A 55,609-nucleotide genomic window follows, 5' to 3' on the forward strand; every position below is an offset into this window, starting at 1 on the left:
GGTGATGGATGGCGTGCCGCAGGATGGCTTCGGCCAGGACATCGCCAACCTCAGCGTGTGGGACGCCGACCGCGTGGAGGTGCTGCGCGGCCCGCAATCGACCAACCAGGGCCGCAATGCGCTGGCCGGCGCGGTGGTGCTCAAGACGCGCGACCCGTCCGACGTACCCGACTTCAGCTACCGCGTCAGCGCCGGCAACCAGCACGCGCAGCGGGTGGCGCTGGCCGGCGGCGGCGCCATCGTCGAACAGGTGCTGGCCGGCCGCCTGTCGCTGGAGCAGCGGCGGCGCGACGGCGACGTCTACAACCCCACCCGCGACGACCGGCGCGTCAACCATGACGATGGCCACACCCTGCGCGGCAAGTTGCGCATCACGCCCTGGGGCGAACGCTACCAGGCGCTGGTGACCCTGGTCGACGACCTCCAGGACACCGGCTTTCCCCAGGTGGAGGCGGTCAAGGTGCCGGCGCAGGCGCGCCAGAACCTGTCCAACGAGCCGCGCACGGCGCGCAACCATACCCGCTCGGCCGCGCTGGAGCAGACCTTCCGCGTGGGCGGCGCCGATGTCACGCTGCTGAGCACCTATTCGCACAACCGCTACACCCGGGTGCAGGACTACGACGGCACCGAACTGCCGCAGGGCTACCGCAGCGGCGAGAACATCGACCGCCAATGGGTGCAGGAAGCGCGCGCGAACTTCGACACCGAGCTGGCCGGACACCGGCTCAAGGGCGTGGCCGGCCTGTACTACTCGCAGCAGTATTACGCCGGCGACGACGCCTACACGGTGCCGGTGTCCTATGTGCTGGGGCTGACCGGGCAGTGCCGGGTGCAGACCGTGTGCGACGCCACCTATGGCGCCGAGTTCATCGACCGCCGCCAGCTGCAGGACAACCGCAGCAAGACGCGCGCCGCCTACGGCGAGGTCGATTACGTGCTGGACCGCCTGACCCTGACCGCCGGCATGCGTTTCGATGGCGAACGGCAGCGGCGCATCCTGACCTCGGCCACCAGCGGCACCACGCCGCTGGCGCGCCAGGTGTTCCAGCAGCTGATACGGGGCGGCGTGTTCGCGGCCGACAGCGTGCAGGACCTGGGGACCGACAACACGGTGTGGCTGCCCAAGCTGGGCCTGCGCTACGCGCTGGCGCCGGCCTGGGTGGCCGGCCTGACGGCGCAGCGCGGCTACCGCACCGGCGGCATCGACTACAGCTACCAGCGCGGCCCGCATCCCTTCGGGCCCGAGTACACCAAGAATTACGAGGCCTCGCTCAAGGGCGTGCTGGACAACGGCCTGATGGTGGCGCTCAACGCCTACCGGGTCAACTGGACCGACCAGCAGGTCAACGTCGGCCGCAACACGCTGGACACCTATTTCGTCAATGCCGGCAGCTCGCACCTGCAGGGCCTGGAGGCGGAGGCGCGCGGGCGCGTGGCGCGCGACCTGGAACTGTTCGGCGCACTTGGCATCGCCCGCACCCGCTTCGACAGTTTCGTCACCCCCACGGCGGACTACAGCGGCCACCAGTTCGCGCGCTCGCCGCGCCAGACCCAGTCGCTGGGCTTCAGCTGGACGCCGGGCCGCTGGATGCTGAACATGAACCTGGTGCGCAGCGGCGCGACCTACACCGGCCCGGAAAACGTGGACCGCAACGATGGCCACACCACCCTGGGCGGCAAGGCCAGCGTGGCGCTCACCAGGAACGTCACGCTGTTCGCCTACGGCAGCAACCTGAGCAACCGCAGCTACATCACGGCCAACAAGCTCGATACCGTGACCGGCCGCTACGCCGTCATCCTCGGCAATGCGCGCCAGTTCGGCTTCGGCCTGCAGGGCCAGATGTGACAGGGGAGGGCGCATGAACTGGATCTGCATGACGGTGGCGGCCCTGGCCGGGCTGTGCCTGTACCTGGCCTCGCCGCACCAGACGCTGTGGCGGGCCGCACTGCGGCGCAAGGCCCTGCTGCGCTGGCTGTCCGCGCCGCTGCTGGCCGGCGCCGCCGGCGGCGCCGCGCAGCCCTACGGCGCCTGGAGCGCCGTGTGCATGGCGCTGGCCGGACTGATGGCGGCGCTGGTGGCGCTGCCCTACCTGGACGCCTGGCTGCACGGGCCCGGGCCGGACCGCAAGGAGGCCCGCCATGTGGGGTAAATCGACTGCAGCCGCTTTGCTCGGCCTGCCGCTGTCGGTGGCGCTGGTCGGGCTGGCGGCGCTGCTGGGCGGCGACCAGGCGCGCACCACGCTGCCGCTGCTGCTGCTGTTCTTTCCGGTCTGGATAGGCGTGATGGCGGCCGCCTTCCTGTTCCGCAGCGGCCTGCGGGCCTGGCTGTGGATGGGCGGGCTGACCGTGGCCGGCCACGCCGCGCTGTACCTGCTCAAGGCCGCCGGCCTGCTGCGGGTGGCCGCATGAAGGCCGCCACCCTGCGCACCTATTTGTCGGTGCACACCTGGGTCGGACTGATCGCCGGCTTCGGGCTGTTCATCGCCTTCTACGCCGGCGCCATCACCATCTTCCACGAGCAGCTGCAGGCCTGGGAAACGCCGCCGGCCCGTACCGCCGGGCCGCCGGTGGCGCCGCAGGCCCTGGTGGACGCCGTGCTGCGGGCCCATCCCGAGGCGGCGGCCGGCTTCATCCTGCGCCTGCCAACCGCGCACCAGCCGGGCACGGAGCTGGAGTTCGGCCAACGCCATTTCCGCCTCGATGCGGACGGGCGGCTGGAGGAATTCCGCGAGCGCTCGCAGCTGGTCGACTTCATCTACCGCCTGCACTACACGGCCGGGCTGCCGCGCAGCTGGGGCATCTATGTGCTGGGCGTGGTCTGCATCCTGTACGGGCTGGCGCTGGCCAGCGGCGTGGTCATCTACGCGCCCACGCTGGCCAAGGACTTGTTCGCGCTGCGGGTGGGGAAGAACGTCAAGCGCATGTGGCGCGACGCGCACAACGCGATCGGCATGCTGTCGCTGCCCTTCCACCTGATGTATGCCTGGAGCAGCGCCGTGCTGGCGCTGGGCCTGGTGCTGCTGGCGCCGTTCCAGTTCCTGGTGTTCGACGGCAAGCTGCTCCAGCTGGCGGGCGCGGACATCTATGTCTCCCTGCCGCCCAAGCCGGCCGGCGTGGCGGCCCCGCTGGCGCCGGCCGGCCTGCTGTTGGCCCAGGCGCGCCAGGCCGTACCCGGCATCGAGGCGGAGACCATGTCCTACCAGCGCGCCGGCGACCTCCATGGCCAGGTCCAGGTGGTTGGCCAGGTGCAGCAGCGCACCCTGGCCGGCATGGCGGCGGTGGTGCTGGACGCCGCCAGCGGCAAGGTCGGACGAGTCGTCATGCCGGAGAACTTCAGCCCCGGCACGCGCTTCCTGCGCAGCCTGCAGTCGCTGCACTTCGCCAGCTTCGGCGGGGCGGCCGTGCAGTGGATGTACTTCATCCTCGGCCTGGCCGGCGCCTTCCTGTTCTACAGCGGCAACCTGCTGTGGATAGAGTCGCGCCGCAAGCGCGGCACGCTGGCGCAACCGCGCAGCGCACGGCTGATGGCCCAGGCCACGCTGGGCGTCTGCCTGGGCTGCGTGGCCGGGGTGTCCGCCGTTTTCCTGCTCAACCAGCTGGCGCCGGCCGCGCCGGGCGCGCTGCCGCTGTGGGAGGAGCGCGGCTACTACGCCGTGTTCCTGTTGTGCGTGGCCTGGGCGTTCGCGCGGCCGCCGGCGCGCGCGGCGCACGAGCTGCTGATGCTGTGCGCCGCCCTCTGCGCTGCCATCCCGCTGGCGCACTGGCATGCCGGCGGCACGGATGCCTTGCGCGCCATGGCCGGCGGCGGAGTGGCCACCGGGGTGGCGGCGGTGGCGCTGCTGCTCGCGGCCCTCTACTGGCGCATGGGGCGCGCCGTGCTGCGGCGCGGCCGGCACGGCGATCCATACAGCGTCTGGTCGCTGCAGCCCGCACCGGTGCCGGCGGCCAGCCCGCAGCCGGCCGCGCAGGCGGGTTCCCGGTCCGGCGCCGGATAGCCGGTGTGCTCCGGCGGCGCCCCTATCCAGCCGTGGCGTAGCCCGCTTGGTGTAAGCTGTGGTGCTGACAACGACTACCCTGTTCAGGCATGAAAGCTACCATCTGGCTGGTTGACGGCGCCGCCGTGGCCGACGCGCTGCTGGAATCGCGCCTGCCCTGGCTGGGCCAGGGCGAACTGGCGCGTTACCAGCGCTTCATACTGCCCGAGCGGCGCCGCCAGTTCCTGCTGGGCCGCGTGCTGCTGCGCATGGCCCTGGGCCAGCTGCTGCGGCAGGCGCCGGACAGCATCGTGCTGGAGGAGCAGGTCGGCCAGGCGCCGCGCCTGATGCTGCCGGGCGTGGCCAGGGGCGGCCGCAAGGCCGCCCAAGGGGGCCATGCCGCCCATGCCGTCCAGGCGGCGCTGCCCGGCTTCAGCATTGCCCACAGCGGCCCGTGGAGCGCCTGCGCCGTCAGTCCCGATACCGCGCTGGGCCTGGACATCGGCCTGATCGACGCCAGCCGCGACCTGGCCGCGCTGGCCGGGCAAGCCTTGAGCGCAGCCGAGTGGGAGGCCCTGCGCCAGCTGCCCGACGAGGAACTGGCGCCGGCCTTCTACCGCGCCTGGAGTGAAAAGGAAGCCCGCTTCAAGCTGCGCGGCGCGGCGGCCGGCGCCGGACTCCAGGTCGAGGCGCATTGCAGCACGCAGCGCCACGGTGCCCTTTGGGTGGCTTTATGCAGCACCCATGCGCTGGATCAGCCCCCGGCCATCGAATTGCCGTCCTTGTGAGGAGCCGGGCTGGTTATAATCGCGCCAATCATTCCTGAAATCCAAGATTGGATACCGCGACCATGAGCCAGCCGAACCAGTTTTCCCTCCTGACGCAACGCCGTTTCGCGCCCTTCTTCTGGACCCAGTTCCTGGGCGCCTTCAACGACAACCTGTTCAAGACCGCGCTGATCGTGATCCTGGCCTTCGAGGCGGCCGAGTGGACCAGCATGCCGGCCTCGCTGATCACCAACCTGATACCCGGCCTGTTCATCCTGCCGTACGTGCTGTTCTCGGCCACCGCCGGCCAGCTGGCCGACAAGCTGGAAAAGGGCGGCCTGGCGCGCCTGGTCAAGTGGCTGGAGCTGGGCATCATGGCCATCGCGGGGCTGGGCTGGATGACCCACAACGTCTGGCTGCTGATCCTGGCGGTGGCCGGCATGGGCATGCATTCGACCCTGTTCGGCCCCGTCAAATACGCCTACCTGCCGCAGCAGCTCAAGCCGGATGAACTCATCGGCGGCAACGGCGTGACCGAGATGGGCACCTTTGTCGGCATCCTGCTGGGCGAGATCCTGGGCGCGGTGCTGGTGGCGCGCAAGCCGGACGGCGTGATGCTGGTGGCCGCCGGCACGCTGCTGACGGCGGTGCTGGGGCTGTGGGCCAGCTACCGCATCCCGCTGTCGCCGGCCGCCGCGCCCGATCTCAAGGTGAACTGGAACTTCGTGTCCGAATCGGTGCGCAACATCGCCTACTCGCGCAAGAACCGGGTGGTATTCCTGTCCATGCTGGGCAATTCCTGGTTCTGGTTCTACGGCGCCATCGTGCTGGCCCAGTTCCCGGTCTACGCCAAGGACTACCTGCACGGCGACCACAGCGTGTTCGTGCTGCTGCTGACCATCTTCTCGGTGGGCGTGGGCGCCGGTTCGCTGCTGTGCGAGCGCCTGTCCGGCGGCAAGGTGGAAATCGGCCTGGTGCCGTTCGGCGCCATCGGCCTGTCCCTGTTCGGCGCCGACCTGTGGCTGGCCAGCGAGCATTTCGCCCCGGCCGCCGCCGCCCTGCACATCCTGGCGGCCGCGCCGCTGGACGCCTGGGCCCTGTTGCCGCAGCAGGGCATGTGGCGCATCCTGTTCGACGTGCTCATGATAGGCATGTTCGGCGGCTTCTTCATCGTGCCGCTGTTCGCGCTGATACAGATACGCTGCGATCCGGCCCATATCTCGCGCACCATCGCGGGCATGAACATCCTCAACGCGCTGTTCATGGTGGCCGCCACCGGCCTGGCCATTTTGCTGCTGGGGCAGGGCTTTACCATACCGCAGCTGTTCCTGGTGACTGCGGCCCTGAACGCGCTGGTGGCGGTGTACATCTTCTCGCTGGTGCCGGAATTCCTGCTGCGCTTCCTGGCCTGGCTGCTGATCCACACCCTGCACCGGGTCAAGACCATCAACAGCGAGCGCATCCCCGCACATGGCGCGGCGGTCCTGGTGTGCAACCACGTCAGCTACGTGGACGCCATCGTGATCCTGGCCGCCAGCCCGCGCCCGATTCGTTTCGTGATGGACCACCATATCTTCAAGCTGCCGCTGGCCGGATGGCTGTTCCGCACCGGGCGCGCGATCCCGATCGCGCCGGCCAAGGAGGACCCGTGGCTGATGGAAAAAGCCTTCGTGGACATCGCCCAGGCCCTGCACGAGGGCGAACTGGTGTGCATCTTCCCGGAGGGGCGGCTGACGCGCGACGGCGAGATGAACGAGTTCAAGGGCGGCATCGCCAAGATCATCGAGCGCACCAAGGTGCCGGTGATCCCGATGGCGCTGCGCGGCCTGTGGACCCATCTGCTGAGCCGCAACAAGGAGGACCGGCTGGAACGCGCCTTCCGCACCGGCCTGCGTTCGCGCCTGTCGCTGGCGGTGGGCGCGCCGGTGGCGCCGCAGGATGTCACGCCGGAAGGGCTGCAGCGCCGGGTGCAGGCCCTGCGCGGCGCGCTCAAGTAGCGGGCCGCCTGCTTACCTGCGGGCCGCCAGCAGGCGGCCCTGCTGCTTGTTGACATACATGGCGCGGTCGGCGCGCCCCAGCAGCATTTCGATGTCGGCCGGATCGTCCGGGTGGTGGACGGCGATGCCGATGCTGGCGCCCAGCGTGACGCTGACGGTCTTGAGGCGGAACGGCTGCTGCAGCACCGGCAGCAGCTTGTCGGCCGCCTCCTGGGCGGCGGCGTCGCTGGGCAGCATTTCCAGGATCACGATGAATTCGTCGCCGGCCAGGCGGCCCACGGTGTCGGTTTTGCGCATGGCGGCCTGGACCCGGGCCCCGAACTGGCGCAGCAGCTCGTCGCCCTCTTCGTGGCCATAGCGGTCGTTGATTTGCTTGAAGCGGTCCAGGTCCAGGAAGAACACGGCGCAGGCCAGGCGCGAGCGGCTGGCGCGCTGCAGCGCCTCCGGCAGGATCTGCATCAGGGCGCGCCGGTTGGGCAGGCCGGTCAGGGTGTCGCGCAAGGCCATGCGCTCCATGGACGCGAACAGGTTCTTGCGCTCGCTGATATCGTGCAGGAAAGCGATGAACAAATGGCCGCTGCTGCGCGGGATGTAGGCCATCGATACCTCGACCGGGAATTCCTTGCCCATGCGGCTGCACAAGGTCAGCTCCACACGCCGGTTCAACACCGCATCCGCACCCTGCTCGGACAGCTGGCGCATGTCGCGCTCGTAGGCGCGCCGCAAGGCCGGCGGCAGTATCATGGCGGCCAGCTTCTGGCCTATCACTTCGCTGCGCTTCCAGCCCAGCAGGCGTTCGGCCTGGCGGTTCCAGTCCAGCACCACGCCGCCCGGATCGAGGGCGATGAAGGCGTCGTGGGCGTTGTCGAGAATCGCGCGCAGTTCGGCGGCGCGCTCCTGCAGCAGCTGCTGGGTGCTCTGCTCCTGGGCCAGGGCCTGCTCCAGCTGCAGGGCCTTGCGGGCCAGGTCGCGGGTGCGCTGCGCCACCGTGCTTTCCAGCTGTTCGTTCAGGGTGCGCAGCGCGTCCAGGTGGTGCTGTTCGCTGCGCAGCATGGCCGACAGCGCGTTGGACAGCACCTGCGCCTCATGGAAGCCTTCCAGCTGCGGGAATTGGGGCAGGGCCAGGGCGCCGGACGGAGTCTGGGCGCTTTGTTCGATCAAGCGGCTCATCTGCTTGAGCGGACGCACCAGGCGGCGCGCCAGCAGGGCCGCCGCGGCCGCCATGGCCAGGCCCAGGATGGCGCCCAGCAGCAGGATCTGGCGCTCCAGGGCGCGCGCGCCGGCCAGGGCCTGCTGTTCCGGCTGGCGCACCAGCACGGTCCAGCGCAGCGCGGCCGGATCGGCGCCGGCGCCCGTCTCTATTCCGGTGCGGGCATAGCCGGTCAGATAGCTGCGGCCGTCGGCCCAGGTTTCCTTGAGCGCCCCGGGTACACCGCCCTGGGCGCGCGCCAGGCTGGCGCTGGCGATCCTGGTTTCCTCCATGCCCGGCGGGCCCAGGATCACGGTGCCGTCGGCGCGCGCCACCAGGATCTCGGCGGCGTCCTGCCGTTCGCTGGGAGTGATCACGTTCTGCACCATGCGGCGCGCCCAGCCCCAGCTCATGTGTAGGCACAGCACCCCGCGCAGCCCGCCATCGGCGCCGCGCACCGGACCGGCCGCATCGACGAAGCGCCACTGGTCGCCGCCGCCCTGCTTGCCGCCCAGCGGCCTGGCGGGATGGACGTCGCCCGTGTACAGCCGTTCGCGGCCGGCCCGGAACCACGCCTGTGCGCCGGCGTCCATGCCTTCCATCTGGCCCTGGGTGGCGGCGGCCACCCGGCCGTCCGGCCGCGCCAGGCCTATCCAGGCATAGTCGGGGAAGCTTTTCTGCAGGCTTTCCAGCACCGCGCGGACCTGGTCCGGGCTGCGCGCTTCGCGCACCTGGGGCAGCTCGGCCAGCATGCGCATGTCGCCGGCCGCCTTCTCCACCACCCGGTCCAGCGCATCGCGCACCTGCCAGGCCAGCTGCTGCAGGCGCTGCTCCTCGCGGCTGCCGGCGTAATCGAAGGCGTAGTAATGCACCAGCACCAGCAGCGCCAGCACCGTCAGCAGCACGGTGGCGCCCACCCCGACAGTGACCAGGGTGGTCAGCCGCAAGCGCTTGGTATTGAGGGTATGGGGCATGGCGGCACCGGCAAAAAGATGATTCTAGGAAATAAATGATTGTAGCACCGGGCCGTGGGCGCGAGCGTGCAAACAGGTGAAGAAAATACCCGTCAAGCAACAGAATTGTCCTTTTGGGAATAAAAACTTGCTTGACAGTTTTAGAATGATCGTTCATTCTATCTCTTGTGACGGTCCCGAGATCGCCTCCGGACTCCCCAACACTTACAGAAAGCGCAATCATGAAAGCCAGTTTCTGCAAGCCGTCCCCGCGGACGGCCGGGACCCTGTTCCTGTTTTGCGCCGCCGCCCTCGGCGCCGGCTGCTCCAAAACCACGACCGAAGCACCTCACCAGCAGCAGGTGGCGGAAGTGGGCGTATACCAGGTCGCGCCCCAGGCGCTGCAGATGAGTACCGAACTGCCGGGCCGCACCTCCGCCTACCAGGTGGCGGAAGTGCGGCCCCAGGTCAGCGGCCTGGTCCAGAAGCGCCTGTTCACGGAAGGCGCCGACGTCAAGGCCGGCACCGCCCTGTACCAGATCGATGCGGCCACCTACCAGGCCAGCGCCAACTCCGCCAGGGCGGCGCTGGCCAAGGCCAAGGCCAACCTGCTGACCACCGGCCCCAAGGTGGCGCGCTACAAGGAGCTGCTGGCCATCGAAGGCGTCAGCCGCCAGGATTACGAGGACGCGGTGGCCGCCCATGAGCAGGCCAAGGCCGACGTCGACACTGCTGCCGCCGCCCTGCAGACGGCCGAGATCAACCTGCAGTACACCCACGTCAACGCCCCCATCAGCGGGCGCATCAGCCGCTCCACCGTGACCCCGGGCGCGCTGGTGACGGCCAACCAGACTACCGCGCTGACCACGGTGCAGCAGCTCGACCCCATCTACGTCGACCTGACCCAGTCCAGCGAAGACCTGCTGCGCTTGAAGCGCGAGCTCGATGGCGGCAGCCTGAAAAAGAATGGCCAGGCCAAGGTGACGCTGCTGCTGTCGGACGGCAGCAAGTACGCGCTGCCCGGCAAGCTGGAATTCTCGGACGTGACGGTCGATACCAGCACCGGCAACGTGACCCTGCGCGCGCTGTTCCCCAATCCGAAACACGACCTGTTGCCCGGCATGTTCGTGCGCGCCGTGGTCGATACCGGCCTCAATGAAGCCGCCATCGCCGTGCCGCAGCAGGGCGTGACCCGCAATGCCAAGGGCGAGGCCACGGCGCTGGTGCTGGGCAAGGATGGCAAGGTCGAGCAGCGCGTGCTGGTCACCGGCGGCACCCTGGGCGACAAGTGGCTGGTCAAGTCCGGCCTGGCCGCCGGCGACCAGGTGATCGTCGAAGGCCTGCAGAAAGTCAGGCCGGGCGCACCCGCAGTCGCCGCCAAGCCGGCCGCCGCCAACGCAAACAGCGCCCCCGGCGCCGCGCCCGCCCAGAGCGCCAACTGATCCCGGGAGAATTCCATGTCACGCTTCTTTATTGACCGCCCGATTTTCGCCTGGGTGGTCGCGATAGTGATCATGCTGGCCGGGGTGATGGCGATCACCGGCCTGCCGATCGCGCAGTACCCCAGCATTGCTCCGCCCTCGATCTCGATCACCGGTTCTTATCCGGGCGCCTCGGCCAAGACGGTGGAAGACGCCGTCACCCAGGTCATCGAACAGAAGATGAAGGGGATCGACGGCCTGCGCTACATGTCCTCGGCCAGCGACTCGACCGGTGGCATCAGCATCACGCTGACCTTCAAGAGCGGCACCAATCCGGACATCGCCCAGGTCCAGGTGCAGAACAAGCTGCAGCTGGCCACGCCGCTGCTGCCGACCGCCGTCACCCAGCAGGGCCTGGTGGTGGCCAAGGCCACCAAGAACTTCATGATGGTGCTGGGCTTCGTGTCCGAAGACGGCAGCATGAAGCAGAACGACCTGAACGACTATGTGGCGGCCAATGTGCTGGACCAGATCAGCCGCGTCGAAGGCGTGGGCGACGTCACCCAGTTCGGCAGCCAGTACGCCATGCGCATCTGGCTCGACCCGGCCAAGCTGCAAAGCTACCAGCTGACGCCGGCCGACGCGGTCGATGCCATCACGGCGCAGAACACGGAAGTGTCGGCCGGTGAGCTGGGCGGCGCGCCCGCCGTGCCGGGCCAGCAGCTGAACGCCACCGTGACGGCCCAGAGCCGCTTGCAGACCGCCGAGCAGTTCGGCGCCATCCTGCTCAAGACTAGCGCCAACGGCGCCACCGTGCATCTGCGCGACGTGGCCCGCATGGAGCTGGGCAGCGAGAGCTACAACATCGTGGCGCGCTACAACGGCAAGCCGGCCAGCGGCATGGCCATCAAGCTGGCCACCGGCGCCAACGCGCTCGATACCGCCAAGGCGGTGGAAGCGAAGATCGATGCGCTGAGCAAGCAGTTCCCGGCCGGGATGAAGGCGGTGGTGGCGTTCGACACCACGCCCTTCGTCAAGCTGTCCATCGAGGAAGTGATCAAGACCCTGGCCGAGGCCATCGTGCTGGTGTTCCTGGTGATGTATCTGTTCCTGCAGAACTTCCGCGCCACCCTGATCCCGACCATGGCGGTTCCGGTGGTGCTGCTGGGTACCTTCGGCGTGCTGTCGGTGCTGGGCTATTCGATCAACACCCTGACCATGTTCGCCATGGTGCTGGCCATCGGCCTGCTGGTGGACGACGCCATCGTGGTGGTGGAAAACGTCGAGCGCGTGATGACGGAAGAGGGCCTGACGCCGCTGGAAGCGACCCGCAAGTCCATGGGCCAGATTTCCGGCGCCCTGGTGGGTATCGCCATGGTGCTGTCGGCCGTGTTCGTGCCCATGGCCTTCTTCGGCGGATCGACCGGCGTGATCTACCGCCAGTTCTCGATCACCATCGTGTCCTCCATGGTGCTGTCGGTGCTGGTGGCGATGGTGTTCACCCCGGCCCTGTGCGCCACCCTGCTCAAGCAGGTGCCGAAAGGCCACCATGCCAAGGAGACCGGCTTCTTCGGCTGGTTCAACCGCACTTTCGACCGTGGCACCCTCAAGTACCAGGGCCTGGTCGGCACCCTGATCAACCGCGGCGGCCGTGCGCTGGTGGTGTACGCCGTGATCGTGGCCGCCATGGCGCTGGGCTTCCTGCGCCTGCCAACCTCGTTCCTGCCGGCCGAGGACCAGGGCATGGCCTTTTCCCAGGTGCTGCTGCCCACCGGCGCCACCCAGGAGCGCACCCTCAAGGTGATCGAGAAGCTGGAGCACCAGTTCCTGGTCAACGAGAAGGACTCCGTGCAGTCGGTGTTCTCGGTGGCCGGCTTCAGCTTCGGCGGCAACGGCCAGAATGCCGGCATGGCCTTCGTGCGCCTGAAGGACTGGAGCGAGCGCAAGGGCAAGGACCAGCGCGTGGACGCCATCGTCGGCCGCGCCATGGGCGCCTTCTCGCAGATCAAGGACGCCATGGTGTTCGCCTTCGCCCCGCCGGCCGTGATGGAACTCGGTAACGCCAGCGGCTTCGACCTGCAGCTGCAGGACGTGGGCGGCGTCGGCCACGAGGCCCTGATGAACGCCCGTAACATGATGCTGGGCATGGCGTCGCAAAACAAGCTGCTGATGGGCGTGCGTCCCAACGGCCAGGACGACACCCCGCAGTACAAGATCACCGTCGACCAGCAGAAAGCCATCGCGCTGGGCCTGAAGGTGGCCGACGTGAACAAGGTGCTCAGCACCGGCTGGGGCAGTGCCTACGTCAACGACTTCGTCGATCGCGGCCGCGTCAAGAAAGTCTACATCCAGGGCCAGGCCGATGCGCGCATGGTGCCGGAGGACCTGGGTAAGTGGTTCGTGCGTAATGCCGATGGCGAGATGGTGCCATTCTCCGCCTTCGCCACCGGCCAGTGGATCTATGCCTCGCCGCGCCTGGAGCGCTACAACGGCCTCGGTTCGGTCGAGATCCTGGGCCAGCCGGCGCCGGGCGTGAGCTCGGGCGTGGCCATGGCCGAAGTCGAGAAAATGGCGGCCAAGCTGCCGCCCGGCATAGGCTACGAGTGGACCGGCCTGTCGGTGGAGGAGCGCGACTCCGGGTCGCAAACCCCGCTGCTGTACTCGATCTCCATCCTGATCGTGTTCCTGTGCCTGGCCGCGCTGTATGAGAGCTGGTCGATCCCGTTCTCGGTCATGCTGGTGGTGCCGCTGGGCGTGGTGGGCACGGTGCTGGCCACCTTCGTGTTCAAGCTGTCCAACGACGTCTACTTCCAGGTGGGCCTGTTGACGGTGGTCGGCCTGGCCGCCAAGAACGCCATCCTGATCGTGGAATTCGCCAAGGAGCTGCAGGAGCAGGGCGTGGAGCTGAAACAGGCCACGCTGCAGGCAGTGCGCTTGCGCCTGCGTCCCATCCTGATGACCTCGATCGCCTTCGGCCTGGGCGTGCTGCCGCTGGCCATCAGCAGCGGCGCCGGTTCCGGCAGCCAGAACGCGATCGGCGTCGGGGTGCTGGGCGGTATGCTGTCGGCCACCTTCCTGGGCATTTTCTTTGTGCCGGTGTTCTTCGTGCTGGTGCGCGGCTTCTTCCGCCCCAAGCACGTCCCGGCCGCTAACGTAGCTACGGAGGCCCATTGATCATGGCGTATCCCATCCTGACCAAATCGCTGCTGGCGGCTGCCGCGCTGGCCGCGCTGGCCGGCTGCTCGCTGGCGCCGGTGTATGAGCGCCCGGCTGCGCCGGTAAGCCAGTCCTGGCCCAACGGCCCGTCCTACCAGGCGCCGGCCGGCGCCGCCGAGGCCAAGCCGGTGTCGCAAATCCTGTGGCGCGACTATTTCACCGACGACAAGCTGCGCCAGGTGATCGCGCTGGCGCTGGCCAACAACCGCGACCTGCGCGTCTCGGCCCTCAACATCGAAAAGGCGCGCGCCACCTATGCGGTGGACAGCGCCGGCCTGCTGCCGCACGTGTCGGCGGGCGTCAGCCAGAGCGCCGCGCGCACCCCGTCCACCATGACCGGCACCGGCCAGGCGGCCATCAGCCGCAGCTACAGCGGCGGCCTGTCGCTGTCGGCCTATGAGCTGGACTTCTTCGGCAAGGTGCGCAACCTGTCGGAGCAGGGCCTGCAGCTGTACCTGGGCACCGAGGAGGCGCGCCGCGCCCAACAGATCACGCTGGTGTCCGAAGTGGCCAACGCCTACCTGACCCTGGCGGCGGACCAGCACCGCCTCAAGCTGGCCCAGGACACGCTGAAAAGCCAGCAGACCACCTACGACCTGAGCAAGCGCCGCTTCGATGCCGGCGCCGCTTCCGGGGTCGACCTGTACGACGCCCGGACCACGGTGGAGTCGGCGCGCAACGACGTCGCCACCTACACCGCGACGGTGGCGCAGGACTTGAACGCGCTGGTGCTGCTGGTCGGCAGCGAGCTGCCTGCCGGCCTGCAGCCCGCGGCCGGCCTGGGCGCCGTCAGCCAGCTGCCTGCCATACCCTCCGGACTGCCGTCCGAGCTGCTGCAGTCGCGTCCCGACGTGCAGGAAGCCGAGCGCACCCTGCGCGCCGCCAACGCCAATATCGGCGTGGCGCGCGCCGCCTTCTTCCCCAGCATCTCGCTGACGGCCACCGGCGGCAGCGCCAGCAGCACGCTGTCCGGGCTGTTCAAGGCCGGTTCCTCGGCCTGGACCTTCGTGCCCAGCCTGACCCTGCCGCTGTTCGACCATGGCCAGAACCGCGCCAACCTGGATATCGCCAAGGCCGAGCGCGACATCGCCGTGGCCCAGTACGAGAAGGCGATACAGACCGCGTTCCGCGAAGTGGCGGACGCCCTGGCCACGCGCGGCACGCTGGACGAGCGCCTGGCCTCGCAACAGGCCCTGGTCGAGGCGGCGCAGAAGAGCTACGACCTGCACCAGGCCCGCTACCGGCAGGGCGCCGAATCCTACCTGACGGCGCTGGTCGCGCAGCGTTCGCTCTACAGCGCGCAGCAGGCGCTGATTTCGGCCCGGCTGGTCCAGTCCAGCAACGCCGTCACACTGTACAAGGTGCTGGGCGGCGGCTGGCAGCCGGAGCTGGCGCCGCCGCGCGGTTGATCATGGCGGCGGGCCGCGCGCCCGCCGCTATAATCCCGTGTTGAGCGACTACCCAGGCAAAACCAAGGACGACAACCATGAGCAGCATCGGCAGAAGGCACCAGGACCCGGAAAAGGCGCAGAACCGGCGCAACCAGGTATTGCAGGCGGCCTCCGTGTGCTTCGCGCGCAGCGGCTTCCACGGCGCCAGCATGGCGGAAATCTCGAAAGAGGCCGGCATGAGCGCGGGCCACATCTATAACTATTTCGACAGCAAGGAAGCCATCATCATGGCTTTCGTGGACATGGAGGCCGAGCATGTGATGAGCCAGGTGCGCGAGCTGGGCAGCCGCGCCGATCCGCTCCAGTCCATGATAGACGAGGCGCCGCGCCACATCGACGAAAGCCTGGATCCGCAATTCTTCCAGCTGCCCATGGAAATGTTCGCGGAAGCGGCGCGCAACCCCAAGATTGCCGCCGCCATGCGCGCGGCCGACGCCGTCACCACCGAGCACTTCCGGCCCATCATCAAGCGCGAGCGCGAAAAGCGCGGCCTGGCGGTGGACGATGAACTGCTGGACGGCCGCATCGACACCCTGGTCTCCCTGTTCCACGGCCTGCCGGTGCGCGCCCTGCACCGGCCGGAGATGAACCGCGCCGCCCTGGTGGAGGGCTACCGGGTGGCGCTGGCGGCGCTGCTGCTGACCTGAGCGCTTCCACCTGATTGCCCCGGCTGGAGTAAGATAGTCCGATCTCCCATCATGGACATCGGAGCATCATGACTTCCTACGTTATACCCGCCCACCAGGTCACCGGACTCCCGGTGGCCGGCACCAACGCCCTGTTCCCCGTGCGCCGCGTCTACTGCGTCGGCCGCAACTACGCCGCCCATGCGCGCGAGATGGGCTATGACCCGGACCGCGAGCCCCCATTCTTCTTCTGCAAGCCGAACGACGCCCAGGCCGTGATTGCCGTGCCTCCAGGGCAGACCGTGGAGCTGCCTTACCCTTCGCTGACCTCCAACCTGCACTACGAGTGCGAACTGGTGGTGGCTATCGGCAAGGGCGGCAGCAATATCGCGGTGGAGGATGCGGCCAGCCACATTTTCGGCTACGCGGTCGGCCTGGACATGACCCGGCGCGACCTGCAATTCAAGATGCGCGACGCCGGCCGGCCGTGGGAGATCGGCAAGGCCTTCGACTACTCTGCGCCCATAGGCCTGATCCAGCCGGCGGCGCAGGCGGGCAACATCAACCAGGCCGCCATCACGCTGGCGGTGGATGGCGTGACCCGGCAGTCGGCGACCATTGCGCACCTGATCTGGTCCGTGAGCGAAACCATCGCCAACCTGTCGACGCTGTTCCGGCTGGAGCCGGGCGATTTGATCTTCAGCGGCACGCCCGAAGGCGTGGGCGCCGTGGTGCGCGGCCAGACCCTGAGCGGCAAGGTGGAGGGGCTGGCCGGGATCACCATCAAGCTGGTGTAGGAGCCGCTACGGCGCCAACCGGCGCGTGGCTTGCGGCTTCCCGCCGCGCTTATGCCGTGGCGTTTCCCAGCGCGGCGGCGATGGCCTGCAGGGCCGCCGCCGATCCCACCGCCAGGCCGACGTCGCGCCGGTCCGCCACCTGCGGCTCGCGCGGATTGATGCGCACCAGCCGCCCGCCGTGGCGCAGGACGACCTGCTGGCTGAAGTGACGCACCGACGGGATGGCCGTGCCGGCGCCCAGTTCGATCACCAGCGGACGTTGCGCTTGCCGCAGCAGGGCCGCCAGGCGCGCTTGCTGGGCGGCGGCGCGCTGCTCCAGCCATTCCCCGTCGCCGAACATCAGGATGTTGGGCCGCGCCAGGCCGCCGCAGTGCGGGCAGGCGGGCGGCGGGTTGAGCAAACGGCAGGCCGCCGTGTCGATCTGCGGCTGGAAGCCGTCCGCCGCCCAGATATCGTCGCCGCATGGCTGCATGCATTGCAGGTGGTGAATGGAGCCATGGCATTCCAGGATACGGGCCGGGTCGTAGCCGGCTTGCTGGAATTGGCCGTCCACGTTGCTGGTGTAGACGCCATAGCCGTGCGGCATGCGCTCTCCCCAGGCCTTGAGCAGGGCGAAGCCGGCATGCGGGACAGTGTCGCGGTACAGTTGCAGGCGGTGGCCATAAAAGCCCCAGGCCAGGGCGGGATTTTCCCGGAAAGTCGCGGGCGAGGCCACGGTGGCGAAGTCCATGCGGGCGTGGCCCAGTGCGGGGTAGGCCTGCCAGAAACCCTGGTTGCCGCGAAAGTCGGGCAGGCCGGAGTCCACGCCCATGCCGGCGCCGGCGGCGATGAACAGGGCGTCGGCATCCTGCAGCAGCGCGGCCGCGCGGGCGATGTCGGATGAGGTTTGCATGCACCCATGATAGCGATGAAATGATTGCTCAATCAACTATGGCAAAACCCCAAATGGGCTGCTATAATACGTGCCTTCAGTCGGGGCGTAGCGCAGCCTGGTAGCGTACTTGCATGGGGTGCAAGGGGTCGTGTGTTCGAATCACACCGTCCCGACCAATAGAATCAAAGACTTAGGCCAACCGTTGAGGTTGGCCTTTTTCTTTTTTCGGCTCCGTGCCTTAACCGTGCCTTAAATATTTTTGGACTCCACGGGACCGGCCTGGGCAACAGCGGATACAACACCGCCAAGTCCCGTCTCTTCTTTGCAGGTGTGTGGGGACTGGTTCGCCGGTTCGGCCGGGCAGGTTCCATGCTCGTCCGCGATCCGGCCGAGAACATTCCAATCGGGAGAATTTGAGATCGCGCGTGCTTGCGGCGCGCGTGCCGCGATGTGCGCGCAGCGCCGGGGAGGTCGCGGTGAGCTGGCGGCTCCCCAGCGTGGGGAAGGGCTTGCGGCAATGCCGGATTGCCGCTACTGCGAACGAGGGCGATGCTGGCTGCGACGTGAGGGGATGGACCCGGCTTACCTGGAGCGCGTAGTGGTGATGCGGCCTTCGGCCCAAATCAGAATCTCGCTTAGGACCCACGCGGACGTGCGCTCGCCCAGCTTCACGGGCGCTGGAAATTCGCCCTTTTTGACCGCATCGTAAATGCTGCTGCGCGACTTGCCGCACATGGCCATCACGTCCCGTATCCGCAGGAAGCGGAACTCGGTGTTCTGTGCGCGCCGGTCAGTCCCATGGTCTGTCAAGAGCGCGCAGCGTCGGTCAGGAATCCGCCGCTCGCCTGGAGGCCGTGGGGCGTTAGTAGTGGTGTCCATAGGATCTCTCCCAGCGTACCGTCAGGACGCTGCCAGGCCAGCGACGACATGCTGGCCACGACGCAGTTCATCCCGCACCACCAGCGCCTTGCGGTAGCCCTCATTGAACTGGCTCACGGCCCGCATCGGGATCTTCTCGCGGTGCGAGCGGGTATGCGGCTTCTCCGCCGCGTAGGCCGTGTGCACCGGCGTCATATCGCGCTCCAGCGCCACCACCAGGGCGTAGGGTTCGCCGTCCGAATGAAAGCTGAAGGTGCCGCCGGCGCCGGTCCGCAGCGCCTCGTCGATGGCCGCGCGCAGCTCCAGCAGCGCCACGCGGTCGCCGACGATGGCGCCCACTTCGTCCCAGCGCGATGCGCTCATCAGATGCAGCATGCGTTCGCTCATGATCGTCTCCTTGCGCGCGGTGCCGCCGCGCAGCCGGTATGTCGAAAGTGACGCCTTTAGTATGGATAAAGCGAACCCGGCAACCAAGCAAAAGGTGGCGGAAATATCGAATGGATCAATGCCATGCGGGGCTAATTTGCCGTACACCTTTAGCCGCTAAATCCCTCGCGGCGAGCCCGTTTGATGCACATCAAAGCCGAGGTGGCGGGCAGTGCAGGATGGGTGCGGTGGTCAGTAATTTCGGACACAGATGGGCACCTCGATTTACCGGCAATCTGAGTCGCACTGGATGAAATCGACGGCGCGAATGTGTAGCGCCTGCCTCTGCCCCGCCTCTTGTACGGAATCATTACTGCCGGACTACCGCTTCCTGTCCGGAAGGACCTCGTGCGTCAGAACGCCTCGAAACTGGGCTCCTTCAGGTAGCACAGGCGTCGTACGTTGTAGAACGCTGCTTCCATGGCGGCGAAATCACCATGCTGCTCCAGCCCTTGCAGCGTGTCGCCCAGTTTGGTCAGCGTGGCTCCGCGCTCCTGGGCGGCAAACAGGTTTGGTCTCGTCATGTCGTTGTCGTCATCGTGTTGGAATTCACATCATGCCATCACTGCCGGGGTTTTCGAGATGCCCAAACGTGCAGCACGGAGACCGAACGATATATGCAATCGCTCGGCCTCGGGCAGCTTCTAGCTGCACTCACACCCCAAATAATACCTCTACTATGTATCAAATTGTAGAATAAGGTAACGTAAAGTAAAAGATAGAAAAGTTACAATTCGTGAGATTCAAAACAAAAATGCAAACTACAATTAGCTAAAACTTGTCATAGGGACTATATGAAACGCCGTTATTTTTTAGAAAGAGCTACTGCTGTTGTGGCTTTATGCGTTATAGGCGCTAATGGGAAGGCTTTTGCAGATGGCATTCCAAAAACTGATATAGTTGAATTCAGTCATGGGGTTCATTTTGCGAGGCAGAGCGATGGAACGTGGAACATATGGGTGCGAGCTGCTGTACTCGGAAAGAAGCCTAGTCATGAGCTCCCCATAAAGCTGGAAATCGCAACTGATGAATTCTTTTCTGAAATAATAGATTCTTGGCAATTTGAATCTTTGTGGAAAAATTCTTTTATCGTAAGAACTAGTTATTCTCCAAAGAAAAATGATCGGGACCTTTATTTTAGATTTATAGTACTGCAAACAGCAGGGGTAACAAGAGCAGGTAAAAATGGAGAAAAGGAAATAATAAGTCCAATAGGCAAACTTGCGGCGACAGATTAAATTAGGAAAAACAATGGGCGCACCTGTTCAGTTAATAGTTGGATTGACCGCGAATTTTAATAATGTTGCCACGTTTATGGACAATTTGGTTACTGCGATCAATACACAACAAAACTTCACACTTACTAACTCGGTAGGACAGCTGATTGCTGTTGTAACTGCTGCAGAGAAAATTCTCCAACCCATATCAGTACAGGCCAATACTTTTGCAGCCGCGACTCAATTTTTGAGTATAATGGTTAAGATCCAAGAAGGAAAAAAAATTGAAAAGGCGGATGTATTGACATTGGCTGGAAACGTCCTCGGGGTTGTTGGACAAATTGCAATTATGGCTGACGCGCCGGTGGTGGGCGCGGTGGCAATAGGCGCAGGGGTGGTGGCAAGTCTTGCCTCAGTGGCGTATGGCGATAACTTATCTGCTCTATATGAATTTGTTTTGCGCAAGGCCAATGATTTTTGGGGGCAAAAAACTCCAGTGGTAATTATGATTCCACTGTGGTGGACCTTAGAAGATGTTCTTGCGACGCAGCAACAAATAATGTATGAAGGATTGACATTAGGTGCATTTAATTATGACGTCGGCGAACCTATGGCTTGCCCTGCCTCCCTTATATCATGGGAACCAGATGATGGAGTAATCACAATACCGCCATGAATTCTCAATTTTTCTCGAAACGTCATGCAAATCAGCATCGAATCATTATCTTGATTGGTTTGTTATTTTTATGTTATGCTGGAATTAGGCTATGGGAAAAATGGCATTTACAAAATTGGCACCGTACAATTGCAATACTGCAAGAAAGCAAAATAGATCGACGTGAAGGGCGAGGTCCACATTACTGCCTTAATGTTAAATATGATTATATGGTCAACGGTGTAACGTATGAAGGTGTTTCGACAAGCCCGATGACCGTGACTGATGAGTCATGTCGCTCGAATAGGGATGACGCAGTTGAGTTGATGATTGAAGCGAGACAGCAAAATCCATTTTTTATTTACTATGACGCCCAGAATCCTTCCAATTCCGCGTGGAGGCTAGAAGCGGTTAATTCGTTCGATATCTTGTTGCTAGCCATTGGTTTTTTTGTGTTGATATTAGGCGCCGTAGTTTTACCTAGGTTCCAAATCGATGTGTATAAGCTTTTGACGGCATTAGGAAGGCGCTGAATTCGCTGATTTTTATCGGGTCACCTCGATTAACAGATAGTCTAAATCGCGCTTGAGTAAAAACGATGTTCTAAAGCATGGCGTACCTCGAAAAACCTCGGCATGGGTGGCTTGGTGTAGGCCCATCAACAATGACGACAGGGCACCTCGATTTACCGGCAATCTGAGCCGCACTCGATGAAATCGACGGCGCGAATGTGTAGCGCCTGCCTCTGCCCGCCTCTTGTGCGGAATCTTTCCTGCCGGACCTCCGTTTCCTGTGCGGATGGACCTCGTGAGTCAGAACGCCTCGAAACTGGCCTCCTTCAGGTAGCACAGGCGTCGCAAGTTGTAGAACGCTGACTCCATTGCTGCGAAATCAACATGCCGCTCCAGCCCTTGCAGCGAGTCGCCCAGCTTGGTCAGCTTGGCTTCGCGCTCTGGTCGGCAAACAGGTTTGGTCTCGTCATGGCGTTGTCGTCATCGTGGTGGAAATCACATCATGCCATCACTGCCGGGGTTTTTCGAGGTGCCCTACACTTCCTTAGAGTCAAGCGCTGCATTGACGGCATGCTAAGGCGCGCCTTACGCCTTCCGAGTGGCCGTGTACAGTTCGAGCGGCGCCAAGCGGTCGCCGACGATGGCGCCCAGTTCGTCCCAGCGCGATGCGCTCATCAGATGCAGCATGCGTTCGCTCATGACCGTCTCCTTGCACGCGGTGCCGCCGCGCAGCCGGTATGTCGAAAGTGGCGTCTTTAGTACGGATAAAGCGAACCCGGCGACCAAGCAAAAGGTGGCGGAAATATCGAATGGATCAATGCCATGCGGGGCTAATTTGACGTACACCTTTAGCCGCTAAATCCCTCGCGGCGAGCCCGTTTGACGCACATCAAAGCCGAGGCGGCGGAGCAGGGCAGGATGGCGGTAGCTGGCGATCCAGCGCAGGAGGCCGACATGGCGCGCATCATCCAATTCCCCAAGATCCACCCCGCCTACCGCGCCCTCAAGCGGCCCGCCCACGGGCCTGTCGTACAACCCTCCGGAGATGAGATGGACTGGCTGGACTATGTGCTCGTGCTGCTCTCGCTACCCTGCGTGGTCATCATCGTCCTCGCTCTGTGTCTCGGTCCGCTGCTGCCGCTGGCGCTGCTGATCGACGTCATCGTGCAGGTGGTGCGCATCCATGGTGGCGGCATGGCAGCGCTCCATGGCTGGCTGCACCTGGGCGCCCTGGTGGCGGTGCCGGGCATACCGGCGCTCTTCGCCATCCGGTCCGATTTGCGCGAACAACGCGCCAAACGCAGGCGCTGACATGGACGCACCGCTTCCCGCCGAACCAGGCGCGCCGCTGCAACTGCCGCTGGACGCCATCGACGAAGACCCACGCCAGCCGCGCGGTCCGGACAATCCAGGCTTCGCCCCCGACAGCCTGGCGGAACTGGCCGATGCGATCCGCCGCCGTGGCGTCAAGACCCCGATCTCGGTGCGCCTTCATCCGGGCCAGCCTGGCCGCTACCTGATCAACCATGGGGCCCGCCGCTACCGCGCCTCGCGCCTGGCCGGCCGCCGCTTCATTCCTGCCTTCATCGACAACGACTACCACGAGGCCGACCAGGTGGTGGAGAACCTGCAGCGCAACGAGCTGACCGCGCGCGAGATTGCCGACTACATCGGCCGCGAACTGGCGCGCGGGCTGCGGCGCAAGGAGATCGCGCAGCGCATCAGCAAATCTGCCGCCTACGTTACCCAGCATGCGGTGCTGCTGGACCTGCCCGATCCGATCGCCGCCGCGTTCAATACGGCCCGCGTGCGCGACGTCACCCTGGTCAATGAGCTGGTCCAAGCCTACAAGGCCGACGCACAGGTAGTGGACAGCTGGCTGGCCGAGCCGGCGCAGGAGATTACGCGCGGCACGGTGCGTCTGCTGCGCGAGTTCCTGACGGTCCAGGCCAACATCACCGCCGGCGCCGGTGAAGCAGTGGAAAGGGCGGGCGAAGATCAACCTGGCCAAGTTGAGCCGATGTTGCGGCAGCGACCCTTTTATGGCGTACTGCTGGCCCTACATGCTGGCAAGCTGTGTCAGCTCCTGCTGATGCGCCGCCCGTCCAGGGCCGCGCTGGCGTGGGTGCGCTACGCCGACGGCGCCGATGCGGAAATACCATTAGCCGAACTGGATCAGCTGCGGTGGCAGGAACCACTGGCCTGACGGTCCCGGTACTAGGTCTGAACTGGCGGGACGGGTAGCAAAAAAGGACTACACTACCACTTGATACGAAGGAGGTGCATCATGGTAAAGCCGCTGCAAGTCGATGTATCGCATAGTGACCGGGAATTGCTGGAGCGGGCTGTTCTTGAGCTGGACCCGTGCGCGGATACCGGCAACATGACGTCCAATGAATTGATCACCACGTTACTCAAGCACAATCCCCATCTTCAGTCCGCCCCGGTGCCGGTAGAGCCGGTTGAACCGCTCGACAATAGCCCGGAAGCAGTGGAGGCCCGCCGTGCCCACCGCGCCGCCGCCGTGCTACGCAGTTTCGGGATGTGGAAGGACGATCCGACCAAGCAGCAGGATGGGGTCGAGTTCCAAAAAGAATTACGCGCCAAATGGTAAAAGTACTCTTCGATACCAACATCCTGATCGATTACGTGCAGGGCCTGCCCGAGGCCAGGGCCGAGGTGGCCGGTTATGATGATGCCGTGATCAGCGTCATGAACTGGATGGAAACCTGCTGCCGGATGACCGCGCAGCAAAAGCAAGATTTCAGGATGGACCTGCTGTGCCTGGGCGTCCTTATCGCCCACACGAATGACGACATCATGGAGCGTGCCACCATCTATCGCGGCCAAAGCATCGCCGCCAGGGCGAAAGTGCCGATCCCCGACTATCTGATACGGGCCACAGCGGACTCCCAAGGGCGCGTCATCGTGACCCGCAACCCGGCCGACTTCGGCGGTGAGGGGCCGATGGTGCGCGTGCCCTACAAGCGCCATCCCAAGACCGGTGCCGCCTACGACGTCAAGCCTGTTCCCTGATTCCGCCACCGCGCCGGATGGTACAAACGCAGTACTGCCCCGAACGGTAATAAGAAGAATATTCCTCTTATTCTTCCTATTATTCTTATCGCCGTTATTTGATTCCGCACAAAGCCCATACGCGCAAGGAGAATAATATTCTTCTCATGGAGGTGCATCATGGCGACAGACAGCGAGATAGCAAAACGCATCCTGGCGGCGGCCGACAGCCTGTTCGAGCAGGGTGGCCAGTCCCAATTCCCCACTGTGGACGCCGTCCGCAAGGCGGCCCGTGTCAACATGAACGATGCCAGCGCTGTGATGAAGGAATGGCGCCGCAACCATCTGGCGCGGCGCCAGCCCGCACCCGTCCAACTGCCGCCGGCATTGGAGCAAGTCCACCGTAGCGCACTGGAACATTTGTGGGCAACTGCGCAAGACTTGGCCGGCCAACATCTCGCCAGCCTCAGCGCCGCCTGGGACACCGAGCGTGCCGAGTTCGAACACATGAATGCTGAAATGGCCGAGGCCTTTGAAGCGCAGGCGGGCGAGCTGGCCCAGGCCCGTCAGGCGTCGGACCTGCTCAAGCAACAGGCTGCCGACGCACAGGCGAGCGCCCAGCATTGCCGCCTGCTGCTGGAGTCCAGCCAGGCGAAGCTGGCCCAGGCAGAATCCCGTGCCAGCACGGAGGCGGCACGGGTGGCCGAGATCGAGCGCAGGGCGACGGATCTGCGGGCCGAACTGGACCGTGCGCATGCGTCCCTGGCCGAGCAGCGCCGCGTCGCCGCCGCGCTGGATGCCGAGCATGCCGCCGCACTAAGCGCCGCGAGGGAGAAGGGCGCTGCCGAACAGGCTGCGCTCGAGCAGCAACTGCAGGCCGCGCAGCACACCATCGCCGCGCTGCAACTGCGCGAAGCCACATTGCAAGGCGAGGTCGCCGCCGTCCGCGACGAATTCCACGGTTTGATACAGATCGTGTCCAGCGTCACTGGCAAGGGTGTGCGCGCCGCCAGCGGCTACAGTGAAAGCAAACGGCAATAATCACGCATTCGTGGAGAGACCACACCGATGACACAGCGGCTCTTGGTCATGAACGGGCAGCGCCTGCTGCAAAGCGAGCGCGATGGCGCCTGGACCACGGACAAGGTGGACAAGGCGGGCCAGATCAAGCCTGGCATCTACCGGCTCGATGCGGCGCAGACGGCGGATCAATCGAAATCCCACCTTGGCGTCATCGTCCATGTGGACAAACAATCTGTGTACCAGCAATCCGGCATGAGCCTGGTGCGCCACGATGCCGCCGCCTTCAGCCAGGCGCTGCAGATTGGCACTCCCGCGCGCATCGACTACGAGGGCGGCCGGGCTGCGGTCGCCCAGTCTGCACGCCAGGGTAGACACGGGCCGAAACGATGATCACAAACAGCGGCACGCTCGCTTGAGCCAGCTCAATAACTTCAGCGGATAAATCAGGGCGCACCTTACTGGACCACCGTGTACAACCAGATCTTCTTCACCAATGTGCTGCGCCTGCTTGACGAGCAGCACATGACCAAGAGCGAGCTGGCCGATAAGGCCGGCATTTCGGTGTCGTTCCTGTCCGACCTCACCAATGGCAAGGCCAATCCTTCGCTGAAGATCCTCGATGCGATCGCGCGCGCCCTGGGCACGGCCTTGCCCGCGCTGCTGGAAATCACCGACCTGGACGAAGCCACGCTCGGTGCGTTGATGGAAGGGCAGAATCCCACCAGCCTGCCCAGCGGCTACGTAAGAGTCACTGCCGTGCTGACGCCGTTCCAGGCATTCACGGTGCGGCGCTGGAATCAGGAAAACCGCAAGAAGCTCAAGCGCTAGCGGGCTGCTGAAATGCGGCGTCAAAGCCTCGCAGGGCGGTCTATTGAGGAGATCCCGAATTTCCCACCTGATCCGGAGCAGCGACGCGCGGTCTCGACACGCTCACCGAAAGCCTTTTCACGATGCGCAGGTGATGGCGCGGCCTGCGAAAAGTGCACCAGATGTTCGCGCTTACCTGGCCGCTTACCACCGGACGCCGGAAGCGCTTGCTGGGCAGGTCCGTCCAGCGCACTGACTTGGATTAAGCGCTAATCAGCTTGAAACCGCTTAAATAGTCCCTAGAAATCCCGCTGCGATGTAAGCCAGCTGCCACCGTCGTCTGATAGTGGCATAGGCCGGCGTCACGAGTATTTCAACAGGCTGGTAGTCGATGCCTTGGGCACTGCTATTCACTCTAGTTAGACAAAGCCCTCTGCCACAAGCCGGCCGCCTTGCGACGTAATTTCATGACGCTGCCCGGAACCCCCAACGACTCGACACCAGCTTTCAACAATTAGCTTGGCCTCGACCCCGGTGGCGTCGAGCCAATAATTGAACCCGCCATACATTCCCGGGACCGGGAACCACGTTTGAGGCCTATCCAGTTCCAGTAGCGGTTCCAGTTCCGGAAGCCTCAAGAAATGATTTGGAAGCTCGCGATCAATTCTCCCTCGAATAACGTTGTGGAAGTTGGACTGGATTTTCAATAACACGCCAGTTGGGACCTGATGGTTTAGCACAGGACTAAGAATCTCTCGTAGCTGATAGTGACCCTTCCTTTCGGCCACATCAAGGGCGCGCTCCCCGCGTGCATTCTGAAGTGTTCTCCATGCGCCAAGTTCTATAAGACGCCTTATTACCTCGGTAGACGCTCCAGCGTAGGCGGCCTGATGCAGGGGGGAATATAGCGCGCTCCCATCTGGCCGACAGGAGTTCACAAGTTCGCTATTTTCAGAGAGGATATCGAAAACCGTCGGCCACTCGTAGTCCCTCGCAGCATCAGCAAGTCGAATGCGAACACTCGCCGCGTCGTCGGATAATGCATCAGAGCGTATGACGCCGTCCCAAGTAACATCCATAGATAATCCGTCTTACTCGATTCAATTATTTTTTCGCTGGCGTGGTGTCAAGGAGGCATCGCACGGCACATCTGGCAGTTGTGCCAAGGCCGATGGCCCCTCCCACCGCTTCGTTTAAACCTGGGAATCTGCTTTTCGTAAATTTCATCGGGATAGTCCTGCACGCTTGCAGAAGTACCATCGTCAGTCTAATAGCTGAACGTGCCAATGTCCATTAGGCAATTTTTGGGCATTTCGCTAGAAGTCGGCAGTCGCGCTAGGAGACTGCTGAAATACCGTCGCGCAGCGTCGCTGGGCGGCGTACATTGTGCAGCAGCGTTTCGGCGTTTCAAACGAGGAAGTCGAAGACGCTATCTATTCCAGGGAGGCCATAGGCGGTTTTGGGCATCGGCTTGCCCGTCGACTCGGCGCCCAACGCGACGACGCCGCTCTACGTCCCGCGCCTGCTGGAACAGCGCAATTGGATCAAACGAATCTTCGACAAAATTAACTTCCATGCCAGCGATGGCTCAACGCTGCGCGAAAGGCATCATCTAGCCATTTTGGAAACTGTCAGCCGTCGACCGAACTGCTGCACGGCGTGATCGGCAAGGCCGGCAACTTGGCCGACGTCACCCCAGCATACGTGCCGCTGCATTGCCGCAAAAGGTCATCATGGGCGACGCCGAGCATCAGGATGTCGGCGAACGGCCGGCAGCGAAAATACCGATATCACCTGGCGCACATTCGTGCGGCCCGTTTGCACAAGACTCCCAAGAAGAAAACGTGGGCCGCGCCACCGAGAAGTGAAGCAGACAGACTAACGTGCGCCCCAAGGTCGAGCACTACTTCCATTATCGGCCCTGGATAAAATGACCCAGAAACAGATTTCCAAACAGTAGCTTTTCCTGATCTCAATAAACCCGGCGATTGGATTTGCGCTTGCTCAAACAACGCGCACATAGGCCCCGGCGAGCCCGTCAAACATAGCGATTGCGCTTTTCCGCTGTATCTAGCGTGCGCTAGATTGGTCCTCATCGAACTGGGGACCCATCATGGATATATCGGCCGATAACGAGGTGCAAGCACGCGCACAGCGCAAGCTGGAACGGGACATGGGACCCGTGCTGCTGGCCGCGCTGCACGATCCGCGCACCGTGGAAATCATGCTCAACGCCGACGGCCGCCTGTGGCAGGAACGGCTGGGCGAGACCATGCGCTGCATCGGCGCCCTGCGCGCGGCGCAAGGCGAGGCCGTGATCCGCACCGTCGCCAGCTGCCTGGGCAAGGCGGTCACCGCGACCATGCCCATCGTGGAAGGCGAGCTGCCGCTCGACGGCTCGCGCTTCGCCGGCCAGGTGCCGCCCGTCGTCGCGTCCCCCACCTTCGCCATCCGCAAGCGCGCCATTGCCGTCTTCACGCTGGACGACTATGTACGCGAAGAGATCATGTCGCCGCGTCATCGCGATGCCTTGCGCGACGCGGTGCGCCGCCACCGCAACATCCTGGTGAGCGGCGGCACCGGCTCCGGCAAGACCACGCTGGTAAACGCCATCATCGGCGAGATGGTGGCCTGCGATCCCCGTGAGCGCATCTGCATCATCGAGGATACCGGCGAGATCCAGTGCGCCGCCGAGAACTTCGTCCAGTACCACAGCACCGTGGAAGTGCCCATGAGCGCCCTGCTCAAAGTGATCCTGCGCATGCGGCCCGACCGCATCCTGGTCGGCGAAGTGCGGGGACTGGAAGCGCTCGACCTGCTCGACGCGTGGAACACCGGCCATGAAGGCGGCGCCGCCACCCTGCACGCCAACAATCCCTGGTCCGCGCTGACCCGCTTGAAATCACTCATCAGCCGCAACGACGCGGCGCCCACCCACATTGAACCGCTCATTGGTGAGGCGGTTCACCTGGTCGTCCACATCGCCCGCGTTCCCGAAGGCCGCCGTGTGCAGGAAGTCATCGAGCTGGCGGGCTATGAGGACGGCCGCTATCTCACCAAGACCATCTAGGAGGACCATGCCATGACTGCCTTTACCTGTTTTACCCCCGCGCGCATGCCACACATCCGGCGCGTGTGTTACCTGGCCCTCGCCATCCTGCTGCTGGCGGTACTGATCCCGCACAGCGCCATGGCGGCCGAGGGCACCGGCGGCTCGCTGCCGTATGAAACCTGGCTGACCAATCTGCGCAATTCCGTCACCGGTCCGGTGGCCTTTACTTTGTCCGTGGTCGGCATCGTCATCGCCGGCGGCGTGCTGATCTTCGGCGGCGACCTCAATGGCTTCTTCCGCACCATGGTGTTCCTGGTGCTGGTGATGGCCTTCCTGGTCGGCGCCCAGAACGTGATGAGCACCTTCTTCGGCCGTGGCGCGGAAGTGGCGGTCGCCTGCGATAGCGCCACCAACTGCGCACCGGAACTGGTGCGCGCGGGAGCCTGACCATGGCGCTGCGCTCCATTCCGATCCGCCGCGTGGGCAACCGCCTCAACCTGTTCATGGGCGGGGATCGCGAGCTGGTCATGTTCGTCGGCCTGGTCGCCTTCGCCCTGGTGTTCAGCGCCCAGGAACTGCGCGCCTCCGTGGCGGGCATATCGCTGTGGTTCGTGGCGCTGTACTTGGCGCGCCTGATGGCCAAGGCCGATCCGCAGATGCGCCACGTCTACCTGCGGCACCGCCGCTACCAGGCCTATTATCCGCCGCGCGCCACGCCGTTCCGCGCCAACAGCCGTGAGCAAGGGAAGCAATACTCATGATGCCCGCACTCGTCACCGCCATTGCCGCCCTGGGCGCGCTCATGCTCGCGCTGCTGGCCCTGCGTCTCCGCACGGCCGGCAGCGCCCAGCGGCTGGCCCGCCATCGCGGCACCGGACCAGGCCTGGCGGACCTGCTCAACTACGCCGCCGTGGCGGAGGATGGCGTCATCGTCTGCAAGAACGGCGCCCTCATGGCCGCCTGGGCCTACCAGTGCGACGACAACGCGGGCAGCACCGATGCCCGGCGCGAGGCCGTCTCCCTGCACCTGAATCAGGCCCTGGCCCGCCTGGGCAATGGCTGGATGATCCATGTGGATGCGGTGCGCCGTTCGGCGCCTGGCTATCCCCCTCCGGAAGCCTCGGCCTTCCCGGATGCGCTGTCGGCCGCCGTGGACGAGGAACGGCGGCGGCTGTTCCAGCGCATCGGCACCATGTACGAGGGCGTGTTTGTCCTCACCGTCACCTATTTCCCGCCCCTGCTGGCGCAGCGCAAGCTGGTCGAGCTGATGTTCGACGACGACGCCAGTCCCAGGGACGGCAAGGCCCGCACGCACGGCCTGATCGCCCATTTCCAGCGCGAATGCGCCAGCCTGGAGTCGCGCCTGTCCGCCGCCTTGAAGCTGAACCGCCTGCGCGGGCACCCGGTCGCGCGCGAGGATGGCAGCGTGGCGCTGCATGACGACTTCCTGCGCTGGCTGCAGTTCTGCATCACGGGCGTCAACCATCCGGTGGTACTGCCCGCCAATCCCATGTACATCGATAACCTGATTGGCGGCCAGGAGCTGTGGAGCGGGGTGGTGCCACGCATCGGCCGCAAGTTTGTACAGGTGGTCGCCATCGACGGCTTTCCACTGGAGTCCACGCCCGGCATCCTGGCGGAACTGGCCGAGCAGGCGTGCGAGTACCGCTGGTCGTCGCGCTTCATCTTCCTCGATGCGCACCAGGCCGTGGCCCAGCTGGAAAAATACCGCAAGAAGTGGAAGCAGAAGATACGTGGCTTCTTCGACCAGGTGTTCAACACCAGCACCGGCAGCATCGACGAGGATGCGGCGAGCATGGCGAACGACGCGCAGGCCGCCATTGCCGAGACCAACAGCGGCCTGGTCACGCAAGGCTATTACACCAGCGTGGTGGTGCTGATGGACGAACGCCGCGAGCAGCTGGAGCTGTCCGCGCGTGCGCTGGAGAAGGCCGTCAACCGCCTTGGCTTCACGGCGCGGGTGGAAACCATCAACACCATGGACGCCTTCCTGGGCAGCCTGCCCGGCCACGGCGTAGAGAATGTGCGCCGGCCGCTGCTCAACACCCTGAACCTGGCCGACCTGCTGCCGACCAGCAGCATCTGGACCGGCCAGGACCACGCGCCATGCCCGATGTACCCGCCGCAGTCGCCCGCCCTGATGAGCTGCGTGACCATCGGTTCCACGCCGTCCCGCCTGAACCTGCATGTCCGCGACCTGGGCCACACGCTGATCTTCGGCCCGACCCGGGCCGGCAAGTCCACCCAGCTGGCCATGATCGCGCTGCAGGCGCTGCGCTATCCGGACATGTCGCTGTACATCTTCGACAAGGGCATGTCCATGTATCCGGTCACGCGCGCCGTGGGCGGAAGCCACTTCAGGATAGGCGGCGACGGCTCGCCGCTGGCCTTCTGCCCGCTGCAGTTCCTCGCCACGCGCACCGACCGCGCCTGGGCCATGGAGTGGATTGATACCCTGCTGGCCCTGAATGGCGTGGATACCACGCCAGAGCAGCGCAACGCCATCGGCGAGGCCGTCATCAACATGTACGAGAGCAGGTCGCGCACGCTGTCCGAATTCTGCCTCACCGTGCAGGACAAGGATATCCGCGCCGCGCTGCAGCAGTACACGGTGGATGGCCTGATGGGACATTTGCTCGACGCCGAAAGCGACGGCCTGGAACTGGCCGGCACCACCACCTTCGAGATCGGCGAACTGCTGGGCATGGGCGAGAAGTTCGCGCTGCCGGTACTGCTGTACCTGTTCCGCCGCATCGCACGCAGCCTGCTTGGGCAGCCCGCCATCATCATCATCGACGAGGCCTGGCTGATGCTGGGCCACCCGGTGTTCCGGGAAAAGATACGCGAATGGCTCAAGGCCTTTGCCAAGGCCAATTGCGTGCTGCTGATGGCGACCCAAAGTCTGTCGGACGCGGCCCGCAGCGGCATCCTGGACGTGATCATCGAATCGACCGCCACGCGCATCTACCTGCCCAACCGCGATGCCCGCAACCCGGACGCCGCCGCCCTGTACCGGCACATGGGCCTGAACGAGCGCCAGATCGACATCATCGCCGCGGCCGTGCCGAAGCGGCATTACTACGCGGTCTCGGAGCAGGGCAGCCGTTTGTATGAACTGGCGCTCGGGCCGCTGGCCATGGCGATTGCCGGTTCCACCGATCCCGATTCGATCGCCGCCATCGAGCAGCTGGAAGCGGAGCATGGCGACGCCTGGCTGCCCCTCTGGCTGGCCCGCAAAGGCCTGGCACTGGAAAACTATGGAGGTCCCGCATGAACATCGCCGACATATTCAAATCGCTCGCACCGGGCAAGGAGCAGGCCACGCGCCCGAATACCCAGGCCATCGACGGTGGCCGCCGCGCTGGCGAGCATGACAACCCCTATCTGGCGGCGCGCCGCACCTGGAACGACCAGGTGGCGGCCAATATCGCCAGCCGCCAGATGTTCCAGCTGTTGGCGGTACTGGCCATGCTGATCGCGCTGGCCGCCGTGGGTGGCATGGCCTACATCGGCAGCCAGTCGCGTTTTGTCCCTTACGTGGTCGAGGTGGACAAGGCGCGCCAGCCCAGCGCCGTCGGACCGGCGGAAAAGGCGGCGCCCGCCGATTGGCGCATCGTGCGCGCGGCGGTGGGCGGCTGGATCAGCGACGTGCGCATGGTGACCCCGGACATTGCCTTGCAGCGCAAGGCCGTCTTTCGCGTCTACGCCATGCTGGCGCCGAACGACGCGGCCACCGCCAAGACCAATGAATGGCTGAACGGATCGCCGGAGAGCAACCCGTTCAAGCGCGCCGAGAAGGAAACCGTGGATATCGAACTGACGTCGGTGATCCCGCAGACCGCCGACACCTGGCAAGTCGAATGGCTGGAAACCATCCGCGACCGCCAGGGCGCCATCAAGGCGGTACGGAACAGTTCGGGGCAGAGCGAGTCTAACCCACAGCGCTGGCGCGCCCTGGTGACGGTCTATGTCGCACCGCCATCACCGGCGGCAACCGAGGACGGCGTGCGTAACAACCCGCTCGGCATCCACATCCGCAGCTTTTCATGGACCAAGTTACTCTAGGAGACAGCAATGAAAAGACAACTGCTGGCATCGGCACTGGCGCTGGCCGCAATGGCGGCCCAGGGCGCCGACAAGGCCGATGCCTACTTCGCTACCGCAACCCCGAAGCTGAACCCGCAGGAAAAGGCGGCGCTGGCCATCGCGCAGAAATGGCAGGCGCCGGACGCCGACGCCATCAAGCCGCTGCCCGGCCCGCAGGGCGGCGTGCAATTCATGTACGGCGTGCAGCAGGTCAATGTGGTGTGCGCAGTGCTGCAGATATGCGATATCGAACTGCAGCCGGGCGAACAGGTCAACAACCTGAACATTGGGGACCCGCGCTTTACGGTAGAACCGGCGGTGAGCGGCAGTGCCATTGGCGACATCGTCCACCTGATCATCAAGCCCCTCGACGTCGGCTTGCAGAGCACGGCCGTGGTCACCACCAACCGCCGTACCTATCACCTGAACTTGCGCTCCCATCGCAGCGAATTCATGCCGCGCATCGCGTTTACTTATCCCGAGGAGGCGATGGCGAAATGGGAGGCAACCAAGGCGAAGGAAGTGAAGGAACGCGAAGCCCGGACCCTGCCGGAAACCAAGGAATACCTGGGCGACCTCGATTTCCGCTATAGCGTGAGCGGCACGGCAGCGTGGAAGCCGGTGCGGGTCTACAACGACGGCGTCAAGACCGTCATCCAGGTGCCCAAGGCCATGTCCCAGACCGACGCCCCGGCACTCCTGCTGCTACGCAAGGAGGGCGGGCTGTTCAAAGACGAGGAGGTGGCGCAGGTGAACTACCGCCTGCAGGGCGACCGCTACATCGTCGATGCGGTGTTCGACAAGGGCATCCTGATCAGCGGCGTGGGCCGCAGCCAGGACCGCGTCACCATCACCCGGGAGAAATGACATGGTTCGATCGATCACACCATTCCTGATGGCGCTGCTGCTGGCCGGATGCGCGGCGCAGCCGCCCGCACCGTCTAGCGCCTTGCTGCCGGACACAAAGCACAGTGGATGGCTGGCGGAGCAGGCGGCCGACCAGCTGGCGCGGCTCTATCCGCCCGCCAGCACGCGCTTCGCGCTGCAGCCGCAGTCCGGAGATCCCTTCGGGCCTGCCCTTGAATCGGCACTGCGTGCGCACGGCTATGCGCTGGCCACGCAGGCTGCGGCGGCAGCACCGGGCAGCCCGCAGGATGGCGCGGGGAGCCTGCCCCTGGCGTATGTGCTGGACCAGCCGCTGGACGCCGCCACCTATCGCCTGACGCTGGACGTGAACCGGGCCCGCCTGTCCCGCTTATACCAGCTGCACGGGGACGGGATGGCGCCCGCCGGCGCCTGGACCCGCAAGGAGTGACGCCCATGAACAAGCATGCTGCGGATCTGATGTCCCCTGACGCCTCGCCTGGGCAGCCTGCCAAGCACGCCGGGGTGCGGCGCGTGAACAACCTGCCGGTGTACATCGTGCTGGCGGGACTGGCGGTGGTGCTGATCATCATGGCGCTGGTTGCTTCCGACCGCTCGGCGCGGCAGAACCGGCCGCCAGAACCAAATCGCGAAGAGCAGGGCGGCAGCACCGCGATGTTCGCCAAGGAGGTCGCAGGCGAGCAGCAGGCCGGCCTGGTAACGGAAAAATCCGCCAATCCGCCAGCCATTCCTGCCATCGAGACCGCTCCGCCACTTGCGCCGGAACTGCCGCCCCAGGCACCGGCACCCATGCCAGCGCCGCCGGTAGCGGCCGCGCAGCAGCCCAGTCCGGCCGCAGAGGAGGCCAGCCGTATCCGCGTCATGAAGCTGCAGCAGTTCGATGAGGCGGTCAGGGCCAGGTCGTCGGTCAACCTGGGCGGCGCGCGCGCGGGAACCGGGATTGCCCTGCGCGACGCGGGCGATACGGCATCCCGCCTGGCCGCCGTACGCCAGCAACTGTCCGCCGGCCCCGACGACACCCTGGCTGCCTACCAGGCACGCTTGCAATTGCTGCAGGGCGGCGCCGCGCAGGGGGAAGGAGCGGACCGGAAGCCGCCGGATACGACAGGCGCGGCGCCTTCGGCTGGAAGCGCCGCAGGCAAATCGCTCTACACCTTTGCCGGCACAGGGCAGGGGGACCGCTGGCGCCTCGACTCCCGGCCCGAAGCACCACGCACCCCCTACGAACTGCGCACAGGCTTCGTCATCCCGGCCACGCTGCTGACCGGTATCAACTCCGACCTGCCGGGGCAGATCAACGCGCAGGTGAGCCAGGATGTGTACGACACGGCGCTGGGAAAATACAAGTTGATCCCGCAGGGCGCGCGCCTGATTGGTACCTATTCGAGCGAATTGGTGTACGGCCAATCCCGCGTGCTGGTGGCTTGGCAGCGCATCATCTTTCCGGACGGACGGGCGATGGACATCGGCGCCATGCCCGGGGCGGACAGCGCGGGCTTCAGCGGGCTGACCGACCAGGTCAACGCGCATTATGTCCGGCTGTTCTCCTCCGCCTTCCTGATGTCGGGCATCACTGCCGGCATCGCCATGACCCAGCGCGACAGCACTGCCAGCCTGTACGGCCGTCCGAGCGCCGGTACGGCCCTCAGCGAAGCGCTGGGGCAGCAGCTGGGCATGACCACGGCCCAGCTCATTTCCAAGAACCTCAACATCGCACCCACGCTGGAGATCCGGCCTGGCTACCGGCTCAACGTTACCGTGACCAAGGACCTCACCTTCAGCCGTCCCTATGTGCCGTTTGACTATTGAAAGGAGAAAGCCATGACACCCATGCCGCCGCGCCGCACCGCCCGCAAGATCGCGATGCTGTGCGCGTTATCCCTGCTGTCTGCCGCACCGACCCGGGCTGCGCTGCCCGTGATCGACGGCAGCAACCTGAGCCAGAACGTCGTCACCGCGCTGGAGCAGGTGGCGCAAACCTTGAAGCAGATCCAGCAGTACCAGACCCAGCTGCAGCAATACGAAAACATGCTGCAGAACACGCTGGCCCCGGTGACCAACATCTGGGACGCCGCCAGCACTACCATGAACCAGCTGCGCGGTAGCATCGACACCCTGAACTATTTCAAGACCACGCTGGGGAGCGTGGACAGCTACCTGGGCAAGTTCCGCGACACCAGCTACTACCGCAGCTCTCCGTGCTTCAGCGTGAACGGCTGCTCGGCGGCGGAGTGGGCCGCGCTGTCGGAGTCCGAACGCATCGGCTCGGTGGCCCAGAAGCGCGCCAACGATGCCCTGTTCAAGGGCCTGGACCGGCAGCTATCCGCGATGGAGACCGATGCCGCCAGGCTGCAGCAGCTCCAGAGCGCCGCCCGCAGCTCAAGCGGCCAGCTGCAGGCCATCGGCTACGCCAACCAACTGGCCAGCCACAGCGCCAACCAGCTGTTGCAGATCCGGGCGCTGCTGATCGCGCAGCAGAATGCGATCACTACGCGCGATCAGGTGCTGGCCGACAGGGAGGCGAAGGAAGCCGCTTTTTCTGCAACGTTTCGCGCTAGCCGGTACAAGAAGAGCGCCGACAAAAAATGGTGATGAAAAGGAGATTAATCATGGATGCGAAAAAAAACTTCGTTCTCTGCGCCGGCTGGCTTTTCGTTCTTGCTCTTTTGGCTGGATGTAAGCCCGAACCATTGGTCGCTAGTCCGGCCTGTGTCGAGATGAACAAGACCACTGATCCGATAAAGAAAAAGGAGCTTGAGAAGCAGTGTCCGCGAGCCAGCAGGTTTAAACCTAGTCCACATGTGACCTGGTAGCCGATCAAGATGTGCAGAGGAGTTGAGATGAATACCAAGATTAGTGCCTCTTCCATGTGCTTGTTTGTCATGGTTATTGTTGGGGTAGGCTTCTCGCTCGAGGCGCACGCAGTTGTAGACAACGCTGGTGTCTTTGATAAGGTGCTGTCCCGCTATTCTGACATTGCGGAATCATGGGAAAGGACCATTACAGCGCGGGCCTCTTGGCTGTTCTGGACACTGGCGACCATCAGTATGGTCTGGACCTTTGGCATGATGGCCATACGGAAAGCGGATATAGCTGAGTTCTTCGCAGAGTTCTTACGGTTCACAATTTTTACCGGGTTCTTCTGGTGGTTGCTGGACAAGGGGCCAAAGTATGCTACCTCGATTATGGTCTCCATGCGCCGGATCGGTGCGGAAGCAGCCAAAACTGGAGACGATCTCTCGCCGTCCGGAATAGTCGACGTCGGCTTTGCCATCTTTGACAAAGTCGTTGATGCAACCAGTATCGCTTCGATGACTGATAGCATATGCGGGGTGCTGATCGGATTAGGGATATTGGTTGTGCTGGCACTAGTCGCAGTGAATATGCTGGTACTACTGATCAGCGGCTGGATACTTGCGTACGCGGGCATTTTCTTTCTCGGCTTCGGTGGATCACGATGGACTTCGGAAATGGCGATCGGGTATTACCGTATGGTGCTCAACATCGCTGCGCAGCTCTTCGCGATGGTACTGATTGTCGGGATCGCTAAGAAAATTGTCGATGACTATTTCATGGCGATGAGCGGCGGACTCAACTTGAACGAACTTGCCGTCATGCTGATAGTGGCCGTCATCACCTTCGTTTTGGTTCGTACTATTCCGGCTCAGTTGGGATCGCTTTCCAATTCCAGCACCGGCGCCTTGGGCACCGGCTTCGGCGCCGGCCATGCCATGGCTGCCGCATCCATGCTTGGCGCTGCGGCAGCCACTGTGGCTTCCGCTGCGGTATCCGCCGCCGCCAACATCGGCGGCGGCATCCAGGCGATCAGCGCTGCGATTTCCAGCGCCAGGGGAGGCGGCGGTGGGGGCGACGGCGGTGGCGGTGCGACCCCGCCTGCGGCTGGCACGGCGGGTGGCGACGGGCAGAGTGGGCAGTCAGGCGTCAGTCCATTTGCTGCCGCCATGGGCGACACCCCCGCCGGCGCGTCAAGCTCATCAATGAGTGGCTCAGCAGGAGGCGACCAGGACGGGGGCGCTGGTGGTGCGCCAGGCGGATTCGGCGATTCTGGCGGCACACAGGACGGAGGCGGGGCGGGTGCAGCGCCGGAAGCCGGCTCCAGCAGCGGTGAGAGCGGCCCGTCTGGCGATGGTGAGGCGGGTGAGGCCGCAGGCGCGGGACAGGCGGCGGGCGGCGATGCCGCTTCTCCGCCGGCATCGGACGGCGCTACTTCGGAAACGCCTGCCCCGCCTGATGGTGGCGGTGCCGGAGGCGGCAGCGCCAGCGCCAGCGGTACCGGCGACTCACCCCAGGCCTCATCATCACCGGTTTCCTCATCCCAGGGCGCCAGCGCCAAAGGAACACAGGAAGGCATCGGCAGCGGCGCTGCCAAAGCGCAGTCCAAGCTATCACTACCCGTACGTGCAGCCCTGGTAGGCGCCAAGACCCTGGGCCACCTCGTCAAGGGAGGCCTCGATGTCGGCCGCGACGCTTTTAGCAACCGGATGGCGCAAACCGTGGGCGGCAAGATCGCCATCGCAATCAAGGCCAGCGCCGCCGCGAAGGAATGGAAGTCCAGCTTGAACACCGTTTCCGCCGGCAGCGAGAAGCCCGATGCCGCATCTGAAATCGCCGCATTCCGTGATCGCAGTCCCAATCCGCAGCACCCTTAACCAAGGAGGATGTCATGAACGATGTGCTCGCCAAAACGTTTGGAGGCCTGTCCAAACAGTACTACTTCCGCCAGCTGTTCTTTGCCGGCCTGATCACCCTGGTCTGGTACCTGGCCACACAGTCGATGCCGCTGGAGCGGCGGCTCCCGCAGGCGCTATGGATAGGACTGAATACCTTGCTGTATCCCTACTCGCGCTTCGTGTACGAAAGCGTGATCCGCTTCATCGTCGGCCAGAATTTCTTCATTGTCAACGGCGTGCTTTTCCTGGCGACCAAATTGGTTTCCATGCTCATGTGCTATTTCCTGGCCATGTTCATCGCGCCTGTCGGGCTGGCCTATCTGTACTACCACCACAGCAAAGCCAGGACGTAGCTCCCGGTCCTCGAGACCATCCGGAAGTGCTCGGGCAGGCGCCGGGGCGTGAGCCCGGGATGGCAGCATCTCCCATTTCTTTACCCAGGTAGCGATCAAAGGAGCTTTCCATGCAGCCGACAGACGAAATCCCCAGCGTATTGCGCGCGATAGCGAATGATCTCCGAGCAGAGTTGCGCCAGGATTCCCGGTTCTTTGGCCCCTGTGGCGCGGTGGTGGGGTTGTTGATGCTGTGGCGTGACCGGCTGCGACCAATGGCATTTTGGCGCGGCGACACGTGGCCGCACGCGCTGTTCTCCGATTTTGTCGCCTTCAATGCCTTCTCCTTCATTTTCCTGGGACTCATGATGTTCGGCACGATGGCAGCAGTGGCCCGCCGCGCCGGCAGACCGCTGCTCAGGCTCGACAGCATGGTCGTCCACATCGAGTCACGGCTGCGCCAACTGGCAAGCTCCATCATTGCATTCACGGCGGGCCTGTCCGTGATCGCCCTGCTGCATGGCGTGCTGGCGCTGTCCGGTGGCGGGCTCATGCTGGTGCTGGCGGTGCTCTTATTGGACGCGATGCTGATCGTCGGCTTCCTCTCCGCCGTCCTCATTGCAAGACGCGTGGCGCCGTTCGATACCTGGTGGGCTGCGGTCGTGCTGTTTGTTGCCGCGTTTGGAAGTGCGGTGTACCTGCTGGTTTACGGCCCCGGGTAGACTCGTGTCGGGGAACGTTCTGGCTTGTTTATGACATTTTGCAAGTACTGCGACCGCGGAGTGATGCTATGCTGGACAGGTGTGCTTGTATGTGGCTGGCAGCGCCAGGAGGAGATGCTCCCTGGGCACTTGAGCGCTACGTGCGCTTCTCGAGACACGTTAAAACCAAGGCAATCATGGCTATCATTACACCGCTCTTTTTTGTTACAGGCGCCTTGCTGCTGATTTTCGGCTTCAAGAAAAACAACCGTGCCATGCTGACGTTGTCAGCGTTCCTGTGGCTTGCTTCCGGGACTTGGAACGACTTCTCCAACGGCTTTGCTGATGGGGTGCGCGACACCTACGTGGCTGTGGCGCCATCTCACCCGCAGTAAATGACCAGCAAGACGTGCCGTGCGATTGGTCCGTAATCGCTTAGATTTGGTTGAAGGAGCTTCGTTATGAGACATCGACTTCTCTACAATCCGAAGCGCTTCAGTTCTCCGACGATATTGGATGTGAACGTGTCTTTCTTTGGCGCCACCATCAAAGTATGGGACCAGGCATTTACTGGGAACATGGATAAAACGTTGGCTGAACTTAAGAGACGTGCAAGCATTGATGCAAAGATGCGTGACGCATCCAGCGCTCAGACATCCGATCTGGCGAGTAGCGAACGGAATAATTCGGTGTCCCGCCCATGATGATTGATGGAACAGTGCCGAGTCGACCCGGCACTGCGATTTGGCTCACGCCATCACCCGCCTCTGCCGCGATGATGGCTTCGACAATATTTTCCAAAGGGAACTGATCTCGCGCGATACGGCGCTCCAGATCTCGCTGCAGTGACTACAGCACTCAACAATCGCCCTCGCAGGGTGCTCGGATGGCGAACACCGGCAGAAGCATTTGCCGATCATTTATCATACGCAAACGCCAGTGTTGCGACCACCGGTTGAATCTGGGCAATACGTTTCGATCCGATATAGCTGGCGTTTGGCCGAAGCCGGAGTTGAGCCCTCTGTGGTTAGCAAGGGCGACAGCTATGACAACGCGCTGGCCGAGACCATCAACGGTCTGTACAAAGCAGAGCTGATACATTGCCGTGCTCGCTGGAAGACGCGTGAGGCCGTTGAACTGGCGACGCTGGAATGGGTTACCTGGTTCAATCATCATCGCTTACTCGAAACCGCTTGGCTATATACCGCCGGCCGAAGCTGAGGCAAACTACTATCGACAACTTTCCGAGCAGGCTAAGTCGCCTGACTCACACCAAACGGCCTCCTAATTTTCCGGGACGATTCAGTGCATTACGTTACCGCGGGGATTTGGCGTTTCTTGTCTCCGTTATAATCTCGAGCCAAGCACGCTAGGGCATACCTCCACGCCCATAAGCAGGACCCCTGCTGGGCTTGCCAGGGATCTTCGTAGCTTACAAAAAAGGATTGGTAAGAGATGGAAATTGCTCTGAAATCTAGTTTGCCGGAAATAGTTTCGTCAGTAATTTTAATACTCGGCGGTATAATAATTACTTTTTTGACGAGCTATGATGCAGAATTGAGGGGCATGCATGTTTTTTATTGGGCGTATTTATTGATTTTTTTTACTCTTCTTCTGTGCACTCATCTACTGATTCTGGTTTTTATAAAGAGCAAAACTTTTGCTTGGTGCGTTGTTGCCGGTTTATTTGGGTCGATCATTGTGGCACCTTTGGCTTATATTTTTTCTGTATGGTTTGATATATTTCATCTGGGCCATGAACTTGCAAATAAAAATAATGTTCGGCTCGTGGATTTAATTTTGGTTTCGCTAGGATATTCTTTCTTTGCTATGCACTCTTGGATGTATTCCCTTTCTCATGGATTTGTTATATTTATTTATAAATTCGTAAGAAAAGACAAAAATGGCTGCCGATAAAGCTAGAAAGTATTTTGCTATCATCCATAATTGCTGGCATAAGTGTCTTGGCATTGGAGGTATCTGCGGATGAGGTTCGAAATTGGAGAAAGATTGATGACCCGAAAAATAAGGATAAGGCGAAATTCGAGAAGTGCTTCGCCATAGCAAAAGCAGGGCAAAACGACTGCGCATCGGCTGCCTCTACCCATGATTGTTCGCAAAAAGGAGCAGTCGATTACGCTAGTTCCGATTGGAAATATGCTCCAAAAGGAACTTGCGAAAGATTAGGAGGTAAAATTAGCGCAAAGCAGGCCGAGTGCCCCGCGCTCATGACTCTAGGGCCTCCGTTTACGAACTGGGCCGACTCTGCTATTTAACCTAAATCAAGTTTGGTGCATCCTCACCCTTAGGTCGTGCGGAAATCCTGAGAACGGAAGTCTGGCAGACAAAGTGTTCCAGAGAAGCGGCAGCCCCTGGCGTACTCCAAGTCTTTTCGTCCCGATTTGAACCATTTATGCTCCCAGAGCACCGGGGAAACTAGGCCCTTTTATTGAACTGATGCTAGCTTTCGGTGATTCCAGCGCTACACTGTTGCATGGCCCCGCCGCAAATGAGATGGCATTTTGGCACCTTGAGGTAGCTCGACATGGAGATGGCGTTCAGTCTTCTGCGTGAGCATCAGTTCCTGCGCCGTGATAACCGCCGCGACGACTCGCTGCAACTGCCGCTCCACCGCCTCCATCCCCAGCACGCTGTGCGTGGCCAGGTCGTTGAAGTCGGTATGCCGCTTCATGCTGCTCAGCGCCTCCAGCTGCGCATCGCTGATCGTCCCATCGCCGCGCTGGTGGCGCTTGTACAAAGCAGGCGTTATCGGCGGCAGGTGATCAGGGTAGTTGTTCTCGCCCGGCCCGAATACGGGCAGCATCACCTTGCCGCCCACCAGTTCTGCCGCCGCCTCCGCCTTGCTGCGGCCTGGATTGACCCCTTGCGTGAGTTCCAGATGGCGGTCGTCGTCGCCCGCGATGATCACTGGCTTGCCGGGAAAGCGCTGGTGCAGGGACTGGGCGACCGGGGCCAGGTTGCCCGCGTCGAACGCCGCGACGGTCGCCTGGCCCAGCGCCTTGCCCAAGGTGACGGCCGTGGCGTAGCCCTCCGCAATGACCAGCACCGGCGCTGCAGCCAGCGCCTCCATCCCGCCGACGGCATGGAAGCAGCCCTCCTTGCGACTGTCGCGCGCGAAGCGCTTGCTTCCATCTTCCTGTATGTACTGCATGGTCCACTGCTTGCCCTGGGCATCGGTGGCGGGAAGATAGGTTTTCTCGCCATCTTTATCGGTCAATGCGCCCGGCTGCGGGGCGATGCCCTTATCGCGCATGTAGGCTGTCGGCTGCAGCACGGGCTTCAGCTTTTGCGCCTGCCGCGCCACGCGTGCCGCCGCCTGCTCATGCCGCTTGGCCAGCGCTGCCTCGCGCTCGCGCTGCCTGCTGGCCGACCCGGCGGCCAGCGCCGCCTTCTGCTGCGGCGTGAGCGCATAGCCCTTGGCCTTCCACGTCATCTCCGCGCCGGTCTTGTTGTTCTTGACGTAGCCGGCCGGATGGCCATCCATGTGTCCGACGTAAAACCCGGCCCCGGAGCGTTCACTGGGCTTGTCGCCCTCCACCTGGATGCGGTGCTTGCGGCCATCCATGATGGGATGTGCCCCGTCCACCACGCAGCCGGCAGTGCGCAGCGCCTCGGCAAACTCCTCCCTCGGCGAAATCGGCGGCGGCTGCTGCGCGGTGGTCACACTCGGCAGCCATTTCTGCAGCCGCGCCATGTCGGCTTGCTCGCCCGCGTACCAGGACCGGACCTGCACGTCCCACCTGGCGCCTGCCTCCTTGGCCTCGGCGCGGTCCCTGTACGGCACGGCGAGGTATAGCCGCTGCGCTTCGGCCGGCTGCCCGTCGCCTGCCGCGCTGCGCTCGCTGGTGCGCTCGGCCGCCGTTGACGCCGCGCGCTGCCACTTCACAAATGCCCCGGCATCCACCTCGGCCGGCACATACCAGGACTGCTCCTGGCGGTCCCACCTGGCGCCCAGCGCCTTGGCCTCGTCCTTCTGATTGTAGGGGACGTTGATGTACACCCGCGCCTCATCCATGCGCTGGGACGCCTGCTTGTCCCTCTCGGCTTCGATGCGGCGCTGCAGGTCCTCGTCGTTTATGGTTTGCGCGAATTCGGCATTCTTGCGCCGCTCCCGTGCCGCGCTGATATCCTCGTCGGTGCTGTCCGGATCGCGCCGCACCCGTTCCTCGTTGATGCGCGCCAGCTTGGCCGCCTTCTCGTATTCGTCCGGTGTGGAGCGTGCATCGACGAGGGCGAGCCGTTCGGCCAGTTTCTCCGCTTCCTGCTCGGTGTCCCGGTCGCCGACCCAGGAGCGAAAACCGTCCACCTGCTGGACGAACACGCTCCATGTGGCCTGCTCATTTTCGGCGACCAGGGCGATATGGATGCCGCCATTCCAGTGTTCCGGCAACTCGGCGCCCAGCGAAGCGACGGCAGCGCGCGCATACTCGCCTTGCGCAGCCTCCTGCTGGTCGCCCTGCGGGCCTGTCAACAAGTGCTGGCGGGCCTCTACCAACGGCGCATCGGCCACCAGCTGCGCGGCCTGCGCCTGCGCGCTGTGTATCTTTGTTTCCATGGCGTCGGCATCCTCGGGAAGTGGGTGGCGCTGCCAGAACAGGTTCTGCTCAGCGACGGGAAGAAAGGTCGACAAGGCGGCGTCGATGCGCTCCAGCTGGCCGATCGTGGCCCGGTCCAGGGCCCGCAGCAGCGTCCCTTCCAGCAGTTGCGCCAATAGCCACTCCTCGGTGCGCCGTGCCTGCGGCTCGGCGGTGTCCGCGCTGTCGGAGGACGGAGTGAACAGCGCCTGGCGCAATTCGCTATCGTCATCCGGCAGCGGCACGGTGGCCGCCACCGCCTGCTGCTGCCGCATGTCCTGCTCCTGCAGCAGCACTTGTTCCAGCCCGATCAGGTAGCCCTGGATCTTCTCCGCGTCGGCCGCTGCGCGGAAGATTTCCATCGGCTCGTCCTGCAGCGCCTTGATCCAGGAGCCGACATACGCGGCATGCTGGCCCGGGTCGTGGCCGATGCCCAGCGTGTCGCCCAGGATCATGCTGGCGATTTCCGCCCGCAGTTCCTCCCGGGCGTAGGCTTCGCTGCCGAACGGGTGGGCCAGGTCGCGGTCCAGGCGCGACGGATGGCCGGTCCAGTGCCCCAGCTCGTGCAGTGCGGTGGCATAGTAACGCTGCGCGTCCGGGAAGCGGCTGCGGTTCGGCAGGTGGATGGTATCGGCATCCGGCCGGTAGAACGCGCTGTCCTGCTGGCCGTGCGTGATGCTGGCGCCCGATGCCTGGAGGATGCCCTCCGCGCGCGCGATGGGATCCCACTCCTGCGCCTGGCGTGCCAGCGGCGGCATACCGTCGATCTGGGCCGCGTTGAATACCGTCGCAAAAAAGTGTTTGGGGCGCTCCAGCGCCACGGTATCCTTGACTGCTTTGCCGCGCGCATCCAGCAGCGGCTGGCCATCCTCGCCGGCGCGCACCTGCTCCTCGCTGAACTTCCAATACTGGATGCGCGTTCCCTTCTCGCCGGCGCGCACCTGCAGGTCCAGCGAGGCGGCCTGCTTGTAGGTCATCCAGCGCGGGTCCTCATAGCCCTGGCTCATCAGCTGCAGTGCATTGATGCCCTTGTAGCGCTGGTCGGTGACGGGGTTCATGGGCAGGAAAGTGTTGGGTTCTCCCGCCTGCCACGGCTTTTGCCATGGCGCGGTCCCCTCGCGCAGTTGCTCGATCAGCTTCTCCGCGACGGTCTCATAAAACGGCTTGGTCTCGTTTTTCATGATCAGGTCCTCCCGGGCATGGTCGGCTAGTCCGCCGGCGGGGTGATCGGGACGTCGTACGCGCTATCGAGCGCGTCGGCTTCGCTGAGCGCATCTTCGCGGAATGCGCCCGCCGCCTCGGCTTCGGCCGGATCGAACTCCGCCTGGAAGCCTGGCAGCTCGGCGTCGGCCAGCTTCTCCTTGACCGGATCGGGATACTGCACCGAGAGCAGGTCCGCGTCGTCGGCGTTATCCTGGTCTGCATGAATTTCCGGGTTCTGCATGTCATCCTCCTTGTGGTTGGTGGTGGAACTACCTGGTCACCGGCCCGGCCAGGTCAGGACGGGCACGATGACGGATTGGATCTGGCTGCGGTTGAGCGGACCGAAATAGCGCCCATCGAACGAGGTCGGGCTGGTGCCCGACATCAGCAGCACTTCCGAATTGCCGACGACGAAATCGGCGGCCTGGAAGCGGGGCAGGGGACGGCCGGCGCCGTCGCGCGCCAGCGGTGCGCTGAACGGCAGCAGCACGCCGTTCACGCTCACGCCCTGGTCGCGGATGGACACCGCGTCATTGGCCATGCCCACGACCTGTTTCATCAGATAGCCATAGCCGCCCGGGCAAAACCCCGCCGCCAGGTAGCCGCGCTGCAGCCCTTCGGCCATGACGCCGAGCGGGGGAGGGCAGACCAGCACGTAGTCGCCCTTCGCGACGGGCTTGGCGCTGGTCCAGTACAGGCCCAGCGGAATGCTACGGGTGACGTTTACGCGCGCGCCGATGGCGTAGAGGAACAGGCACTGCACCAGCAGCGCGGCGGCGGTGATGGCCAGGCCCAGGGCGACCTTGCGGGATAGCGGTTTCATAGCGTGATGACCTTGTCGGCGGGATGGATGGGATGGCGCAGGCGGTCGCTCTGGCCGGGCGGCGGCACCGCCGCGCGGGCCACGAAGGCCGCGTCCTGGAAGTACAGGGGCTGGCGGCCGTAGATGGCCGGGAAGCCGGCGACATACACGACCATGTCGCCGGGCGCCACGATCAGCTCCCCCTCCTTGCGCGGCCCCGGCATGCGCAGGCACTCGTCGGGCGTCAGCAGGGGGCGCTGCACTTCCTGCAGGGTGCGCGAGACTTGCCCCAGCAAGGCGCTGGCGCGCTTGCCGCTGGTGGTGATCTGCTCCTTGATGACGGTGGTGGTGCCGGTCAGCTTGGACAGGTGCTCCGCCGTCTCCACGCGGTTGGGCGGGAAAGCGTTCTGCACATGGCAGTTCGAGGTGATGGTCTCGTCCGGGCCGTAGCCGGTCTCGCGGCTTTTGAGCTGGTTGATGTCCTGGCAGATCAGGTAGAACTTGATGCCATACGCTGCCAGGAAGGCCAGCGACTCCTGCAGGATCTCCAGCTTGCCCAGGCTGGGGAACTCGTCCAGCATCCCCAGCAGGCGGTGGCGGAAATGGCGCTTCTGGCGTACCTGCACCGACACCGCCTGCCGCACGCCGGCGCCGTGCATCAGGCGCTGCCACCACGGCAGTGCGGCGGCCACGCGCTCGAACTCCACCCTGTCGGACAGTACCCGCACCACGGTGTTGATCATCACCCGCACCAGCGGCCGCAGCCTGGCCTTGTCGCCCGGGCGCGTGACGATGTACAGGCTGACCGGATGCTGGTGCGCCATCAGGTCCTGGACGCGGAAGGTGGACGAGCCGACGTTGGCGCCCACCACCGGATCGCGGTACAACGCCAGGTAGGATTTGGCTGTGGACAGCACCGATCCCGCTTCCTCGTCCGGACGGTCCATCATGTCGCGCCCGGCCGCCCCGACCACCGGATGGGTGGCGCCATCGACGTGGGCGTAGGTCACCATCTCCATCCACAGTTCGGCCACGCTGCGGGAGGGATCGGCCAGCAGGTGGTCCACATAGGGCAGCGTGGCGGGCGTGCCCTCGTTCTGGCGCTTGTACAGGGCGTGCAGGATCACGCCGACCAGCAAGGCCTGGCTGGTCTTCTGCCAGTGGTTTTCCAGTCCCCGGCCGTCCGGATCGACGATCAGCGTCGCCAGGTTCTGCACATCGCCCACCTCGTAGGCGGTACCGATGCGGCATTCGTCCAGCGGATTCCAGTGCACGTCGCAGTGCTCGTCGGCTGGCTCGAAGCGCAGCACCTTGTTGTTGGCGTGCTGGTGGCGCCAGCCCGCCGTCATGTTCCACAGTTCCCCTTTCAAGTCGGTGACCACTACGCTGCCGGGCCAGGACAGCAGGGTAGGGATCACCAACCCGAGCCCCTTGCCGGAGCGGGTGGGCGCGTAGGTCAGCACATGCTCTGGTCCATCGTGGCGCAGGTAGCGCAGGGTACCTGCGGCATCGACCCAGGCGCCGACGTAGACGCCACCAGCAGTGACCGGCGGCAGGCCGCGCAGGATCTGGTGCCAGGTGCGCCGGCGCGGCAGCAAACCCGCGTGCTCGATATCGCGCCGGTCGGCCCAGCGCGCGGAACCGTGCAGGTAGGGATGCGCCTTGTAGGTGTTGCTGGCCACCATGCGTGCGACCACCAGGACGATGAGCACCACCGCGCTCAAGCTGCTGCCGATGCTGCCCGCGCGGATGAAGGCGGCGGGCATGTGGCGGTACCATCGCCATGCCCACAGCAGGATGTCCCACGGTGCATACAGCTGATGCCACCGGGGACCCAGGACGGGCGCATGGCCGGCCTGGTGCGCGAAAAACTGCGTCGCGGCCTGCAGTCCGGCCACGAGGCCAAGCACGACCAATATCGGCACCACTTTGCCCGGCTGCTGCAGCTGCTCCCGGGCCTGCGGACCGGCGGCGTTGTTGAAGCGCGCTTTCATCTGCGTATCCCTTTCCACTGGATGGCGCCAGTGCCGCTGATCCCCAGCTGCTGACCTAGCGGTATGCGCCTCAACCGATTGGCCTTGTAGTCAGTGACGGGCAGCACCAGCACCTCGTCGCCGACCTTGAGCAGCGCGAGCGCCTGGCCGTCGACATGGCGCAGGCCGGCGTACGCAGCGCTCAGCGGCTTGGATCCAGTATAGGGACGGTGCTTCGGTATATCGAAGCCTTTGCACCTCTTTTGCTCCCGCTCAGACGCGTATTTGATCGCGGCCAAACTCCCTGCGGATTTCTTTTTTTGTGCGGAATTTTCTTGAGCTGTCGAGGTCGGTTTCCTGCTGGATTTGATGTTGGGCGAGCGCTCGATGTCCCTGATGGACGGCGTGTCGCCCAGGGCATCCAGCAGCGACAGCTGCTGCCATTGGTCCTTGCTCTTGGGCGGCGGCGCCGTGCCGGCTTTGGCGACCTTGGTCTTGTCCTGCTGCGCTGGCGGCTTCCCCGGCCTTACTCCAGCTGGCCGATGTACACGCCGTCGCACGCCGTGATCTGGCTCGGATCGATCGTGCTCCACGTGATCAGGTACATCACCCGGCAGTAGCACTTCACCTCGCGCGGGGTCGAGAACCACACGGAGTTGGGACAGGTCTGGCAGGCCGTCGGCGGTTGCGGACGGCGCTCTTGCGGGAGGTTGGCCAGGGTCGGGCTGGGAGCGGAGGGGATCTCCGCGTCGTAGCCCGGTGGGCGTGCTTCGTTGTCCGGCGCTTGTCGCTGCCCGGGCCCCAGGCTCTGCAGGCCCGCTGCGATCAGTGCCTCGTCCTCCCGGGACGGTTCGTGCTGGTGTTTCATGGTGCATCTCCTCTGCATGAATGGAACGGATAAGTTGCTGGCGCCGCTGTTCCAGGACGGCGTCATCGAAGCGCACGGCGATGCCGCCTTGCGCGGCGGCCAGCGCGATGTGCTCCCTGAACTGCGCGCTGCCGTTGACGGCGATGCAGCTGCCATAGCGCGCCGTCGCCAGGCGCAGCGCCTCCTGCAGGTCGGCCAGATTGGCGCGCTCGCCGATGCGCAGGCGGCTGCCTTCGTCCAGGACTGCGGGTGAGGACGCTTGTCCGCGTGGCCGGTCCTTCGCCTGCATGTGGCCAGGATGGCGGCTGGGCGGCGGCGCGAGCAGAGCCCGCAGCGCCGCCAACCCGTATGCGGGATCGGGCACGCCCTGGCGGCCCTCGCCAATCGCATGGCGGTGCTGCTGGTAGATGGCCTGCCTGTCCCTCGCGTAGTCGCGCAGGATGGCGCGGACTTCCCTGCGCAGCGCCCGGTTGGCTGCCGAGTAGCCCAGCCGCCTGGCGATGTACGAGGCGTTCGACAGGCGCAGGGCCGAGCGCACGATGAACCATTTGCGCTTGGCCTGCAGGATGCGCCTGTCCTTGTTCGACCTGGCCCGCGACCAGGCCTGTGCGCGCTGGCTTGCCGCCAGCTTGGGCGACCCGCTGGGTGTCTCGTGTGGCGTATCCGTGCTGGTGTGCGCAGCGACCGGCTTGCCGGTGTAGCGCATGCTGGGTGGTACTGGGGCCGCTGATGCCGAGGGCGGCTCGTAAGGGCCCAGCCGCGCCTCCAGCGCAGCCCTGGAAAAGCCGCGCGCCACCGTGCTGGCCTTGACCATGGCGCCATCGTCACTGCACAACACCAGGCCATTGCCGCGTTCCCGCAGCGACAGGCCATGTTCATGCAGCAGCTGGTGCATGGCCTGCCAGCTGGGTGCAGCCGCCATTTGCGGGGCGCAGGCGCGCCGTATCCACGTCAAGAGGCTTTCACGTCCGGCGTGGTGCTCCATGCGCACGGCCTCGCTCTCGCTGGCCTGTTTGCGGGCGCGGTGATCGACCCGCTGCAGGCCGTGCTCCTGTTCCAGCTGCTCGCACAGCCGGCCCAGCGCTCTGTAGGCGCGGTACGGCTCGTGGATCGTGTGCCGGGTAGGGTGGATCTTGTTGATGGCGATGTGCAGGTGCGTACTGGCCGTATCGTGGTGGACCACGCTGACACGCTGGTGCTCCTGAAAGCCGATGGCGGCGCACAGCCGGTCCTCGATGTCGGCGATGACCCTGGCGGTCGGTTCCTCGCCCGGCGCAAAGCTCACCACGAGGTGAAAGGTCTTCTCCGCCTTGGCGCGCGTGTTGCAGCGCTGGGTGTTCAACACCTCCAGCGCCGCCAGCTCCGGTTGGTCGGAAAGACAGTTGGTAATGCGAATATCCCCGACCCGCTCGGTCTTGCCCTGCGAGCCCGTGAGATAGGCGACCAGGTGCACGAAAGATGCCTTCTTGACCGAGGCCATCGGGATGTGCCGGACGATCATGGTGAGCTCCCACTTTAGCGGCTGAAATCAACGCCGACGCGAGCGTGGCAGGAGCACGTGCTGCAGCTCCTCGTGGATCTGGTCCTGCGTCGCTTCGATCTTGCCCAGCAGGGCGCGGATGGTGGTGGCGCCGAACGCGGCGGTGCGCTCGTCGTTGGTCAGCCAGAGTTTCAGCAGGCCGCCCAGGCGGCCCTGGTCGGCGTTGAGCTTGAGCAGATTCTCGACGCGCCGGTGATCGAACATGTTCGGCGGCTGGTAGCCCAGACCGATGGTGCGAAGGTACGCCGCCACCGTCTTGCCGGCGGCGCGCGCGTTGGCCTGGATCTGCAGTTTCTCCGACGGCAGGACCGGCACCCGTAGCGGCTGACGCCGGACGGTGCTGGACGTTGCTGGTTTCTTCATGGCTTGCTCCCGTGCTTGGGTTTCGCCTGTGGCGGCGGCAGCCGCCTGGCCTCGCAGAGCAAGATTCCGTTGAGCGCCGCAGGCGCGAATAAGGGTGGTGAAGAAGGGCATCCGGCGCGCCGGATGGCCATCTTCACCTATCTTGCCCCTCCCTGAATATCTACTTTTCGGGGTCAGGATAGCTTTTCGTTTTTCGACTTATCCACGATTAGATCAAGTAAATGCCACTTCTTTGATCCGAAATAACGAAGGCCCCAACAGCCCGCCTACACTGGCCTTGACAGCACGCCGGAGCTGTCGATTCGACGCAGACGGTAGGCGGGGGCAGTGCGGATGGCGAAGTCGTATCCACAGGAGTTGGCGGAATGGGTGCAGGGCCGGCCTGCGGCGCGGCATGCCCGCAACCACGTAGCCTTCCTGGCCGTGCGCGACGATGTCCAGCAGGCGCTGGATGCCGGCTACGCCAGGAAAACCATCTGGAGCAACCTGGTGGAAGGTGGCCGCATCGACTTCGGCTACGACATCTTCCTGCGCTACGTGCGGTTGCTGTGCGTCCGGCCGGAGAAAGCGAGGAAGGGGGCATCGCTGACCTTCCGCCAGACCGCCGGCAAGCAGGGTGTTCCGCCCCAGCCGATGAGGCAGGCCGACCGAACCCCGCCGACCAAGGATGGCAGCTTGCCCGGCTTCGTCTTCAATCCGGCACCCAACAAAGAGGAGCTCATCTGATGGCCAAAATTCACATGATCCTGCAAGGGAAGGGCGGTGTCGGCAAGACCGTGGCCGCCGCGTTTCTCGCGCAGTACAAGGCCGCCAAAGGCCAGCCGCTGCTCTGCATCGACACCGATCCCGTCAATGCCACCTTCCACGGCTACAAGTCGCTGCAGGTGCAGCGGCTGCGGATCGTTGAAGGCGACGAGATCGACCCGCGCAGCTTTGACCTGCTGGTGGAGATGATCGCCGGCGCTCAGGGCGACGTGGTGATCGACAACGGCGCCAGCGCCTTTGTGCCGCTGTCCCATTTCCTGATCAGCAACCAGGTTCCGCCACTGCTGAAGGACATGGGCCACGAACTGATCGTCCATACGGTGGTGACGGGCGGCCAGGCGTTGCTGGATACGGTCAGCGGCTTTTCCCAGTTGGCCAGCCAGTTCCCCGATGAGGCGCTGTTCGTGGTGTGGCTCAATCCCTACTGGGGCCGCATCGAGCATGAAGGAAAGAGCTTCGAACAGATGAGGGCGTACTTGGCCAACAAGGACAGGGTATCGGCCATCGTCCAGGTGCCCGAACTGAAGAAGGAAACCTACGGCCGCGACCTGTCCGACATGCTGCAGGCCCGGTTGACCTTCGACGAAGCCCTGGCACAGGACAGCCTCACCATCATGACCCGCCAACGTCTAAAGATCATCAAGGGCATGGTGTTCGGTCAATTGGACAAGGCGGCGGTGCTGTGATGGATACCGACGACAAGATCGCACAGCTGATCCGCGAGATCGCCAGCAAGCACGGCATCGCCGTCGCCCGCGATGACCCCATCCTGGTCCTGCAGACCATCAACCAGCGTCTACTCCAGGACAGCGTGAAAGCACAGGAGGCCTTGCTGGACCACTTCAAGGAAGAACTGGAAGGCATCGCCACCCGCTGGGGCAACGACGCCCGCGAGAAGGCGGAGCGCATCCTGAATGCGGCCCTGGCTGCCAGCAGGGATTCCGTCGAAGTGATGGCCCAACGCGCCGCTACGTCATCGGCAGGGGCTATATCGCAGCAGTTAGCCTCCTTGCTGGGAACGGTCGATACTGCATCTGCCCGGGCACACCGGGCAGCGTTATTGAACCTGGTGGCTTCCTGCGTTACCGCTGGTGCATGCGTGATGGTGCTGTTGGTACGATGAGATAGCGGTCCGGATAGTGTCAGTAGCCGCGCCAGGCGTTAAAGATGCGCACCTGCGGAACGGCGCCGGGTATGGGCATGCGTACGCGACCATAGCTCTTTGCCGGCTTGGCCAAAGACCACCCGTTCAATGTCCGGCGTGAGTGGGATGGCGACTTCAAACCGCCCACTCTTGCCCGGATGGGTCACCGCCATCTCAACCAGGATGCGCCTGGTATCGCCTTCCGCGACTACCTTGATGTTCTCGGCGACGATGGCACTATGGAAAATAAGTCCCCTGACGTTCAGCTCCGGCACGCCATTGGCAGCACTCAGCTTGGATGCGTCGAACTGGATGTCCTTAGCTTCAGCAATCATCGAACGCATGGCAACTCCTCCCTAGCGTTCATTGTAGTTAACTGATTCTGATTTGATAGCGGCCTCACTAACGAAATCGTGAAAACCAGTTGATGGTCCAGCTATCACTGGGTGTAGATCGAGATGCTGGGCGACGCGGCGCTGATGTCGCGCATAAGGGATAGGGGCGCTCACGTGAACAGAGCATGCTGCCTCAGCTATCTACGCTACGTCCGCGCTTTCATCCAAAGCCGATATTGGCAATCTCAGCCAAATGTAGTTCAAAGGACTTGCGAGACGGACTTCACTATAAGTTGCTGAATCTACTAGCTGTAGCTTTACGTACATCAAACGTGACAATGTGTGAGAATTTCCTCTTGATAAGATGATATGCTGGAGTGTATCGACAGCCCCTGAAACATAGGCTCGGAGCGCCCTGCATCAGTTTTCTCTAAGAAATCGATGCGCCGAGCGGCGGCAATTTGACTTATTTGAGATCCAAATTGGCAACAAACTATCGTAGGTCTAGATTGTCGTTGTGTAGGTGACGAGGTGGGAGCGCTCAAGCGAAATACGGGTAAAAATGATTCTGTTGTTTTTTGATCGTGCGTTAATCGCCTAAGTTTTTTTGAAAGCGTTGATCTTGAGCTACGAAAGCTGGAACGATGGCGGACTGACTCCACTGGAGCGAGCGGCCGGTCTTTGGAGAATCATATATGGCAGGAATAACGGCGAATGTTCATGTGGCGTATGTGAACAATGCTGGAAACTGCTAGACGCTAAGATAACTCAAAAAAAGAAGGAGTTGGAAAGCTCTGCGAGATTCAAGGATGCAGCGAAGATTGTCGCCGGCCTGAGCGGCAATCGGGAAACCAAATTGGCATTATTGCAAAGGATGCATCAGGAAAGTTTGGACTCGGCGATTGTGCGATACATGGCCGAAGAAATGCTGCCTGACTATTACGCTTCTATTCTCAAAAGCCCGAATTGTATCGCCAAACTAATGGAAGGCGTTATCTATAAGATATGCAAGATTCGGCCAGAGCAGAGTCTAACTGAGCAGATTGGTAATCTGAGTAGTGTGTTGCGCCGAAATCCTGATGGACTCACTGCATATGATCGCGTTACTAAAATCCAGCGCTTTATTCATTTCACCGTCGACCAACACCTTGGGATGGGTGCGGCTCAGACAATTCCAATTAAACCAATGAAGAACGCACTGTCTGCAGCCCGCTTACACCTCAGCATTCTCGACGTGCTCGATCATCGGCCGGGCTATGTTGCTTACATTGATGCTCTGAGCAACGCCGTGATGCAGTTGGAATACAACGAGCCACGTCTTTCTTCGGCGCCGATAGGAAAGCGTTCCTGGCCGAGATGGAGGGTTAGGCATTATCGACCTCTCTCCTATTACTTCCCGCAAAAACGTCGCGCGATTCTGGAGGCATTGAAGAACTTGGACGAGGGGTGTCCCTGGGACGAGTTTGTCTATGAGGCCCTCCTGCTGTACGCGGAAGCCTGATGATGTTTGACTATATTATCTGCGGCAAACTTGATAATCGCATCGATTTGGGGCCATTTTCCCCGCGTGCCGTGGCGAAAGTTAGGTTACCTGAGCCCCGCAAGGCGCGAGGCAGGCAGCCCGCGACTTTGCCGATATCAGTCGACGAGCGTGTGATCCGATTCGATGGGGCAACCTGGGAGCCCGAAGGCTTCTTGTCGATGATTGCGTCTAAAGGAGTAGGTCGCTTGCTAGTCCTCACTACTCGCGAGTATCTGCACATCGTGGAGCGTGCCGCCGCATACGGGTTGCGTGTAGATGTATTCGAGACCAGTTTTCCGATCTTTGCCGATATTAGATACAGTTCTTGTCTCCGTACTAATCTTGATGTTTTAACAAAGAATTTACGCAAGTTACACCAACTTGGGATTCATTCTAGTAGTCTCAGTAAAGATCTCTCACAGCGCTACTTACGTACGGCTGCCCGAAAGCTGCGATTCAAAAATGGTTACGACCGCGAATTCTTCTTCGCGTACAAGGACGGATATCAAGAGGTTTTCAAGCTAAAGGAAGAACGGCCCGACCGAGTCATCATTGCGCTGGATTTTAACTCAATGTACCTAGACAGCATGAAAGGCCAATTTTGCGATCCTGCCTCAATCGAATATCGGGATTTCCGTGACTCCCCCCACATTCCACATGATCTGAGCAACGGTATTTATCGTGTCCGCTTGCAAGGTGCCAAGCAGAGTTTCCTGCTGGATCATCATCCATTCCGCTACAAGCGCTTGGGGCGCTCCTATTACTTCCGTATGCACTGCGGCGACACCATCGAAACATTGCTGCACAAGGACGAAATAAGCTATTTTGCTTCGTATTTTGAACGCATCGAAATCATCGAAGGCCTCTGCAGTTCCGACACGATCGAGCATCCCCTACTTATGAAGGGGGTTGAGCTATACGCGCAGAGACTT

Annotated in this window: 55 protein-coding genes, 1 tRNA gene and 2 pseudogenes (2 of these 58 running past the window's edge); 46 read left to right on the plus strand and 12 right to left on the minus strand. The window is 63.4% G+C overall.

Features of this window, described 5'->3' with window-relative positions; all coding sequences use genetic code 11:
- From ACLB1G_RS15685 to ACLB1G_RS15710, 6 genes are all read left to right on the plus strand, one after another.
- Positions 1–1,846, plus strand: the 3' portion of a protein-coding gene (locus ACLB1G_RS15685; protein ID WP_491628154.1) for a TonB-dependent receptor. It extends 302 nt beyond the left edge of the window; the window shows 1,846 of its 2,148 coding nt (coding positions 303–2,148); the start codon falls outside the window, past its left edge; its stop codon occupies positions 1,844–1,846.
- 13 nt (positions 1,847–1,859) lie between these two features.
- Complete coding sequence (locus ACLB1G_RS15690) at positions 1,860–2,150, plus strand: hypothetical protein (protein ID WP_491628155.1); 291 nt, start codon at positions 1,860–1,862, stop codon at positions 2,148–2,150.
- Positions 2,140–2,409 carry a hypothetical protein gene (locus ACLB1G_RS15695; RefSeq protein WP_491628156.1) on the plus strand — a complete coding sequence of 90 codons (270 nt, stop codon included), beginning with the start codon at positions 2,140–2,142 and terminating at the stop codon, positions 2,407–2,409. Before ACLB1G_RS15690 ends, ACLB1G_RS15695 begins: the two co-directional genes overlap by 11 nt.
- Positions 2,406–3,995 (plus strand): PepSY-associated TM helix domain-containing protein, encoded by a 1,590-nt coding sequence (locus ACLB1G_RS15700; RefSeq protein WP_491628157.1) that lies wholly within the window; start codon positions 2,406–2,408, stop codon positions 3,993–3,995. Before ACLB1G_RS15695 ends, ACLB1G_RS15700 begins: the two co-directional genes overlap by 4 nt.
- Before the next feature lie 89 nt (positions 3,996–4,084).
- Positions 4,085–4,762 carry a 4'-phosphopantetheinyl transferase family protein gene (locus ACLB1G_RS15705; RefSeq protein ID WP_491628158.1) on the plus strand — a complete coding sequence of 226 codons (678 nt, stop codon included), beginning with the start codon at positions 4,085–4,087 and terminating at the stop codon, positions 4,760–4,762.
- A 62-nt stretch (positions 4,763–4,824) separates the two neighbouring features.
- Entirely contained in the window at positions 4,825–6,738 is a 1,914-nt protein-coding gene (locus ACLB1G_RS15710) for an MFS transporter (RefSeq protein ID WP_491628159.1), read from the plus strand.
- Positions 6,739–6,750: 12 nt separating this feature from the next.
- Here ACLB1G_RS15710 and ACLB1G_RS15715 read toward each other — a convergent pair whose 3' ends face one another.
- Positions 6,751–8,901: a diguanylate cyclase domain-containing protein gene (locus ACLB1G_RS15715; RefSeq protein WP_491628160.1), complete on the minus strand. Its 2,151-nt coding sequence runs from the start codon at positions 8,899–8,901 to the stop codon at positions 6,751–6,753.
- 221 nt (positions 8,902–9,122) lie between these two features.
- On the opposite strand from ACLB1G_RS15715, the gene ACLB1G_RS15720 reads away from it, so the two are divergent.
- The 5 genes from ACLB1G_RS15720 (at position 9,123) to ACLB1G_RS15740 (ending at position 16,391) form a co-directional block, all read left to right on the plus strand.
- Complete coding sequence (locus ACLB1G_RS15720) at positions 9,123–10,322, plus strand: efflux RND transporter periplasmic adaptor subunit (RefSeq protein ID WP_491628161.1); 1,200 nt, start codon at positions 9,123–9,125, stop codon at positions 10,320–10,322.
- Between the two features lie 15 nt (positions 10,323–10,337).
- On the plus strand, positions 10,338–13,475 hold the full coding sequence (locus ACLB1G_RS15725; protein ID WP_491628162.1) for an efflux RND transporter permease subunit: 3,138 nt from the start codon (positions 10,338–10,340) through the stop codon (positions 13,473–13,475).
- 2 nt (positions 13,476–13,477) lie between these two features.
- On the plus strand, positions 13,478–14,926 hold the full coding sequence (gene adeC / locus ACLB1G_RS15730) for an AdeC/AdeK/OprM family multidrug efflux complex outer membrane factor (protein ID WP_491628163.1): 1,449 nt from the start codon (positions 13,478–13,480) through the stop codon (positions 14,924–14,926).
- A 77-nt stretch (positions 14,927–15,003) separates the two neighbouring features.
- Positions 15,004–15,615 carry a TetR/AcrR family transcriptional regulator gene (locus ACLB1G_RS15735; RefSeq protein WP_491628164.1) on the plus strand — a complete coding sequence of 204 codons (612 nt, stop codon included), beginning with the start codon at positions 15,004–15,006 and terminating at the stop codon, positions 15,613–15,615.
- A gap of 68 nt (positions 15,616–15,683) precedes the next feature.
- Positions 15,684–16,391, plus strand: a complete 708-nt coding sequence (locus ACLB1G_RS15740; protein WP_491628165.1) for a fumarylacetoacetate hydrolase family protein — start codon at positions 15,684–15,686, stop codon at positions 16,389–16,391.
- Positions 16,392–16,440: 49 nt separating this feature from the next.
- Here ACLB1G_RS15740 and ACLB1G_RS15745 read toward each other — a convergent pair whose 3' ends face one another.
- Positions 16,441–17,283, minus strand: a complete 843-nt coding sequence (locus tag ACLB1G_RS15745; RefSeq protein WP_491628166.1) for an SIR2 family NAD-dependent protein deacylase — start codon at positions 17,281–17,283, stop codon at positions 16,441–16,443.
- Between the two features lie 81 nt (positions 17,284–17,364).
- Between ACLB1G_RS15745 and ACLB1G_RS15750 the strand changes: the two genes are divergently transcribed.
- Positions 17,365–17,441, plus strand: a tRNA-Pro gene (locus ACLB1G_RS15750).
- A gap of 406 nt (positions 17,442–17,847) precedes the next feature.
- Here the strand turns inward: ACLB1G_RS15750 and ACLB1G_RS15755 are convergent.
- The 3 genes from ACLB1G_RS15755 to ACLB1G_RS15765 all read right to left on the minus strand — a co-directional run bounded on the left by ACLB1G_RS15755 (position 17,848) and on the right by ACLB1G_RS15765 (position 19,094).
- A complete protein-coding gene (locus ACLB1G_RS15755; RefSeq protein ID WP_491628167.1) occupies positions 17,848–18,144 on the minus strand; it encodes a helix-turn-helix transcriptional regulator in 297 nt (98 codons plus the stop codon).
- A 21-nt stretch (positions 18,145–18,165) separates the two neighbouring features.
- Positions 18,166–18,531, minus strand: coding sequence for a hypothetical protein (locus tag ACLB1G_RS15760; RefSeq protein ID WP_491628168.1), 366 nt, complete (start codon positions 18,529–18,531; stop codon positions 18,166–18,168).
- A 392-nt stretch (positions 18,532–18,923) separates the two neighbouring features.
- Positions 18,924–19,094: a hypothetical protein gene (locus ACLB1G_RS15765; protein WP_491628169.1), complete on the minus strand. Its 171-nt coding sequence runs from the start codon at positions 19,092–19,094 to the stop codon at positions 18,924–18,926.
- A 270-nt stretch (positions 19,095–19,364) separates the two neighbouring features.
- Between ACLB1G_RS15765 and ACLB1G_RS15770 the strand changes: the two genes are divergently transcribed.
- The 29 genes and pseudogenes from ACLB1G_RS15770 (at position 19,365) to ACLB1G_RS15910 (ending at position 41,843) form a co-directional block, all read left to right on the plus strand.
- The gene (locus ACLB1G_RS15770; RefSeq protein WP_491628170.1) at positions 19,365–19,808 is read left to right on the plus strand and encodes a hypothetical protein; all 444 of its coding nucleotides are present in this window, start codon (positions 19,365–19,367) and stop codon (positions 19,806–19,808) included.
- Between the two features lie 13 nt (positions 19,809–19,821).
- A complete protein-coding gene (locus ACLB1G_RS15775) occupies positions 19,822–20,463 on the plus strand; it encodes a hypothetical protein (protein WP_491628171.1) in 642 nt (213 codons plus the stop codon).
- Positions 20,460–20,975, plus strand: coding sequence for a hypothetical protein (locus ACLB1G_RS15780; protein WP_491628172.1), 516 nt, complete (start codon positions 20,460–20,462; stop codon positions 20,973–20,975). The genes ACLB1G_RS15775 and ACLB1G_RS15780 overlap by 4 nt, the downstream gene beginning before the upstream one ends.
- 858 nt (positions 20,976–21,833) lie before the next feature.
- Entirely contained in the window at positions 21,834–22,265 is a 432-nt protein-coding gene (locus ACLB1G_RS15785; protein ID WP_491628173.1) for a hypothetical protein, read from the plus strand.
- Between the two features lies 1 nt (position 22,266).
- Complete coding sequence (locus ACLB1G_RS15790) at positions 22,267–23,160, plus strand: ParB/RepB/Spo0J family partition protein (protein ID WP_491628174.1); 894 nt, start codon at positions 22,267–22,269, stop codon at positions 23,158–23,160.
- Positions 23,161–23,241: 81 nt separating this feature from the next.
- Complete coding sequence (locus ACLB1G_RS15795; RefSeq protein ID WP_491628175.1) at positions 23,242–23,568, plus strand: hypothetical protein; 327 nt, start codon at positions 23,242–23,244, stop codon at positions 23,566–23,568.
- On the plus strand, positions 23,562–23,990 hold the full coding sequence (locus tag ACLB1G_RS15800) for a PIN domain-containing protein (protein WP_491628176.1): 429 nt from the start codon (positions 23,562–23,564) through the stop codon (positions 23,988–23,990). Before ACLB1G_RS15795 ends, ACLB1G_RS15800 begins: the two co-directional genes overlap by 7 nt.
- Before the next feature lie 159 nt (positions 23,991–24,149).
- Positions 24,150–25,010, plus strand: a complete 861-nt coding sequence (locus ACLB1G_RS15805) for a DNA-binding protein (protein WP_491628177.1) — start codon at positions 24,150–24,152, stop codon at positions 25,008–25,010.
- A gap of 27 nt (positions 25,011–25,037) precedes the next feature.
- Positions 25,038–25,382, plus strand: coding sequence for a KfrB domain-containing protein (locus ACLB1G_RS15810; protein ID WP_491628178.1), 345 nt, complete (start codon positions 25,038–25,040; stop codon positions 25,380–25,382).
- 78 nt (positions 25,383–25,460) lie between these two features.
- Positions 25,461–25,820, plus strand: a complete 360-nt coding sequence (locus ACLB1G_RS15815; RefSeq protein ID WP_491628179.1) for a transcriptional regulator — start codon at positions 25,461–25,463, stop codon at positions 25,818–25,820.
- Positions 25,821–27,258: 1,438 nt separating this feature from the next.
- Positions 27,259–27,462, plus strand: a complete 204-nt coding sequence (locus ACLB1G_RS15820) for a hypothetical protein (protein WP_491628180.1) — start codon at positions 27,259–27,261, stop codon at positions 27,460–27,462.
- Positions 27,463–27,912: 450 nt separating this feature from the next.
- Entirely contained in the window at positions 27,913–28,869 is a 957-nt protein-coding gene (gene trbB / locus ACLB1G_RS15825; protein ID WP_491628181.1) for a P-type conjugative transfer ATPase TrbB, read from the plus strand.
- Between the two features lie 12 nt (positions 28,870–28,881).
- A complete protein-coding gene (gene trbC, locus ACLB1G_RS15830) occupies positions 28,882–29,298 on the plus strand; it encodes a conjugal transfer system pilin TrbC (RefSeq protein ID WP_491628182.1) in 417 nt (138 codons plus the stop codon).
- A 2-nt stretch (positions 29,299–29,300) separates the two neighbouring features.
- Entirely contained in the window at positions 29,301–29,612 is a 312-nt protein-coding gene (locus ACLB1G_RS15835; protein WP_491628183.1) for a conjugal transfer protein TrbD, read from the plus strand.
- Entirely contained in the window at positions 29,609–32,146 is a 2,538-nt protein-coding gene (locus tag ACLB1G_RS15840; protein WP_491628184.1) for a VirB4 family type IV secretion/conjugal transfer ATPase, read from the plus strand. The genes ACLB1G_RS15835 and ACLB1G_RS15840 overlap by 4 nt, the downstream gene beginning before the upstream one ends.
- Complete coding sequence (locus ACLB1G_RS15845) at positions 32,143–32,937, plus strand: VirB8/TrbF family protein (protein ID WP_491628185.1); 795 nt, start codon at positions 32,143–32,145, stop codon at positions 32,935–32,937. Before ACLB1G_RS15840 ends, ACLB1G_RS15845 begins: the two co-directional genes overlap by 4 nt.
- A 9-nt stretch (positions 32,938–32,946) precedes the next feature.
- Positions 32,947–33,825 (plus strand): P-type conjugative transfer protein TrbG, encoded by an 879-nt coding sequence (gene trbG / locus ACLB1G_RS15850; protein WP_491628186.1) that lies wholly within the window; start codon positions 32,947–32,949, stop codon positions 33,823–33,825.
- Between the two features lies 1 nt (position 33,826).
- Entirely contained in the window at positions 33,827–34,273 is a 447-nt protein-coding gene (locus ACLB1G_RS15855) for a conjugal transfer protein TrbH (protein WP_491628187.1), read from the plus strand.
- Positions 34,274–34,278: 5 nt separating this feature from the next.
- Positions 34,279–35,652, plus strand: a complete 1,374-nt coding sequence (locus tag ACLB1G_RS15860; protein WP_491628188.1) for a TrbI/VirB10 family protein — start codon at positions 34,279–34,281, stop codon at positions 35,650–35,652.
- A gap of 12 nt (positions 35,653–35,664) precedes the next feature.
- Positions 35,665–36,435, plus strand: a complete 771-nt coding sequence (trbJ, locus tag ACLB1G_RS15865; RefSeq protein WP_491628189.1) for a P-type conjugative transfer protein TrbJ — start codon at positions 35,665–35,667, stop codon at positions 36,433–36,435.
- 17 nt (positions 36,436–36,452) lie between these two features.
- Complete coding sequence (trbK, locus tag ACLB1G_RS15870; RefSeq protein ID WP_491628190.1) at positions 36,453–36,656, plus strand: entry exclusion lipoprotein TrbK; 204 nt, start codon at positions 36,453–36,455, stop codon at positions 36,654–36,656.
- A gap of 27 nt (positions 36,657–36,683) precedes the next feature.
- Positions 36,684–38,513: a P-type conjugative transfer protein TrbL gene (gene trbL / locus ACLB1G_RS15875; protein WP_491628191.1), complete on the plus strand. Its 1,830-nt coding sequence runs from the start codon at positions 36,684–36,686 to the stop codon at positions 38,511–38,513.
- 14 nt (positions 38,514–38,527) lie between these two features.
- Positions 38,528–38,887, plus strand: a complete 360-nt coding sequence (locus ACLB1G_RS15880; protein ID WP_491628192.1) for a hypothetical protein — start codon at positions 38,528–38,530, stop codon at positions 38,885–38,887.
- A gap of 110 nt (positions 38,888–38,997) precedes the next feature.
- The gene (locus ACLB1G_RS15885; protein WP_491628193.1) at positions 38,998–39,588 is read left to right on the plus strand and encodes a hypothetical protein; all 591 of its coding nucleotides are present in this window, start codon (positions 38,998–39,000) and stop codon (positions 39,586–39,588) included.
- 89 nt (positions 39,589–39,677) lie between these two features.
- Positions 39,678–39,962, plus strand: a complete 285-nt coding sequence (locus ACLB1G_RS15890; RefSeq protein WP_491628194.1) for a hypothetical protein — start codon at positions 39,678–39,680, stop codon at positions 39,960–39,962.
- A 387-nt stretch (positions 39,963–40,349) separates the two neighbouring features.
- Positions 40,350–40,526, plus strand: a pseudogene (locus ACLB1G_RS15895) (IS30 family transposase); the annotation flags it as partial.
- A 7-nt stretch (positions 40,527–40,533) separates the two neighbouring features.
- A pseudogene (locus tag ACLB1G_RS15900) lies at positions 40,534–40,855 on the plus strand (integrase core domain-containing protein); the annotation flags it as partial.
- A gap of 167 nt (positions 40,856–41,022) precedes the next feature.
- Positions 41,023–41,484, plus strand: a complete 462-nt coding sequence (locus ACLB1G_RS15905) for a hypothetical protein (RefSeq protein ID WP_491628195.1) — start codon at positions 41,023–41,025, stop codon at positions 41,482–41,484.
- A 53-nt stretch (positions 41,485–41,537) separates the two neighbouring features.
- Positions 41,538–41,843 carry a BufA1 family periplasmic bufferin-type metallophore gene (locus ACLB1G_RS15910; protein ID WP_491628230.1) on the plus strand — a complete coding sequence of 102 codons (306 nt, stop codon included), beginning with the start codon at positions 41,538–41,540 and terminating at the stop codon, positions 41,841–41,843.
- Between the two features lie 206 nt (positions 41,844–42,049).
- On the opposite strand, the gene ACLB1G_RS15915 is transcribed toward ACLB1G_RS15910, so the two are convergent.
- Genes ACLB1G_RS15915 through traJ form a run of 6 tightly spaced genes read right to left on the minus strand, consistent with a single transcriptional unit; the run spans position 42,050 to position 50,911 of the window.
- The gene (locus tag ACLB1G_RS15915) at positions 42,050–45,343 is read right to left on the minus strand and encodes a zincin-like metallopeptidase domain-containing protein (RefSeq protein WP_491628196.1); all 3,294 of its coding nucleotides are present in this window, start codon (positions 45,341–45,343) and stop codon (positions 42,050–42,052) included.
- Between the two features lie 26 nt (positions 45,344–45,369).
- On the minus strand, positions 45,370–45,606 hold the full coding sequence (locus tag ACLB1G_RS15920; RefSeq protein ID WP_491628197.1) for a hypothetical protein: 237 nt from the start codon (positions 45,604–45,606) through the stop codon (positions 45,370–45,372).
- A 36-nt stretch (positions 45,607–45,642) separates the two neighbouring features.
- Positions 45,643–46,188, minus strand: coding sequence for a conjugative transfer signal peptidase TraF (gene traF / locus ACLB1G_RS15925; protein ID WP_491628198.1), 546 nt, complete (start codon positions 46,186–46,188; stop codon positions 45,643–45,645).
- Positions 46,185–48,161, minus strand: coding sequence for a type IV secretory system conjugative DNA transfer family protein (locus ACLB1G_RS15930; protein WP_491628199.1), 1,977 nt, complete (start codon positions 48,159–48,161; stop codon positions 46,185–46,187). The genes traF and ACLB1G_RS15930 overlap by 4 nt, the downstream gene beginning before the upstream one ends.
- Positions 48,158–50,509 carry a TraI/MobA(P) family conjugative relaxase gene (traI, locus tag ACLB1G_RS15935; protein ID WP_491628200.1) on the minus strand — a complete coding sequence of 784 codons (2,352 nt, stop codon included), beginning with the start codon at positions 50,507–50,509 and terminating at the stop codon, positions 48,158–48,160. Before traI ends, ACLB1G_RS15930 begins: the two co-directional genes overlap by 4 nt.
- Before the next feature lie 27 nt (positions 50,510–50,536).
- Entirely contained in the window at positions 50,537–50,911 is a 375-nt protein-coding gene (traJ, locus tag ACLB1G_RS15940; RefSeq protein WP_491628201.1) for a conjugal transfer transcriptional regulator TraJ, read from the minus strand.
- Between the two features lie 333 nt (positions 50,912–51,244).
- Between traJ and ACLB1G_RS15945 the strand changes: the two genes are divergently transcribed.
- The 3 genes from ACLB1G_RS15945 to ACLB1G_RS15955 are packed head-to-tail and all read left to right on the plus strand — an operon-like array spanning position 51,245 to position 52,799.
- Positions 51,245–51,637 (plus strand): TraK family protein, encoded by a 393-nt coding sequence (locus tag ACLB1G_RS15945; RefSeq protein ID WP_491628202.1) that lies wholly within the window; start codon positions 51,245–51,247, stop codon positions 51,635–51,637.
- Entirely contained in the window at positions 51,637–52,362 is a 726-nt protein-coding gene (locus ACLB1G_RS15950; RefSeq protein ID WP_491628203.1) for a nucleotide-binding protein, read from the plus strand. Before ACLB1G_RS15945 ends, ACLB1G_RS15950 begins: the two co-directional genes overlap by 1 nt.
- Positions 52,362–52,799 (plus strand): conjugal transfer protein TraM, encoded by a 438-nt coding sequence (locus tag ACLB1G_RS15955; RefSeq protein WP_491628204.1) that lies wholly within the window; start codon positions 52,362–52,364, stop codon positions 52,797–52,799. Before ACLB1G_RS15950 ends, ACLB1G_RS15955 begins: the two co-directional genes overlap by 1 nt.
- A 38-nt stretch (positions 52,800–52,837) precedes the next feature.
- Here the strand turns inward: ACLB1G_RS15955 and ACLB1G_RS15960 are convergent, their stop codons facing one another.
- Positions 52,838–53,164 carry a hypothetical protein gene (locus ACLB1G_RS15960; protein WP_491628205.1) on the minus strand — a complete coding sequence of 109 codons (327 nt, stop codon included), beginning with the start codon at positions 53,162–53,164 and terminating at the stop codon, positions 52,838–52,840.
- A 613-nt stretch (positions 53,165–53,777) separates the two neighbouring features.
- Here ACLB1G_RS15960 and ACLB1G_RS15965 point away from each other — a divergent pair.
- Positions 53,778–54,656 (plus strand): hypothetical protein, encoded by an 879-nt coding sequence (locus tag ACLB1G_RS15965; RefSeq protein WP_491628206.1) that lies wholly within the window; start codon positions 53,778–53,780, stop codon positions 54,654–54,656.
- Positions 54,656–55,609 carry the 5' portion of a hypothetical protein gene (locus ACLB1G_RS15970; RefSeq protein ID WP_491628207.1) on the plus strand. 879 nt of this gene lie beyond the right edge of the window, so the window shows 954 of its 1,833 coding nt (coding positions 1–954); it begins with the start codon at positions 54,656–54,658; the stop codon falls past the right edge of the window. The genes ACLB1G_RS15965 and ACLB1G_RS15970 overlap by 1 nt, the downstream gene beginning before the upstream one ends.

Source organism: Duganella kummerowiae (assembly GCF_053572355.1).

Excerpts from the sequence above, each read along its gene's own strand:
- ACLB1G_RS15690 (WP_491628155.1), top strand. The coding sequence starts at position 1,860 with ATGAACTGGATCTGCATGACGGTGGCGGCCCTGGCCGGGCTGTGCCTG.
- ACLB1G_RS15695 (WP_491628156.1), top strand. The coding sequence starts at position 2,140 with ATGTGGGGTAAATCGACTGCAGCCGCTTTGCTCGGCCTGCCGCTGTCG.
- ACLB1G_RS15700 (WP_491628157.1), top strand. The coding sequence starts at position 2,406 with ATGAAGGCCGCCACCCTGCGCACCTATTTGTCGGTGCACACCTGGGTC.
- ACLB1G_RS15705 (WP_491628158.1), top strand. The coding sequence starts at position 4,085 with ATGAAAGCTACCATCTGGCTGGTTGACGGCGCCGCCGTGGCCGACGCG.
- ACLB1G_RS15710 (WP_491628159.1), top strand. The coding sequence starts at position 4,825 with ATGAGCCAGCCGAACCAGTTTTCCCTCCTGACGCAACGCCGTTTCGCG.
- ACLB1G_RS15715 (WP_491628160.1), bottom strand. The coding sequence starts at position 8,901 with ATGCCCCATACCCTCAATACCAAGCGCTTGCGGCTGACCACCCTGGTC.
- ACLB1G_RS15720 (WP_491628161.1), top strand. The coding sequence starts at position 9,123 with ATGAAAGCCAGTTTCTGCAAGCCGTCCCCGCGGACGGCCGGGACCCTG.
- ACLB1G_RS15725 (WP_491628162.1), top strand. The coding sequence starts at position 10,338 with ATGTCACGCTTCTTTATTGACCGCCCGATTTTCGCCTGGGTGGTCGCG.
- adeC (WP_491628163.1), top strand. The coding sequence starts at position 13,478 with ATGGCGTATCCCATCCTGACCAAATCGCTGCTGGCGGCTGCCGCGCTG.
- ACLB1G_RS15735 (WP_491628164.1), top strand. The coding sequence starts at position 15,004 with ATGAGCAGCATCGGCAGAAGGCACCAGGACCCGGAAAAGGCGCAGAAC.
- ACLB1G_RS15740 (WP_491628165.1), top strand. The coding sequence starts at position 15,684 with ATGACTTCCTACGTTATACCCGCCCACCAGGTCACCGGACTCCCGGTG.
- ACLB1G_RS15745 (WP_491628166.1), bottom strand. The coding sequence starts at position 17,283 with ATGCAAACCTCATCCGACATCGCCCGCGCGGCCGCGCTGCTGCAGGAT.
- ACLB1G_RS15755 (WP_491628167.1), bottom strand. The coding sequence starts at position 18,144 with ATGGACACCACTACTAACGCCCCACGGCCTCCAGGCGAGCGGCGGATT.
- ACLB1G_RS15760 (WP_491628168.1), bottom strand. The coding sequence starts at position 18,531 with ATGAGCGAACGCATGCTGCATCTGATGAGCGCATCGCGCTGGGACGAA.
- ACLB1G_RS15765 (WP_491628169.1), bottom strand. The coding sequence starts at position 19,094 with ATGACGAGACCAAACCTGTTTGCCGCCCAGGAGCGCGGAGCCACGCTG.
- ACLB1G_RS15770 (WP_491628170.1), top strand. The coding sequence starts at position 19,365 with ATGAAACGCCGTTATTTTTTAGAAAGAGCTACTGCTGTTGTGGCTTTA.
- ACLB1G_RS15775 (WP_491628171.1), top strand. The coding sequence starts at position 19,822 with ATGGGCGCACCTGTTCAGTTAATAGTTGGATTGACCGCGAATTTTAAT.
- ACLB1G_RS15780 (WP_491628172.1), top strand. The coding sequence starts at position 20,460 with ATGAATTCTCAATTTTTCTCGAAACGTCATGCAAATCAGCATCGAATC.
- ACLB1G_RS15790 (WP_491628174.1), top strand. The coding sequence starts at position 22,267 with ATGGACGCACCGCTTCCCGCCGAACCAGGCGCGCCGCTGCAACTGCCG.
- ACLB1G_RS15795 (WP_491628175.1), top strand. The coding sequence starts at position 23,242 with ATGGTAAAGCCGCTGCAAGTCGATGTATCGCATAGTGACCGGGAATTG.
- ACLB1G_RS15800 (WP_491628176.1), top strand. The coding sequence starts at position 23,562 with ATGGTAAAAGTACTCTTCGATACCAACATCCTGATCGATTACGTGCAG.
- ACLB1G_RS15805 (WP_491628177.1), top strand. The coding sequence starts at position 24,150 with ATGGCGACAGACAGCGAGATAGCAAAACGCATCCTGGCGGCGGCCGAC.
- ACLB1G_RS15810 (WP_491628178.1), top strand. The coding sequence starts at position 25,038 with ATGACACAGCGGCTCTTGGTCATGAACGGGCAGCGCCTGCTGCAAAGC.
- trbB (WP_491628181.1), top strand. The coding sequence starts at position 27,913 with ATGGATATATCGGCCGATAACGAGGTGCAAGCACGCGCACAGCGCAAG.
- trbC (WP_491628182.1), top strand. The coding sequence starts at position 28,882 with ATGACTGCCTTTACCTGTTTTACCCCCGCGCGCATGCCACACATCCGG.
- ACLB1G_RS15835 (WP_491628183.1), top strand. The coding sequence starts at position 29,301 with ATGGCGCTGCGCTCCATTCCGATCCGCCGCGTGGGCAACCGCCTCAAC.
- ACLB1G_RS15840 (WP_491628184.1), top strand. The coding sequence starts at position 29,609 with ATGATGCCCGCACTCGTCACCGCCATTGCCGCCCTGGGCGCGCTCATG.
- ACLB1G_RS15845 (WP_491628185.1), top strand. The coding sequence starts at position 32,143 with ATGAACATCGCCGACATATTCAAATCGCTCGCACCGGGCAAGGAGCAG.
- trbG (WP_491628186.1), top strand. The coding sequence starts at position 32,947 with ATGAAAAGACAACTGCTGGCATCGGCACTGGCGCTGGCCGCAATGGCG.
- ACLB1G_RS15855 (WP_491628187.1), top strand. The coding sequence starts at position 33,827 with ATGGTTCGATCGATCACACCATTCCTGATGGCGCTGCTGCTGGCCGGA.
- ACLB1G_RS15860 (WP_491628188.1), top strand. The coding sequence starts at position 34,279 with ATGAACAAGCATGCTGCGGATCTGATGTCCCCTGACGCCTCGCCTGGG.
- trbJ (WP_491628189.1), top strand. The coding sequence starts at position 35,665 with ATGACACCCATGCCGCCGCGCCGCACCGCCCGCAAGATCGCGATGCTG.
- trbK (WP_491628190.1), top strand. The coding sequence starts at position 36,453 with ATGGATGCGAAAAAAAACTTCGTTCTCTGCGCCGGCTGGCTTTTCGTT.
- trbL (WP_491628191.1), top strand. The coding sequence starts at position 36,684 with ATGAATACCAAGATTAGTGCCTCTTCCATGTGCTTGTTTGTCATGGTT.
- ACLB1G_RS15880 (WP_491628192.1), top strand. The coding sequence starts at position 38,528 with ATGAACGATGTGCTCGCCAAAACGTTTGGAGGCCTGTCCAAACAGTAC.
- ACLB1G_RS15885 (WP_491628193.1), top strand. The coding sequence starts at position 38,998 with ATGCAGCCGACAGACGAAATCCCCAGCGTATTGCGCGCGATAGCGAAT.
- ACLB1G_RS15890 (WP_491628194.1), top strand. The coding sequence starts at position 39,678 with ATGTGGCTGGCAGCGCCAGGAGGAGATGCTCCCTGGGCACTTGAGCGC.
- ACLB1G_RS15905 (WP_491628195.1), top strand. The coding sequence starts at position 41,023 with ATGGAAATTGCTCTGAAATCTAGTTTGCCGGAAATAGTTTCGTCAGTA.
- ACLB1G_RS15915 (WP_491628196.1), bottom strand. The coding sequence starts at position 45,343 with ATGAAAAACGAGACCAAGCCGTTTTATGAGACCGTCGCGGAGAAGCTG.
- ACLB1G_RS15920 (WP_491628197.1), bottom strand. The coding sequence starts at position 45,606 with ATGCAGAACCCGGAAATTCATGCAGACCAGGATAACGCCGACGACGCG.
- traF (WP_491628198.1), bottom strand. The coding sequence starts at position 46,188 with ATGAAACCGCTATCCCGCAAGGTCGCCCTGGGCCTGGCCATCACCGCC.
- ACLB1G_RS15930 (WP_491628199.1), bottom strand. The coding sequence starts at position 48,161 with ATGAAAGCGCGCTTCAACAACGCCGCCGGTCCGCAGGCCCGGGAGCAG.
- traI (WP_491628200.1), bottom strand. The coding sequence starts at position 50,509 with ATGATCGTCCGGCACATCCCGATGGCCTCGGTCAAGAAGGCATCTTTC.
- traJ (WP_491628201.1), bottom strand. The coding sequence starts at position 50,911 with ATGAAGAAACCAGCAACGTCCAGCACCGTCCGGCGTCAGCCGCTACGG.
- ACLB1G_RS15945 (WP_491628202.1), top strand. The coding sequence starts at position 51,245 with ATGGCGAAGTCGTATCCACAGGAGTTGGCGGAATGGGTGCAGGGCCGG.
- ACLB1G_RS15950 (WP_491628203.1), top strand. The coding sequence starts at position 51,637 with ATGGCCAAAATTCACATGATCCTGCAAGGGAAGGGCGGTGTCGGCAAG.
- ACLB1G_RS15955 (WP_491628204.1), top strand. The coding sequence starts at position 52,362 with ATGGATACCGACGACAAGATCGCACAGCTGATCCGCGAGATCGCCAGC.
- ACLB1G_RS15960 (WP_491628205.1), bottom strand. The coding sequence starts at position 53,164 with ATGCGTTCGATGATTGCTGAAGCTAAGGACATCCAGTTCGACGCATCC.